Raw genomic sequence first — 55998 nt, forward strand, 5'->3', positions numbered from 1 at the left:
CGGCCGACATCTCGCCGATCGAGAAGAGCATGCCGAAGTACATGACGACGATCAGGATCGACGCGATGGCCAGGCCGCCCCAGCCGGCGGCGCCGATGCCGAAGTTCCATCCCGAGAAGTCGCCGGAGATGACCGCGGCGATGCCGATGCCCCACAGGCCCCAGAACCCGGCAGTCCGCTTGAGTTGCCGCTTCTCGAAGTAGCCGTCGCCGGCCTGGCCATCGCGTCGATCCTGATCGTCGTCATGTACTTCGGCATGCTCTTCTCGATCGGCGAGATGTCGGCCGCAATGCCGCACACCGGCGGTGCGTACTCGTTCGCCCGCGCGGCGATGGGCCCGTGGGGCGGCTTCGTCACCGGATTCGCCGAGACCATCGAGTACGTGTTCACGACGGCCGTCGTCGTGTTCTTCTCGGCGTCCTACGCGAACGCCGTCACCACCGACCTGTTCAACCTGTCGCTGCCGATGTGGCTGTGGTGGATCATCCTGTACGCGATCTTCGTCGGCCTCAACTCGTGGGGCGCGGAGTTGTCGTTCAAGTTCGCGCTCGTCGTCGCGATCATCTCGATCGGCATCTTGGTGCTGTTCGGCGTCCTCGCGATCGCCAACGGCGCCGTGGACTTCTCCAAGCTGTTCGACATCGCGCCCGATCCGGAGGCCGCGGGTTCGTCGACGTTCCTGCCCTTCGGCTGGGTCGCGGTCCTGTATGCGCTTCCGTTCGCGATGTGGTTCTTCCTCGGCATCGAGGAGCTGCCGCTGGCCGCCGAGGAGGCGCACGACCCGGCCCGCGACATCCCCCGCGCCGGCATCTGGGGTCTGATCTCGCTGATCGGCTGCGGCGCCATCGTGTTCTTCCTGAACCCGGCGGTGACCGGTTCCGAGTCGCTGGGCAGCTCGGACGAACCGCTGCTCGACGGCTTCCGGGCGTTCCTGCCCGCCAACCTCGCCGCGGTGCTGTCGGCGTTCGCGTTGATCGGCCTGCTGGCCAGCCTGCAGGGCATCATGTACGCCTACGGCCGCAACATGTACTCGCTGAGCCGCGCTGGGTACTATCCGAAGACGTTGTCGCTCACCGGTTCCCGGCAAACACCATATGTCGCGCTGTTGGCGGGCGCGGTGATCGGCTACGTCGCACTGCTTATCGTCAACTACAACGAGGGCGCCGGCGACGTGGTGCTCAACATCGCGGTGTGGGGCGCGGTGCTGGCCTACGGGTTGCAGATGATCTCGTTCCTCCTGCTGCGCCGGAAGTTCCCGAACGCGCGCCGGCCGTGGGTCAGTCCGACCGGCAACTGGGGCGCGATCGTGGCGCTGATCATCGCGGCGGTGACGTTCGTCGGCGTGCTCGTCAACCCGGACTACCGACCTGCGGTCATCGCGATCGTCATCTTCTACGTCCTGGGGCTGCTGGTGTTCGGCTTCTACGGCAGGCACCGCCTGGTGCTCTCGCCCGAGGAGGAGTACGCCGTCACCGGCGGGCTGCACGGCTTCGACCCCGAGGCCGAGGGACTCGGCGGAACCATCGAGGACGAGATCCTCAAGGGCCACACCGAGTAAGCGGTTCGTTGCCCGCAGCGCGTCCGGCGGCGCCCCTTTCGCGGCGTCACCAGCGCGGACTAGACCCAAGTCACACCTGTACCAGGTTTCGCTGGCGTCAACAGGGGTAATGTCGGGGTCGTGTGTGGAGCCACCGGCGAGGTGCGTCTCGACGGCCGGGTACCTGACGTAGCAGCTGTCTCGGCGATGGCCGAGGCGATGACACCCAGGGGTCCCGATTCGGCGGGCGCGTGGTCACAGGGCAGGGTCGCGCTCGGTCACCGACGCCTCAAAATCATCGATCTGTCCGAAGCGGGCGGCCAGCCCATGCTCGACTCCGATTTAGGGCTGGCGATCGCGTGGAACGGCTGCATTTACAACTACAAGCAGCTGCGGAGCGAGCTCAGCGAGCAGGGCTATCGGTTCTTCTCGCACAGCGACACCGAGGTGCTGCTCAAGGCCTATCACCACTGGGGCGACCGGTTCGTCGACCACCTCTTCGGCATGTTCGCGTTCGCGATCGTCGAGCGCGACAGCGGCCGGGTGCTCCTCGGTCGTGACCGGCTCGGCATCAAACCGCTGTACATCAGCGAGAACTCGTCCCGCATCCGATTCGCGTCGTCGCTGCCCGCGCTGCTGGCCGGTGGCGACATCGACACCCGCATCGATCCGATCGCCTTGCACCACTACATGACGTTCCATTCTGTGGTGCCCGCGCCGCGAACGATCCTGCGCGGGGTGAGCAAGGTGCCGCCGGCGTCGCTGATCGCGATCGAGCCCGACGGCCGCCGCACGACGAAGACGTACTGGGAACCCGACTTCACCCGCACCGCCGACCGTGCCGACTGGTCCGAACAGGATTGGGAGGACGCGGTTCTCGACTCACTGCGTGTCGCGGTCGAACGACGGCTCGTGGCCGACGTGCCCGTTGGCTGCCTGCTGTCCGGCGGTGTCGACTCCAGCCTGATCGTCGGGCTGCTCGCCGAGGCGGGCCAGCACGGGCTCAAGACGTTCTCCATCGGCTTCGAGTCCGTGGGCGGCGTGGCCGGCGACGAGTTCAAGTACTCCGACATCGTCGCCCAGCGCTTCGACACCGACCATCACCAGATCCGCATCGGAACCGACCGGATGCTGCCCGCGCTCGACGGCGCGATCGGCGCCATGAGCGAGCCGATGGTCAGCCACGACTGCGTCGCCTTCTATCTGCTCAGCCAGGAAGTGGCCAAGCATGTCAAGGTCGTGCAGTCCGGTCAGGGCGCCGACGAGGTGTTCGCCGGTTATCACTGGTATCCGCCGCTGGGCGGGCCGGATGCGGCGTCCGTCGAAGGCGCGGTGGCCAGTTACCGCAACGCGTTCTTCGACCGTGACAGAGCCGGTTACGACGCGCTGGTGTCCCCCACGTACGCCGTCGACGGCGACCCGAGCCTGGACTTCGTCACCGAGCACTTCGCGCGGGCGGGCGCCGAGTCCGGCATCGACCGCGGCCTGCGGCTCGACACGACGGTGATGCTCGTCGACGACCCGGTCAAGCGTGTCGACAACATGACCATGGCCTGGGGCCTGGAGGGTCGCGTGCCGTTCCTGGACCACGAACTCGTCGAGCTCGCGGCGACGTGCCCACCCGAGCTGAAGATCGCCCACGAGGGCAAGGGCGTGCTGAAGCAGGCCGCGCGCAAGGTGATTCCGTCCGACGTCATCGACCGGCCCAAGGGCTACTTCCCCGTGCCGGCGCTGACGCACCTCGAGGGCCCCTACCTGGACATGGTGCGCGACGCGCTGTACGCGCCCGCCGCCAAAGAACGTGATCTGTTCCGGCCGGCCGCCATCGACCGGTTGCTCGCCGACCCGAACGGGCGCCTGACGCCGCTGCGAGGCAACGAACTGTGGCAGCTCGCGCTGCTCGAGCTGTGGCTGCAGCGACACGGGATCACGGGACCCGCGGCATGACGGCGCTGGGTCCGGACTCCGAACAGACCGAGGCCATCACCCTCGGCCTCCACGACGCCTCCCCCCAGCATCTCGTCGACGCCATGGCCGACGATGTGGTCATCGAGATGGGTTGGGGTCGACTGATATTCGGTCAGACCTTCGCCGACCCTGCGAAGCTGGCCGAGGTGCTGCGGCACGAGGGACCGGGGCGACGCGACATCTGCATGTACGCCCGCGAACCCCACGTCCTGGTGTCGATGGCGCCGGCCGAGCTCTTCATAGACCCGAGCCACACGTACCGGCTACGGTTCGGCCACGACGATCTGGACAAGACGCCGACGGGTTTCACAGTGCGCACGCTGGAGAGCGCCGACGACGCCGACGAGATGAACCGCGTCTACGTTCGCTGCGGCATGGTGCCGGGGCCCGTCGAGGTGTTGTGGCAGAACCACCTGAACCAGGACGCGGTCGACTACCTGGTCGCGGTGCGTGACGACGACGGTTCCGTGCTGGGCACCGTGACCGGCGTCGACCACAAACGGTTGTTCTCCGACCCCGAGAACGGTTCGAGCCTGTGGACGTTGGCAGTCGATCCGACGACGAGCCTTCCCGGGGTCGGTGCCGCGCTCACCCGGGCGCTGGCCGCGATCTACCGCGACCGCGGCCGGGCCTATATGGACCTGTCGGTCAGTCATGACAATGCCGCGGCGATCTCGCTCTACGAGAAGCTCGGATTTCACCGAGTGCCGGTCATGGCGGTCAAGCGCAAGAACGCGATCAACGAACCGCTGTTCACCCATCCACCCGAGACGGTCGAAGACCTCAACCCGTACGCGCGGATCATCGCCGACGAGGCCATGCGCCGCGGCATCTGGGTCGAGGTGCTCGACGCCGAGGCCGGCGAGATGCGCCTGTCGCACGGCGGCCGCAGCGTCATCACCCGGGAGTCGTTGTCGGAATTCACCTCTGCCGTGGCGATGGCGCGCTGCGACGACAAGCGCCTCACCCGACGCCTGGTGGCCGAATCCGGCATCGCGGTGCCCAGGGGCAGGCTGGCGACGTTCGACGAGCACGACCACGAGTTCCTCGCCGAGGTCGGCGACGTCGTGGTCAAACCCACCCGCGGCGAGCAGGGCAAGGGCATCACCGTCGGCGTCAGCAGCGCCGAGGAACTGGACGCGGCGCTTGCCCGCGCGCGCGAGGAACATCCGCACGTGCTCATCGAGCAGCGCGCGGAGGGTGACGACCTCCGGTTGGTGGTGATCGACGGCAAGGTCGTGGCCGCAGCGCTACGCAAACCCGCCGAGGTCGTCGGTACCGGACACCACACGGTGCGTGAACTGATCGAGGCGCAGAGCCGGCGACGGGCGGCGGCCACCGGTGGCGAATCGCGCATCCCGATCGACGCGGTCACCGAGTCGACCGTCGCCGAGGCGGGCTGGTCGTTCGACGATGTGCTGCCCGAAGGACAGCGTCTTCGGGTGCGCCGCACCGCGAACCTGCATCAGGGCGGCACCATTCACGACGTGACCGCAAAGGTCCACCCCCACCTGTGTGACGTCGCGGTCCGCGCCGCCCACGCCATCGGCATTCCCGTCACCGGGATCGACCTGTTGGTGCCCGACGTGACCGAACCCGAGTACGTCTTCATCGAGGCGAACGAGCGCCCCGGGCTGGCCAACCACGAACCACAGCCCACCGCAAAGGCTTTCGTCGACTTTCTGTTTCCGGGAAGCCCGGCTCTCCCCCAGGCGTGGACGCCGGAAGAGGCAGCCAACTAGGTCACCAGGTGCTGGTGCGCATCACGATCTCGGCGGCCAGTTGCGCCGTAGACTCCGCGGCGTTGCGCCTGCCGAGCAGATCGACCATCCGGTAATCGCCGTACACGTAGCGCTGGCTGGCCTTGGCGACCGCACGCGCGGCGGGTGTGCTCACCAACGCGGTGGTGTTCATCTCGACCGGCGGGCAGTGCTCGTCGCGAATCACGCCGGCGGCGTCCGCGACACGCGGATGCCCGCGGTCGATGACCACCAGCCCGATGAACCGGTCGAGCCGGGTGGCGGCCAGTTCCCACGCCAGCTCACCACCCACGCGGTCCCCCACCAGCAGCGCCCATTTCACGTCGAGCGCATCGAGGATGGCAACCACCGATTTCGCGGTGAGCCGCGGATCGGGGGGCACGACGACGGTCCGCAGCGACGCGGTGTGCAGCCGCTGGCACACGGCGTCGTAGGCGGCGAGCGGCTGGTGTCCCGCCCCGAGCACCACCACGACCGACCCCTTGTCGGGGCCGGCGACGTCGACGGGCATGGTGATTCCCTCGACCGTGACCGTGGTGGATGGCATTTGGGCCACGCTACAGCGGCCGCAGGTCCGACGCGGTCGTTTCGCCGGGAGTGAACGACCGAAATCAGAGCGCCGCGACGCGCTCGGCCTGCTCGACCGCGATGTCCAGAAAGGTCTGGGGCAGCGTGGCTTTGACCGGAATCGTCGGATTCGGCGTCGGAAACGCCACGCCGTACACCGCCATGCCGCCGATGTTCTCGAACGTGAAGTAGACCCGGTTGTCGACCCCGCTGAGCGTCATCGTCTGCTCGTAAACGAGCGCCTCGGCGCGGGAGGTGTCCATCCTGGTCGTCGTCATCGGGATGCCCGGCGAGGATTCGTCGAAGAACGTCTCGAAGCGCGCGCATCGGTCGGCCATGGCCGCCAGCTTCTCCAGGTCCAGTCGCCAGGTCAGCACGCTCATCACGATGCGGGCTCCGTCGTATCCGACGACGTACTCCGCGGCGCTGCCCGGCCCCCGCTCGCCGGACTGGGCGATCACCCGGGTGAGCCCGTCCGAGCAGCCTGAGGGCCGTGACAGCATGGCCGGCGGCGCGCCTGCCCCATCGCCACCTTCCCCGGAGTCGCGGACGACGCGGTCGAACTGCACGCCCGGCGGGAAGTCGGCCGCGGTCAGCAGCACCTTGTCCAAGCGGGCGCCGGGCCATGTCGCCGAGCCCTCGACCGAGTGCGCGCATCCGGTCAGCGTCACCGCGGTGACCGCGGCCACCGCCGCGAGTCGCCGGATCACCGCCGCAGTCCCGTCACGACGGTGGGGCGGGCCGGGGCGCCGTCGTCGAGCAAGGTCAGCACCGCGTCCACATCGAGGTGGCTGGTCAGCAGGTCGGCCATCAGGTCGAACTGCGCGTCGCGGCGGGCGCGGACGTCGACGTCGTCGGCGACGACGAACCCGCTGCGGCCGGCCGCCTCAGCGACCTCGGTCAGCCACGAGCGCCGCACGTCGTCGTTGTCGAGCACACCGTGCCAATGGGTGCCGTACACCGCCCCGCGGCGCAACCCGATGCCGAGCCACTGCTCTTCGGCACAGCGGCCGATCTGGCCGTGGTGAATCTCGTAGCCCGCCAACGGTTCTTCGTGACGGCGCAACGTCTTCGCCGGCGCGAAGACGATGTCGGCATCGAGCAGATCCAGTCCCGCGACGGCGCCGGCGCCCGACTCCACCGGATCGTCGATGCGCGAGCACAGCATCTGGAATCCTCCGCACACCCCCAGCACGGCTAGGCCGCGGGCGGCATGTGCGCTCACTGCGTCGGCGAGCCCGCTGCGGCGCAGCCAATCCAGGTCGGCGACGGTGGCCTTGCTGCCGGGCACGACGACGACGTCGGCGTCGACGAGATCGGCGGCGTCGCTGACCCAGCGCACCAGCACACCGGGTTCGCATGCCAGCGCCTCGACGTCGGTCGAGTTCGAGATGCGCGGCAGCCGGATCGCCGCCACCCGTAGCCACTGCTCGCCGCGGGGCGGTTGCGGTTGGCCGACCACCCGCTGGGCCACCACCGAGACGGAGTCCTCGGTGTCGAGCCACAATCCGTCGACGTACGGGACGACACCGTAGGTCGGTCGCCCGGTCAGTTCCTCGAGTTGGGCCAGGCCCGGCGCGAGCAGCGACGGGTCACCACGGAACTTGTTGACGACGAATCCGGCAATCAGCCGCTGATCTTCCGGGTCGAGCACCGCGACCGTGCCGAACAGGTGCGCCAGGAGGCCGCCGCGGTCGATGTCGCCGACGACGATCACGGGCAGATCCGCCGCCCGGGCCAACCCCATGTTCGCCAGATCGGTTGCCCGCAGGTTGATTTCGGCGGGCGATCCGGCGCCCTCACAGATGACGGCGTCGAACTCCGAGCGCAGGTGCGCCAGTTCGTCGGCGACCACCGCGCTCAGGCGCTCGCGGTGGTGGATGTAGTCGCGCGCGCTGACCGTGTCGACCACCCGACCGCGCACCACCAGCTGCGAGGTGCGGTCGCTGCCGGGTTTGAGCAGCACCGGGTTGAACCGGGTGTGAGGAGCCAGACCCGCGGCGCGGGCCTGCATCGCCTGCGCGCGGCCGATCTCGCCGCCGTCGACGGTGACCGCGGAGTTGTTCGACATGTTCTGCGCCTTGAACGGCGCGACCCGAATACCCTTGCGCGCCAACAACCGACAGAGCCCGGCCACGACCATCGATTTGCCGGCGTCGGAGGTGGTGCCGGCGACCAGGAGTGCGCCGCCCGCTGATTGTGAATCTGGCGACGCGAATCCGCGTCGGGGCGTCGTCGGATTCACAATCGGGCGCTCTAGTCGGCGAGCGTCAAGATGTCGGCGCCGTCGTCGGTCACCACCAGGGTGTGCTCGAACTGGGCGGTCCACTTCTTGTCCGTGGTGGCGACGGTCCAGCCGTCGTCCCAGATCTCGTAGTCCAGGCCGCCGAGGTTGATCATCGGCTCGATGGTGAACGTCATCCCCGGCTCCAGCACGGTGTCCACCGCGGGCTGGTCGTAGTGCAGGACGACGAGACCGTTGTGGAAGGTGGTGCCGATGCCGTGGCCGGTGAAGTCGCGCACCACGTTGTAGCCGAACCGGTTCGCGTAGGACTCTATGACCCTGCCCACGACGGACAGCTGGCGCCCGGGTTTGACGGCCTTGATCGCCCGCATGGTCGCCTCGCGGGTGCGCTCGACGAGCAGCCGGTGTTCCTCGGAGACGTTGCCGGCGAGGAAGGTGGCGTTGGTGTCGCCGTGCACACCGTCGATGTAGGCGGTCACGTCGATGTTGACGATGTCGCCGTCCTCTACGACCGTCGAGTCCGGGATGCCGTGGCAGATGATCTCGTTGAGCGAGGTGCAGCAGGACTTCGGGAAGCCCTTGTAGCCGAGGGTGGACGGGTAGGCGCCGTGATCGATCATGTACTCGTGCGCGATGCGGTCCAACTCGTCGGTGGTGACGCCCGGCGCGACGGCCTTACCGGCCTCGGCCAGCGCGCCAGCCGCGATCCGGCCCGCGACGCGCATCTTCGCGATCACCTCGGGGGTCTGGACCCACGGCTCGCTGCCCTCGTCGACGGTCTGCTTCCATGCGTACTCGGGGCGCGGGATCGAGTCGGGCACCGGGAGCGTCGGCGAGAGCACGCCGGGGCGAAGGGCGGTACGAACGGGCATGTGACCAGCGTAGTCGAGGCTAGCGGCGGTCGAACGGACTGAACCGGAACGACCGGCGGGGCCCGCGGATGTCCACGGAGCCGCAGACGACCTTGCCGGTCAGGATGACGTGCGGATTGCCTTCGGCCGGTGCATCCCTGCGGTGATCTCGGGCGCTGCCCACGTTGACCTCGACGTCGTCGATCGAGGCGCTGGCACCGTCGGGCAGCCGCAGTTCGAGCCCGCCGAACTTCAGGTCGAGCTCGATGACGACCATCGGACCGGCGAAGCGCGCCCGCGTCAGGTCCAGGTCCACCGAACCCATCCGTCGATGCAGCGCGAGGCGGCTGGGCACGGTCCACTGGCCCTGGCGCTTGAGCGAGCCGAGCACGCCGCGCAGCTCGACGCGGTCGGCAGCCGATGTGACGATCGCGCCAGGTCCAGGCAGGTCGCCGACCAGCGCGTCCAGGTCGGAGTGCAGCCGGGCCCGCGCCACCGCCGCCGAGCGCTCCTCGAACTCGTCGATGTCGATCAGGCCCAGTGCGACAGCGTTGTGCAGCCGCCGCAGGGTGCCGTTGCGGTCGGCGTCGGAGACGCGCATGGCGTCGTGATTGATCTCGGTCATCGCACGTCCACGGTACGGCGACGACGCCGGATCAGGCCAGGTAGTCCGGTGGCAGGCCGTCGAGCATGCCCTTGAGCATCTGCACCGCGTACTCCGAGGACCCGCCCCCGACGATCATCGCGGCGAAGGCCATGTCGCCGCGGTATCCGGCGAACCAAGAGTGTGAGCCACCCGCGAACTCCGCCTCACCGGTCTTACCCCGCACGTCGCCCGCACCGGCTAGATCGTCGGCGGTGCCGTTGGTGACCACCAGCCGCATCATCGGCCGCAGGCCGTCGACGATCTTCGGGTCCATCGGCGCCGGGCTCTCGGCGACCTCGGTCTCCTTACCCTGAATCAGTTGCGGAACAGGGGTTTTTCCGGCGGCGACGGTCGCGGCCGCGAGCGCCATGCCGAACGGACTGGCCAGCACCTTGCCCTGACCGAAACCGTCCTCGGTGCGCTCGGCAAGGTCGACGGTGGGCGGCACGGACCCGGTCACCGTCCTCAGGCCCGGGATGTTGTAGTCCGCGCCCAGGCCGTACTTGGCCGCGGCCATCGTCAAGCCGCGGGGCGGCATCCGGCTGGCCAACTCGGCGAAGGTGGTGTTGCACGAACTGGCGAACGCCCGGGACATCGGCACGGTGCCAAGGTCGAAGCCGCCGTAATTGGGCACCGTGCGGTGGCCGATGTCCATCGTGCCGGGGCACGGAAGCATCGTGTTCGGGGTGGCCATATCGCGTTCGATGGCCGCCCCCGCGGTGACCATCTTGAAGGTCGACCCGGGCGGATACAGGCCGGTGGTGGCGATCAGGCCCTCGGTGTCGGCGGCCGCGTTCTGCGCGACGGCCAGGATCTCGCCGGTGGACGGTTTGATGACGACGATCATCGCCTTCTTGCCGGTGAAATTCACCGCGTTCTGCGCCGCGGTCTGAACGTCGCGGTCGAGGCTGATCCGTACCGACGGCGCCGGCGTGCCGGGCACCTCGTTGAGCACGTCGACGTCCACACCGTTCTGGTTGACGGAGACCACCCGCCAGCCGGCCTGCCCGCTGAGCTCGTCGGCGACGGCGGACTTGACCTCGTTGATGATCGCCGGCGCGAAAGTCTCGTCGGTGGGCAGCATTTCGGCCTGCGGCGTGATGACCACACCGGGTTGTGCGCCGATCGCGGCGGCCACGCGGTCGTGGTCGGCCTTGCGCAGCGTGATCAGGCTCAGCGGCTGCTTGGACGAGCTGGCCTGTTCGGCGAGCCGCTGCGGGTCGAGCGTGTTGTCGAAGGGCCGCAAGGCGTCGACGACGGCCCGCGCTGTCTGCATCAGTGCCCCGCCCGCGGCCTTCGCGTCGAGCGTGTAGCTGTACAGGTATCCGGGCGCCAGCACCTCGGTGCCGCTGCGCTCGATCACCGACGCCCGCGGCGGCGAGTCGGCGCGCAGGGCGAAGGTCTGGTTCTCGCCGAGCCGCGGATGCAGGCCGGTCGCACTCCAGCGCACCCGCCAGCGGCCTTCGTCGCGCACCATGTTCAACTGCCCGTCGTAGGTCCAGGTCCGGTCCTTGGGCAGATGCCAGGTGTAGCGGTAGGTGACGCTGCCGGTGTCCTCGGCGTACTTGGAGCCCAGGATCTGGGTGTCCAGGTGGGTGGCCTGCAGCCCTGCCCAGGCCTCGTTCAGGTCCTCGCGGGCGTCGGCAGGCCGGTCGCTGAGTTCGGCCGCACTCTCGGTGTCACCGGTCGCGAGCGCCGCGAAGAACTCTTCCGCCGTGGGTTCGGGCCCGGCGGGCTTCGGTGTACAGGCGCTGTTGAGGCCGACGACCACGATTCCGACCGCGGCCAGAGTCGCTATGCGTGTTACTGAAGATGCCATTGGGGCAGATGTTACGAAGTCGAGACCTGCAAGTCCGGTAGGCGCACCGAGATGGCGCCGCCCGAAGCCTTAAACGGGTTGATCCCGTGCAGCTGCCGGTGCGTGGAATCAACCCGTCAACGCGATTGCGCCAGGGCGTCGAGGGTCAGCCCGCGGCGGGCGCCCGCACCACCAGCGGCACACCGGGGAAATACGCGGCCATCTCCGAACGCGACTTGCGCAGCGCCGCGGTGCCGTAGCCCTGCTTGCGGTGGTCGGGGTGGATCCAGATCCGCAGGTTGATCTCTCCGGAGACCAGGTCGCCGAACACCATGCCGATCTTCTCCGTGCCATGGATCGCGACCAGCCACGCCGCCTCCTCGGCGTCCACGCGTCGCAGGCCGGCGGTGATCTCGTCGTCGAGATCGCCTGCCGGGGCTCGTGACCCGTCGCCCGCCTCGCGCACGTCCTGGGTGCGCGCGGCGAAGATGTCGCGATCGGCTTCGGGGAGGAACGGCCGCAGCACCATGCTGTCGGCGGAGCGGACCGGTTCGCCGATCGTGAAGCTGAGCTGGTTGTTGAGGTCCTCGAGTTCAGCGGCGATCCGGCGCCGCGACACCTCCGTCAGCCGATCGAAGGACAACCGCAGCACCGCTTCCGCGGCCGCCGGCGACGCGCCGAGCATGCCCGCGATGGCCTCGATCGCGGCGTCGTAGTCCTCGGCGTCGACGATGACGTCGAGGAGTTCGTGTCGCCGTTCGAGTGCGCGCACCATCGTGTCGGCGATCTCCCTGCGCGCGATTGTGCGATCGTCGTCAGCCATGCCGAGAGCGTAAATCAGTCGGGCGGGCAGAACCGTCAGTCGAGCAGAACGGTTGCGAAGGTTCCCACTTGCTGGAAGCCGACGCGGTCATAGGTGGCCCGCGCAACGGTGTTGAAGTCGTTGACGTACAGGCTCGCGGTGCGACCGGACCGCACCACAGCCTCCGCCAGCGTCGCGGTGCCCGCGGTGCCCAGGCCGTGTCCGCGCCAGTCGGGATGCACCCACACGCCCTGGATCTGCCCGACCGTCGGCGACTGCGAACCGACCTCGGCCTTGAACACCACCTCACCGCGTTCGAAGCGGGCCCAGGCCCGACCCGCGGCGATCAGTCCGGCCACACGTCGGCGGTAACCCCGGCCGCCGTCGCCGAGTCGCGGGTCGATGCCGACCTCGCCGATGAACATGTCGATGGAGGCGACCAGGTAGGCGTCGAGCTCGTCGGCGCGCACCTGGCGCACAGCGGCATCGGTGGGGCACGACGGCGGGGTGCTCAGCGCCAACAGAGGCTGCTGCTCGCGCACGTCGCGGGCGGGGCCCCAGGCCTGTTCGAGGCGACGCCACATCGGCAGCACCAGCTCCGCCCTGCCCACCAGCGACGAGCAGCGCCGCGCGGTGCTCATCGCCTTCTCGGCGAACGCATGAAGGTCATTCAGCTGGCCGCGCAACGGAATCAGGTTCGCGCCCGCGTAACACAGCGATTCAGTGGGCCGGCGCCGCGTCCACAGTTCCCCGCCGATCGCCGACGGCTCCACACCGTATTCGGCCACCCGGCACGCCACCATGCATGAACCGACAGGATCCTCGTCGAGCACGCGAATCACGGCGCCGACGTCGCGCACCACCGAGACCCGTCGTTCGTCGACGTGACGAAACAGCGGCGGTGCCGACATGGGAACTCTTTCTAACCGACGCCGGGCGGGGCTACCCAGTGTTTGGGATCACATTCAGCTTACGGTCACGACCGGCGAACCGCTCGCATCTGTTCCGCGCTCTTCCGCGATTCGCATGGCCTCTTCGATCAGCGTCTCGACGATCTGCGCCTCGGGCACGGTCTTGATCACCTCACCCTTGACGAAGATCTGGCCCTTGCCGTTGCCCGACGCGACGCCGAGGTCGGCTTCGCGCGCCTCGCCGGGACCGTTGACGACACAACCCATCACGGCGACGCGCAACGGCACGTCCATCCCCTCCAGCCCGGCGGTCACCTCGTTGGCCAACGAGTAGACGTCGACCTGGGCGCGTCCGCACGACGGGCACGACACGATCTCCAGCGACCGCGGCCGCAGGTTCAGCGATTCGAGGATCTGGTTGCCGACCTTGACCTCCTCGGCGGGCGGCGCCGAGAGCGAGACGCGGATGGTGTCGCCAATGCCCTTCGACAACAGGGCGCCGAACGCGACCGCGGACTTGATGGTGCCCTGGAACGCCGGGCCCGCCTCGGTCACGCCGAGGTGCAGCGGGTAGTCGCACTGCGCAGCGAGCTGTTCGTACGCGGCGACCATCACGACCGGGTCGTTGTGCTTGACGCTGATCTTGATGTCGCCGAAGCCGTGCTCCTCGAACAGCGACGCCTCCCACAGCGCCGACTCGACCAGCGCCTCGGGTGTGGCCTTGCCGTACTTCTCCATGAACCGCTTGTCCAGAGATCCCGCGTTAACGCCAATGCGGATCGGAATGCCCGCTGCCCCTGCGGCTTTGGCGACTTCGCCGACCCGGCCGTCGAACTCCTTGATGTTGCCGGGGTTGACGCGCACGGCCGCGCAGCCTGCGTCGATCGCGGCGAAGATGTACTTCGGCTGAAAGTGGATGTCTGCGATCACCGGAATCTGGCTGTGCCTCGCGATCTCGGCGAGCGCGTCGGCGTCCTCCTGGCGCGGGCACGCCACCCGCACGATGTCGCAGCCCGACGCCGTCAGTTCGGCGATCTGCTGCAGCGTGGCATTGACGTCGTGAGTCTTCGTGGTGCACATGGACTGCACGGCGATCGGGTGATCGCTGCCGACGCCGACATCGCCGACCATCAGCTGACGGGTCTTGCGTCGCGGTGCCAGAACCGGCGCCGGGGGTGCCGGCATGCCCAGTCCTATTTGTTGAGGCCCGATCTGTTGGCCGGAGGCCATTTACTCTCCTACTGCTTACTGAAAGATTCGAATGGGATTGACGAAGTCGGCCGTCACGGTCAACAGCATGTAGCCGGCCACCACGACGAGGATCACGTACGTGGCGGGCATCAACTTCAGGTAGTTGACCGGGGCCGCGGCGACCTTGCCGCGTGCCGACCGGATCGAGTTGCGGATCTTCTCGTAGAACGCGATCGCGATGTGGCCGCCGTCGAACGGCAGCAGCGGCACGAGGTTGATCGCGCCGAGCACGAAGTTCAACTGCGCCAAGAAGAACCAGAACGCCACCCACAACCCCTGATCCACCGCGTCGCCGCCGATGATGCTGGCGCCGACGACGCTGATCGGGGTCTCGGGATCGCGCTCCTCACCGCCGATGGAGCGCACCAGCGCGCCCATCTTGGTCGGCAGCTTCGCCAGCGACTTGCCGATCTCGACGGCGAGGTCGCCGGTGAACGCCACCGTCGCGGGCGCCGCCGACAGTGGGTTGTACTGAATGGGCCCGAACTGCGCCGCTGTGATGCCGACCGTGCCGACGGGGGCCGGTTCGGCGGAGTCGCCCTTGGCGACCCACCGCTGCGCAGGCACCACATCGACGAGCGTGGTGAACTCCTCACCGTCGCGCTCGACGGTGAACTGGGTCGGGCCGTCGAGCGCACGTACGGCGGTGACCATCTCGTCGAAGTTCGCTACGGGCTTGTCGCCGACCTTCACCACCGTGTCGCCGGCGCGGATGCCCGCGGCCGCCGCGGGCGAGGGCGCCAGGCAGTCACCGAGCTGACCCTTGCTGACTTCGGCCTTCACGCACGACGTCTCTCCGACGATCGCGGTGGTCGGCGCGTGCAGATTGGGCAGACCCCAGACCACGGCGATGCCGTAGATCAGCAGCAGGCCGATGACGAAGTTCATGCCCGGTCCGGCGGCCAGCACGGCTGCGCGCTTCCACGTCTTCTGCTTGTACATCGCGCGGTCGTGCTCGTCGGGAGCGAGTTCCTCCACCGAGGTCATGCCCGCGATGTCGCAGAAACCGCCGAGCGGCACCGCCTTGACGCCGTACTCGGTGCGGTCGCCCCGCTTGTTCGCGCGCCACGTCGACCACAGCGTCGGGCCGAAGCCGACGAAGTAGCGGCGCACCTTCATTCCCGTGGCGCGCGCCACCCACATGTGGCCGCATTCATGCAGGGCCACCGAGACCAAAATGGCCAGTGCGAACAGCACGACACCGGTCAGCCACATCATCTGGTGGTGATTACCTCCCGCTCGACCGCACGCGAGGCGCGGTCACGCGCCCACTGCTGGGCGTCAAGTACGTCTTCCACGGTAGCTGGTTCGGCGGCCCACTGGTCGGCAGCGCGCAGCACGTCGGCGATGGTGCGCACGATCGCGGGGAAGCGGATGCGCCCGTCGAGGAACGCCTCGGCCGCCTCCTCGTTGGCGGCGTTGTAGACCGCGGTCATACAGCCGCCTGCCTCGCCGGCCTGGCGCGCCAGCGCCACCGCGGGGAAGACCTCGTCGTCGAGCGGCTCGAAATCCCAGGTCGACGCGGTGGCGAAGTCGCAGGCCAATGCGGCGGCGGGGACCCGTTCCGGCCAGCCCAGCGCCAGCGCGATCGGCAACTTCATGTCCGGCGGGCTGGCCTGGGCGAGCGTGGAGCCGTCGGTGAACGTGACCATCGAGTGCACGATGGACTGCGGGTGCACCACCACCTCGATGCGGTCGTAGGGCACCCCGAACAGCAGATGCGTCTCGATCAGCTCGAGTCCTTTGTTGACCAGCGACGCCGAGTTCAGCGTGTTCATCGGCCCCATCGACCAGGTGGGATGGGCGCCGGCCTGCTCAGGCGTGGCCGACTCCAGCCGCTCGGCGCTCCACCCGCGGAACGGCCCGCCGGAGGCGGTCAGCACGATCTTGGCGACCTCGTCGGGGGTGCCGCCGCGCAGGCACTGCGCCATCGCCGAGTGTTCGGAGTCGACGGGCACGATCTGGCCTGGTCGGGCGGCCTTGAGCACCAGGGGCCCACCGGCGACCAGCGACTCCTTGTTGGCCAGCGCCAGGCGCGCGCCGGTCGCGAGCGCGGCCAGGGTCGGTTTGAGGCCCAGGGCGCCGACGAGCGCGTTGAGCACCACGTCGGCCTCGGTGTTCTCGACCAGCTCGGTGACGGCGTCGGGTCCGGCGAACGTGACGTCGCCGACGCGGGCCGCCGCGGCCTCGTCGGCGACCGCGATATTGGTCACACCGGTCGCTGCGGACTGTTTCGCGAGCAGCTCGGGGTTACCGCCTCCGGCGGCCAGGCCCACGATCTCGAAGCGGTCGGGATTGGCGGCGATGACGTCGAGCGCCTGCGTTCCGATCGATCCGGTGCTGCCGAGGATCAGGACGCGCCGTCGACCCGAACCACCGCGCTGCGCGCCGCCGCTAACACTCACCGAACCATTGTGCCGCTTGCCGGTGGCCAGTCGTGAGTTCCGGCGCCTGCGGGATCAGAAGTGTGACGCGAATCTGACGGGATCCATCCGCACCCCCCACCGGTCCGAATCCCGGATGTCACAGCAGCGAGGCGGGCACCGGACCCGTCCACCACGAGGGAGCAGCGCATGAAAATCGATTTCCGTAAGTCCGTCACCGCGGCGGGAGTGGCGGCGGCCGCGATCCTGACCGTGTCGGCTTGTTCGAACGACACCACCTCCGCGGCGCCGACCGCAGCGGCGGAGTCGACGTCGACCAGCGTCGCGCCCGCTCCGATGAATCAGCCGATGGACCCCGCCGCCGGCCTGGTCGGCCCCGGTTGCGCCGATTACGCGGCCCAGAACCCGACGGGTCCCGGATCGGTCAACGGGATGGCCCTGGACAAGGTGACCGTCGCGGCGGCAAACAATCCGATGCTCACCACGCTGACCGCGGCGTTGTCGGGTCAGCTCAACCCGAACGTCAACCTCGTCGACACCCTGAACGGCAGCCAGTTCACGGTGTTCGCGCCGACCGACGATGCGTTCGCCAAGATCGACCCGGCGACCATCGAGACGCTCAAGACCGACTCGGATCTGCTAACGAGCATCCTGACCTACCACGTGGTGCCCGGCCAGGCCGACCCCGCGCAGGTGATCGGCACGCACAAGACGGTGCAGGGCGCCGACGTCACGGTCGCGGGCGGCGGACAGGACATCAAGGTGAACGACGCGGGTGTGGTGTGCGGCGGAGTGCGCACCGCGAACGCGACGGTCTACCTCATCGACACGGTGTTGATGCCGCCGGCGAATTGACCTGTCTAGCAACAGGTCGGAGGGCAGCCCGGCACCCCGGCTCGGGCTGCCCCTCCCCCGGTCGATGCGACGTCAGCCCGCGCCCAGCTGGTGCAACAGGCCGTACATGTCGAGCTGACCACGATGCGCAACCAGCATGTCGCCTTGGAACCTGTCGATGTGGATCCCGGCGACCGTAACCCTGGTGCCCGACGGCGGTGTGCCGCGGAACTCACCGTCGTGAGTGCCGATGAATCTGAACCGCGAGATGCCGTGCGAACCGTCGACGAGCACCTCCTCGATTTCGTGCCTGCCGTCGGAAAAGCCCCGGGTGAACTCTTCGAGGTGCGTGCGCCACTCCTGCCACCCGCCGACGGCCGCACCGGCGACCTCGACGACCAACCGGGGCGACACCAACGCCTCAACCGTCGCCCAGTCCCGACGATCGATCGACGTATAGAGGCACTCGACGAGGTTGCGGACTTCGTCCTCGGAGAAGCTCACGGCCGCACCTTGGCGATGATTGTCTCGGCGAACCGTTCGATGGGCTCCCGATACCGTTCCACGCCACCGGGTTCCAGGTCCACGCCCATCCACGGGCTGCACATCACCGCGGTGATCCCGGCGTCTTCGGCCCGCTTGTATAGGTCCGGCGACGGGGGTTCGAGCAGCGCCAGCATGATGTCGAACGGTTCGTTCTCGCGGCCGTACTCGCGAAGCAGCGCGCGCAACTTCTGCGCGTAGCCGACGGCCTCGTCCCACTGATAGGCGTAGCCGACCCAGCCGTCGCACAGCCGCGCGGCGCGCCGCAATGCCGCCTCGGACTCCCCGCCGCACAGAATCGGCACCGGCGCAACGGGATGCGGTTCGATCATCATCTCCGGCACCTGGTAGTACTCGCCGCTCCACGACACCCAGCCGCCGCGCCACAGCTCCCGCAGCGCGGGGATCATCTCGTCGAGGCGCTTACCGCGGGTGCCGAAATCCTGGCCCATCAACTCGTATTCCTCGCGCATCCACCCGACGCCTGCGGCCAGCGACACCCGCCCGTCCGACAGCACCGACGCCGTCGCGACCTGTTTGGCCACCTCGAGCAGCGGGCGCGCGGGCGCGATGTAGACGGCGTTGGAGAACCGCAGCCGGCTCGTCACCGCGGCCATCGCTCCGATCTGCACCCAGCAGTCGGGCCAGGCGGTTTCCGGCGCCCACATCGGCTTACCGGTCGGCGAGTCCGGATACGGCGAGCTGAGCTCGCGGGGATAGATCATGTGGTCCGAGCAGACCATCCCGTCGTAGCCGGCCTCGTCGAAGGCGCGGGCGAGCCCGAGAATCTCTGACGTCTTCATGAACGCGGTGCCCGACCAGAACTCCATCCTGTTTCTCTATCGCGAAATCGGGGCAGCATCAATGCCATGCCCACATTGTTGTGGTTTCGTCGCGATCTGCGGTTGCGCGATTCGCCCGCGCTGTCAGCCGCGGCTGCCGCCGACGGTGACGCGCTGGCCTGCTATGTCCTCGACCCCCGGCTCGAAGCGTCGGCCGGCGCCCGTCGGCTGCAGTACCTCTACGACGCGCTTCGCGTTCTACGCGACGGCCTCGACGGCAGGCTGTTCGTGACGCGTGGGCGGCCCGAGAAACGAATCCCCGCTGTCGCCAAGGCGATTGGCGCGTCCGCGGTCCACGTCTCGGCCGACTTCACGCCGTTCGGGCGTCGACGCGACGACGCCGTGGCGGCCGCACTCGGCGACATCCCGCTCGAGGCGACGGGCTCGCCGTATCTCGTATCGCCGGGGCGGGTGACCAAACCCGGCGGCAGCCCGTACAAGGTCTTCACCCCGTTCTACAGGGCCTGGCGTGAACACGGATGGCGCGCGCCCGCTGCGTCGAGCCCCGAATCGGCGCGCTGGCTGGACCCCTCGAAGATCCGCGGCGCGGTGCAGATTCCCGATCCTGGGGTCGAACTCGACCTGCCCGCCGGCGAGACCGCCGCGCTACAGCAGTGGAAGTCGTTCGTGAGCGACGGACTCGACACGTACGCCGACGACCGCAACCGCCCCGATCTCGGCGGCACCAGCCGCATGTCGGCGCACCTGAAGTTCGGCACCATCCATCCCCGCACCATGGCCGCCGACCTGGGCCGGGGCAAGGGCGCGCAGGCGTACCTGCGGGAGTTGGCGTTTCGCGACTTCTACGCCGCGGTGCTCGCCGAATGGCCCCGCAGCTCGTGGTGGAACTGGAATTCCGCGTTCGACGACATGGAGGTCGACGACGGCCCCGAGGCGCAGGAGCGGTTTGAGGCCTGGAAACAGGGCCGGACGGGCTTTCCGATCGTCGACGCCGGTATGCGCCAGCTCGCCGAGACCGGGTGGATGCACAACCGGGTCCGCATGATCGTGGCGTCATTCCTGGTCAAGGACCTGCACCTACCGTGGCAGTGGGGTGCGCGCTGGTTCCTCGACCAACTGGTCGACGGCGACATGGCCAACAACCAGCACGGCTGGCAGTGGGTCGCGGGCACCGGGACCGATGCCGCGCCGTTCTTCCGCATCTTCAACCCGACTACGCAGGGTGAGAAGTTCGATCCCGACGGCGGCTACGTGCGGCGCTGGGTACCCGAGGTCGACAACGACGGCTATCCCGCGCCGATCGTCGACCACGCCGCCGAACGCAAAGAGGCGCTGCGCCGCTACGCCGACCTCACTTGATGATCTGGCCGCCGTCGACCGGCAGCGCCACCCCGGTGACGTAGCGCCCGGAGTCGCCGCACAGGTACACCATCGCGTCGCTGATCGCCTCCGGCTCGACCGGCGGCACATTGAGCAGTGGCTGCTGGGAGGCGCTGAAGGCCGGATGCTCACCGGACCATTCGGCCAGCGCCTCGTTGTAGATCATCGGCGTGGCCACGCCGCCGGGATGAACGGAGTTGACGCGAATGTTCTTTTCCGCCAACCCTCGTGCGAAGTGGCGCATCACGCCGATGACGCCGTGCTTGGCGACGGTGTATCCCGCCGCGCCGTGGTTCATCGTGCCGAAGTCGACGGTGACGGGTTTGAACGCGGCCGCCGAGCTGGTGATCACGATCGCGCCGCCGTCGCCGTGGGCGAGCAGGGCGGGCAGCGTCGCGGTGATCGTGTAGTAGACGCCGTTGAGCATGACGTTGACGGCGTCGATGAACGCGGCGATCTCGCCTCCCTGCTCGCCCGCCGCCGGCAGGATCCCCGCGTTGGCGAGCACGAAGTCGATGCGTCCGAGCTCCGCGGCGCCCTTGGCCGCGATCTCCTGCAGCCGCCCGAGGTCGCGGACATCACCGTGTTCGGCGACGATCCTGCGGCCGGTCTTCTCCACGAGGTTGACGGTCTCGTCGAGGTCCTCCGGGGTGGCCATCGGATAGGCGACGCTGTCGATCTGCTCACACAGGTCGACCGCGATGATGTCGGCGCCTTCCTCGGCGAATCGAACCGCGTGCGCGCGGCCCTGGCCCCGCGCGGCACCGGTGATGAACGCGACCTTGCCCTCGAACATCTGCCGTTGTGCTCCTTGCGCCCGCGGTGTCATGACGGATCACCCTACGGTCCGTGCAGTAGGCCCCCTGTTTTGGGCATATGCCAGAATGTCGGCAGTACCGAGCCCGACCATGAGGAGCAGCCGTGGCCAACACCGAGGTGCAGCGACACACCGGGGTCGACGTCGAAGACGTGCCGTCCGCCGAGTGGGGCTGGTCGAAGGAGAACCCGAAGTTCTTCCACATCGGCGGCATCATCGCGGCGCTGTTCCTGCTCGCCCTCATGCACGGCAATCACGTCGGACGCGTCGAGGATCTCTTCCTCATTGGATTCGCCGTCGTAATTCTGGCCGCGGTCGCCCGCGACTGGTGGCTGCGCCGCCGCGGCTGGATTCGCTAGACCGGGTTCAGCGGCCGGAAGGACTCGATCCCCAGGTCGAAGAGCGTCTCGGTGGCGCCGACGGCGGTGGTCACGTCGGCCGCAGCCAGGGCCCGGGCCTTGAACGCGCGGGCCGCGACACTCAGCCGATGCTCGGTCGCCTCGACGCGACCGCCGAGTTCGGCCGGCCACTCGTCGCCCCACACCATCACCTCGGCGCCGCGCTTCACCAACTCGAAGACGTGGGCCCGCACCCGCGGATCGTCACGCAGTAGCTCCGCACCGACCGCGAGCGCACCGTCTCGGGCCGCGTCGCGCAAGGCGCTGTGTGCGCCCTGACGGGTGGCGTTGGCGCCCAGGATGGTCAGCGCCCGCACATCAGTGCAGTCCTCGACCCAGACGTTGACGTCCCAGCCGGCCCGCGCGCGGTCGAACAGCCAACCGCCCGCGCGTCCAACCAGGTCGGCGAGGTTCGTCGCCAGAATGCTGAGCTGATGCTGCTTGACCGGGTCGTCGGCGGCCAGGGCGCCGTCGGCCGACACGACGTCGTCGGTAGAGGGTCGAGTCGCCATAGTTCCTATCCGATCGGGTCAGCGACGCCGGTCGAGGAGGCGTCACGGCGCCCCTAGAGCGTGACACTATTGTCGCGATCTGTAAAGGTTCGGTGTCGCGTCGGTCAGCGCGAGGCGACGGCCAGAGGCAGAGTCGAAGCCACCGGGGTCAGCTCGCCGGACAACCCCGCGGCGCGGCGGATCTCGACGAAGGACTCGATCAACGCGTCCGTCGCCTCGTGAGGATCGTCGAGCGTGCGGTCGTCTGTCAGCACCGAGATGGCGAGCTGGTCGACGTAGCTCCACACCGTGATGTTCATCCCGCTGCCGGTGACGACCGGTCCGACAGAGTAGATCTCGCTCAGCACACCACCTGCGATGTGGCCGCGATCGCGGGGTCCCGCGACGTTGGAGATGGTCAGGTTCATCACCGCGCCGGACTCCATTCGGCTCGCCTGCATCCGAAAGAATCTGGGCGCCAACGCCGGTGGCAGATACGACATCCACGCAGGCAGCACCGTCGGCCCGAGCAGCTGGTGACTCTCCTTGGCGATCTTGGTCGCCACCGCGGTGAGCCTGACCCGTTCGAGCGGATCTGCGATGTGCACCGGCAACGACGGCATCATGTAAGTGAACTCGTTGCCCGTCAAGCGATCTCGCGACGGGTCGGTGCTGACCGGCACGCCGGCGATCAATGGCTCGTCGGCGGTCCCGTCGTAGCGCTGCAGCAGCGTGCGCAGTGCCCCGGCCGCGGTGGCCAACACGATGTCGTTGAGCGTCACGCCCAGATGTCTGCTGGTCTCCTTGACCTCCGCCAGCGACAGCGGCGCCGTCGCGAATCGCCGCCCCGGCGACACGACGTGATTGAGAAACGTCTGCGGCGGGGCGAAGTTGCGCGCCAGATCGGGATGACGGCCCCGCTCCCTGGCGCGCTTGCGTACCCGCGACACGCCGGCCGCCGTTTCGTTGAGCAGCCGGGGCAGCCGCCGGATGAGCTGGGCGTGGTCGCGACCTGCGGCCTTGAGCAGTTGCGCCGTGGTGCGCAACGAGGGGTCGGCGACGACCCGAACTGGCGACGGCGCCTCGGGTTCGAGTGCCTTGGCGAGTTGGTTGGCCGAGGCGACGCCGTCGGCCAGCACGTGATGCACCTTGTGGACGATCGCGACGCGGCCGTCGGCGAGGCCCTCGACGACGTACATCTCCCACAGCGGGCGGCTGCGGTCCAGCGGCGTGCTGGCGATCTCGCCGATGAGGTCGTCGAGTTCACGCCTGCCGCCCGGCGGCGCGACGCGCGCCCGGCGCAGGTGGTAGTCGAGGTCGATGTCGTGGTTCTCCCACCACATCGGGTGGTGAAGCCGAAGCGGGATGTCGACGAGTTGGTAGCGCAACGCCGAGAGCGCCATCAACCGCGGATAGGCGACCCGCCGGAACATGTCGAAGCTGTAGTCCTCGATGCCCGACACGTCGAGGATGCCGATCTTGAGCGTGTGCATGTGGATCTCGGGCGTCTCGCTGTACAGCATCAACGCGTCCACACCGTTGAGTCGCTTCATTCCTCCCCGCATCCCGCCTCGCCCAGGCAACGCCTACCGGTTTCCCAATCGTGCTCCTCCTCAAGCACGTTCGCTGGGGAGGTGACGATGAGCCCGAAATTTGTAAGGCTGACCGGCATGAGTCTCGTCGCCGCCCGCGGACCGCTGGGCAACGATCCGGCCGGCTGGTTCACGCCACCGCTGCCCGCCGACGTGGTGTTCGTCGAACCGCATCCGCGCCGGGTGCAGGCACTGCGCAACGGAAACACGGTGCTGGACACCGAGCGCGCCTTGATGGTGCACCGTCGCGGCCACCCGCTCAGCTACGCCTTTCCCGTCGACGAGGTCGGCGACCTTCCGTGCGAGCCCGTCGACGAGGCGCCCGGCTACGTCCGCGTGCCGTGGGACAGCGTCGACACATGGCTGGAAGAGGGCCGCACGCTCGTGCACTATCCGCCCAACCCGTATCACCGCGTCGACTGTCGTCCGACCCATCGCGCGCTGCGCGTGACGGTGGCGGGCGCATCGCTGGTCGACACGGCCGAGACCGTGATCGTCTTCGAGACGTCGCTGGAGCCTCGCCTCTACGTCGACCCGGCGCACGTGCGGACCGAACTGCTGCGGCCGTCGTCGACCACCAGCTACTGCAACTACAAGGGCTACGCGTCGTATTGGTCGGCCGTCGTCGGCGACACCGTGGTTGAGGACGTCGCGTGGAGCTATCCGGACCCGCCGCCCGAGACGCTGCCGATCGCGGGCTTCTTCAGCTTCGACCCCGAGCGCGCCGAGGTGTCGGCCGAACTGCCCGGCACCTGATCACCGCCGAATCTGAGCTTCTGCGCGAGTTTCGCCCCCGATATCGCGCATAAGTTCAGTCTCGGCGTCAGGACTTGGCGATCACCGACTCGCCGAACCGCTGGATGGCTTCGAGCACGTGCGCGAGGCTGTCGCCGGGCAGACCGACCTGAACCCACGTCACCCCGAGCTTGGCCAGCTTCTCCAATCCGGAGAGGTACTCATCGGGGTTGAAGTCGTCGCCGCCGGGAGCGCCGCCGTCGGGGTTGGTGAAGGTGATGTCGATGCGCGACCAGTCGCGGCCCGCTTCGTCGAACCGGCGCCGCAGATCCTCGACGCCCGATGCGAGGGCCTCGACATCCATGGGCGCCGTACGCGCGGTCTGGGCCAGCACGCCCTGCGCGGGGAACGGGCACCATCCGTCACCGTGGGCGACGACGCGCTTGCGGGCGGCGGTGGTGTTGCCGCCGATCCAGATGGGTGGATACGGATCGCTGACCGGCCGGGGGTGTGCGGTGATGCCGCTGGCGGTGAAATGTCGCCCCTCGTAGGAGAAGTCGTCGGTGGTCCAGATTCCGCGGATGACCTCCAGCGCCTCCTCGAACAGCGCGGCCCGCTCCTCGAAATCCACGCCGAGCGCGGTGAATTCCCGCTTCAGATAGCCGACGCCGACGCCGAGCGTGAACCGCCCGTCGGACAACAGGTCCAGGGTGGCACCGGATTTGGCGACGACGAACGGGTTGCGGTACGGCAGCACGACGATATTCGGGATCAGCCGCAGGCGGGTGGTGACCGCGGCGGCGTAACCCATCGCGACGAACGGGTCCACCGCGTCGTGGCCACCGGCCTGCAGCCAGCGCTGTGTCGGCGCCGGGTGGTCGGTGAACCCGAACCCGTCGAAACCCGCGGCCTCCGCAGCGGTCGCGACCGTCGCGATCCCCCTGCCGGTGACAAGCTCCGAGTTATACGGGTGGGTGTGCATCGGGTGGGTGAAGGTGAACCGCATATCGTGTCCCGTCTAGAACATTCTTCTCGTTTTCCGAGAATGTCGTTACCATGCGAACCGCGGAAAGTACAGCTCCAAGGTGATGGGGAGGCGATGGGCACTACCGACCTGGCGAGGCCCGAGATCGGCGTCTACCTGCCGCAGATGGGCTTCACCTACGAACAGATGCTGGAACGCACCCGGCGCTGCGAGGCGCTCGGCATCGACTCGCTGTGGCTCTACGACCACCTCTACGGGCCTGGCGTGCCGGACTATCCGTCGCTGGAGGCGTGGACGCTGGCCACCGCGCTGCTGAGCAACACCGAACGCATCCGGATCGGACATATGGTGCTGTGCAACCAGTTTCGCCATCCCGCGGTGCTGGCCAAGATGGCCACGACGCTCGATCAGATCTCCGCCGGCCGCCTGCAGCTCGGCCTGGGCAGCGGTTCGATCGAAGACGAGCACATCCGCACCGGGCTGCCGTGGGGATCGTTTCGCGAGCGTTCCGAGCGCCTCGGCGAGACGCTGGAGATCCTGGCGCAGGCCTTCTCCGACGAACGAATCGACTTCAGCGGCAAGCACTTCACCATCACCGACTTTGCGGTGAAGCCCGGTCCGGTCCAGCGGCCGAGGCCGCCGATCGTGGTCGGGGGCGTCGGCGAGAAGTACACGCTGCCGCTGGTGGCCCGATATGCGGACGTGTGGAACGTGCCGACGTACGCGCTGGGCCAACTGCAGCACAAGGTGTCGGTGCTGCGGACCATCTGCGAGGACGTCGGCCGGGATCCGTCGACCATTGTGTTGTCGGTCGAGGCCGTGATGGCGCTCGCGCCCGACGACGCATCGGTGACGGAGGTGCGTGGGCTGGCCGAGAAGCGTTTTGGTGCACCGGCGTTCGGCCTCGAGGAGGCGGGCTTGATCGGGACACCGCCGACCATCGTCGACCGTCTCCACGAGTTACGGGAGCTCGGTTTCGGCCAGATCGTGCTGTTCACACACGATCGCGCGTCGGACCGGACGCTGGATCTGCTGGCCGCCGAGGTGATCGCGCGACTCTAAGCGGACCGCTTCGCCGGGGACGAGTAGCTCGGCCGGCCGAGTCCCAGCGCGTGCTGGGCGATCATGTTGCGGAACACCTCCAGCGTGCCGCCGTAGATGCCGGCGGGCCCGGCCAAGCGGAATGCGTACTCGACTCCCCCACCGCCCGCGACGCCCTCCGCCCCGACCGGCAGGCTGCCGGGCGTCCCCAGCAGGTCCATCAGATCCGGTGCGACGTCACGCATCGTCTGCGCGTTCGCCACCCGACCGAACATGTCCGGCGTGCTCAGGGCCGCCTCGATCCGCGCCACGGCGCGCCCGAGCCGGTACCGCGCCGAATCCTCGTCACTCACCACGGCGGCGATCTGGTCGACGGCCTCGGCGAGCAGTAACAGGTGCTCGCTCATCGTCGCCAGCTTCTGCAGGCCCTGCTTGTCGCGTTCGATGGTGCCGTGTTCGGCGTTGAGCGCCTCTCGCAGCACCGACCAGCCGCCGTTCACGGCACCCACGCGGAATTTGTCGTCGACGCGGACGTCGCTGTAGAAGGTGATGTTGGTGCGGTCACCGTCGACGGTTCGGATCGGCTGGATCTCGATGCCCGGAGACGACAGCGGCACCAGGAACATCGTGAGGTTCTTGTGCTTCGGCGCCTCGGGGTCAGTGTTGGTGATCAGGAAGACGTACTGCGCGTTGTGCGCGTTCGACGTGAACATCTTGGAGCCGTTGATGATCCAGCTTGACCCGTCCGCTTCCCGCACCGCGCGGGTCTTGCACGTGGCGACGTCCGAGCCGCCCTCGGGTTCGGTGTAGCCCAGGCACAGCCGGCAGTGCCCCGACAGCACGTTCGGCAGCACCTCCTGCTTCAACTCCGGCGTGGCGAACTGCTCCAGGCAGCGCGCCACCATCATCGTGGTGGGCCAGTGAAACCAGGGTGCGTGGGAGCGGCCGATCTCCAGCTCCCAGATGCGGCGGCGGATGGCGCTGAAGCCGCCGTCGGCCTCGGAGTTGAATTCCGCCGCGAGGTAGCCCCGCTCCGCGAGCGCGAGATGGACACCCTCGTCGAAGTTCTCGCCGGTTCGGCGGTCCCGTTCGATGACCTCGTCGGTGACGACGGACCGCAGGACGTCACGAACCTCGTCCTGGAACGCCCGGTCGTCCTCGCTCAATCGCACACGAGAGAAGTCCACCTGGACACCGTGACACTTCTGCGGTTAGTTGTAAAGTCTGAACCCGTCCCTCCACGGAAGGCAGCACATTGGGCATCGTCACAACCAGTTCGCAAACCGCGTTCACCGTCGAGGCGGAGGCGATCTACGACTTCGTGACGAACCCGGCGAACTGGCCCAAGACATACCCCACGAGCGCCCACATCGGCGGCCTACCGGACCATCTGCCTCTGAAGGTCGGAGACACCTGGACCGAGACCGGTCCCGACGGCGACCGCGTGTTCACCTGGCACCTGGCCGTCGCCGCGCGCCCGACCATTTGGGTGTTCACCTCGATCGGCCGCCTCGGCCACGACCGCGACGGCAACGGTGGCATGGAGGGCCGAATCACCGTGGAATACCACTTCACCCGGCCCGGCGAGGACATCACGCTGTTCACCCGCACGATGACCGTCGAGGCCTACAAGCACGTGCCCCTGCCGGACGGGTTCTTCCGTGCGGTCAACCCGGCGCACATCGACGAGTACCACGCCGCGATCGCCCGCGAACTCTCCTGAAATTCCGCGAGCGTGCGTGTCTGAACACGACACGCCGCCATTTCTCAGCACTTTGCGCACCGTCGCAGCCGGCGAGCGCGCGCACACTACGAGCCGTGCAGCGCCCGACGCAGCGCCGCGCCCTGCAGCTCGAACAACCGGACGCTGATCTCCCATTCCGGAACCATCGAGTCGAACCCGTGGAACGTGCCGGGAAACACGTGCAGTTCGGTCGCGACGCCGGCGTGCATCAGTCGCTGCGCGTACTCCACGGCTTCATCGCGCAGCGGGTCAAGCTCCGAGCAGCTGATGAACGCGCCTGCCACGCCGGCCAAGTGAGCGGCCCGACCGGGGACCGCGGCGACGTCGGCGGAGGCGTCCCCCAGGTAGTGCCGCCACATCAGCTCGGTCGCGGGCCCGTCGAAGCCGGGTGTCGTGACGAACTCTCGCTTGGATTCGGTCGGCCGGTCGTCGAGCACCGGCTGGTGCAGCAGCTGGAACACCACCGGCGGCGCCGCCGACTCCGCCGACCGTTGGGCGAGCCCCGCAGCCAGCGCACCACCGGCGCTGCTCCCCGCGACCGCGAGCCTGGTGGCGTCGAGCCCGAGTTCTGTCGCACATTCGTCGGTCCAGTTCAGCACCGCCAGCGCGTCATTCAGCGCGGCCGGGAACGGGTGCTCGGGTGCGAGCCGGTAATCGACCGAGAGCACCGTGCAACCCCCGCGCCGGGCCAGCTCGACGCACTGCAGGTGATCGGTGTCGAGGTTGCCCAGCACAAACGCCCCGGCGTGGCAGTAGATCACCGCCGGCGATGGTGCGGCCGCTCCGCGGTAGATGCGCACCCTAACCGAATCAGCCACGCGCTCTTCGATTTCGACGACGATGTCGTTGACCGCCCTGGCGGTCTCGGCGCGGCGCTGATTGAGTGAATCGCGGACGACGCCGAGCAACCCCGGCGACAGATCGGTCCGGGCCTCCGCCAGGTGGCGCAGCGCGGGGTCGAGCCGGTCGACGATGGTCACGACGTCAAGGCCTCGCAGCGGCCCGAGTCTCTGCCGCTGCCCGGTCCTGCCGAGCCGGCTCGAATGTGTAGTCGGATGCCGTGAACCTTCGTGTCATACCCCAAAACGCGCGGGCGCTGCGCGGCCACTGGGTGACCACACGGCCGTTCGCGGCGCGGAAGTAGTTGCTGCACCGGGTCAGCCAGACGGTGCCCTCCATCCAGCGGTCGACCTTGGCCAGGAACGCCGCCATCGCACTCGGCCGGACCGCGATGTACGACTTGCCCTTACGCCGAAGGTGTCTCAGCGCCCGCACGATGTAGTGAGCCTGCGCCTCGAGCATGAAGATCACGCTGTTGGACCCGACGTTGGTGTTGGGGCCGTACAGCATGAAGAAGTTGGGAAAGCGCGGCACCGCCATGCCCAGGTAAGCGTACGCACCGTCGCTCCAGGTCTCACGTAACGAGACCCCGTCCTCGCCGACGACGTCGATCTGACCGAGATAGTCGGCAGCGGCGTAGCCCGTCGCGCACAACACCACGTCGACGTCGAGTTCGGTCCCGTCCTCGGTGATCAACGACCTCCCCCGCAGCGATCGCGCCGGGCTCGCCACGACCTCGACGTGCGGTTGCGTCAGGGTCTGCAGGTAGTCGGTTGCGAACACCAGCCTCTTACAGCCGAGCGGATGATGGGGGGTCAGCTTGCGCCGCAACTCCTCATCGGGCACGGCCGCCTCGAGCACCTTGAGCGCGATGCCCGTGAACTCCTGCGTCTTGTCGCTGCCGTTCTCGATGACCGAGATGTTCGACTCGCTGCGCAGCCACAGCCGGGTCCGGTAGATCCTCTTGGCGAGGGGGACGTACCGGAACATCCACCTCTCCCGCTCGGTGTAGGGCCGATCGGGCTTCGGCAGGATCCACGTCGGCGAGCGTTGCACCGAGTACACCCGATCGGCCACCTTGGCGACTTCCGGAACGAGTTGTGCCGCAGTCGATCCCGTTCCCAGCACCGCGACCCGCTTACCCGCCAGGTCGACGGAGTGGTCCCACCGCGCCGTATGCATCACGGCGCCACTGAACGGCTCCTCTTGCACCAGGTCGGGCATGACGGGCCTGGTGAACAAGCCGACGGCGGAGACCACCACGTCGAAAGTGAACTGTTCACCGTTCGCGGTCGTCAGCCGCCAATCCTCGCCCGACCACCGCGCCGAGGTGATCTCGGTGTTGAGCCGAAGATGCGGGGCGAGTTCGTGGCGCCGCGCACAGCGTTCGAAGTACTCGAGGATCTCCTTCTGGCCCGACCACAGTCGCGACCAGTCCGGGTTGAGGTCGAACGAGTAGGAGTACAGGTGCGACTTCACGTCGCACGCGAGGCCCGGATAGGTGTTGATGCGCCAGGTGCCGCCTACGCCATCCTCGCGGTCGAAGATCGTGAAGTCGCGAAACCCCGCCTTGCGCAGAAAGATCCCGAGCGCTAGACCCCCGGGTCCTGCGCCGATGATGCCCACCGAGAGGTTCACGTCCGGAGGCATTGTCCACCATCCACGACGAGTTCTGCGCCGGTGATGAACGATGCGTGGTCCGACACCAGATAGGCGACCGCATCGGCCACCTCCACCGGCTGACCGAGCCGGCCGAACGTCGCGGTCAACCTGCTCTGTGTCGCGTCGTCGAGCATGGGCGTGGCGATCGGCCCGGGGAACACCGCGTTGACGCGGATGCCGTCGCCCGCCAGTTCGGCCGCGCAGACCTGGGTGAGCCCGCGCAGCGCCCATTTCGACGACCCGTAGGCGGCGTGCACGGGGAACGCCCGCACGGCACTGGTGCTGCACGTGTTGACGATCGCCGCGCCGTCGGCCTTGCGAAGGTGTTCGAGTGTCGCCTGAACGCCCAGGAACGGGCCGAGACAGTTGACCCGCCAGCTGGATTCGAACCCTTCTGGGGTCTCGTCCGCCAACGACGCCCTGTGCAGCACCCCGGCGTTGTTCACCAGCGTCGTCACCGGACCAAACATGTCCGCGACAGTCCGCACCGCGGCGGCCCACTGTGCGGGCGACGTCACGTCTAGGTCGACCGCGATCACGCCGTCGTCGCCGAGCTCGCCGACGGATCGTTTCAACTCGTCGGCCAGCACATCACAGGCGGCGACACGGAAACCGTCCCGGCGCAGGCGCGCCACGATCGCCGCACCCTGTCCCCGAGCGGCGCCCGTCACCAACGCGACCCGTCCATCGGCGGTCACCGGGCCTCCCGCAGGATCTCGGACGCGCCGTGCCGCAGCGCTTGCGACTCCGAGGCGAGCGTCAGCATGCGAAAGCCCAACTCCGCCATCTTCTTTCCGGTCTTCGCCGCACCGGCGTGGATGGCAGGGATCAGTCCCGCGGCCGTGGCGGTGGCCGCGACGCGGGCGATCGCGTCTTGTACGGCCGAGGCGTTCCACGCTTCGGCGGGCGTGTGCCCCAGCGAGATCGCGAGATCGGCCGGCCCGACGTAGACACCGGTCAGGCCCGGTACGGCGCAGATCTCGTCGAGCGCCGCCAACCCGGGCGCGCTTTCGATCATCACGAAAACGCTCACCCGCGCTTCGTGTTCGGCAGGCTCACGGCCGAGGCTGGGCCGCAGCGGCCCGTAGCTGCGCACACCCGCGGGCGCGTAGCGGGTGGCCGCGACGGATGCCGCCGCCTGCTCGGCCGATTCGACCATCGCCACGATGACGGCGTCCGCGCCCGCGTCGAGCACCCGGCCGATGGGCGCGGCATCGGGCGAGGCGACGCGCACCGCGGTGGCGATCGGTACGTGCTCCAGCCGTCGCAGCAGCAGGGCGACATCGGCATCGTCGAGGTAGCCGTGCTGGATGTCGAATCCGACGTAATCGTAGCCGGCTTGGGCGAATTCTTCGGGTCCGATGATGGTGGGCCCGACGATCCAGCCGCCCCACACCCGCTCTCGCGCGGCCAATGCGTCCTGCAACCTGCTGGTGATCATTCCACGATCGCGATCTTGATGCGGTTCGGCGACGGACGGCACGCGAGCTCGAACGCCGCCTGGGTGTCCTCGACACCGAAGGTGTGTGTCACGTAAGCCGGTAGCAGATCGGGATGGTGCCGGGCGAATTCGTTGGCCGCGGTAAGCATCCGGCGCCGGTCGAGGGTGACGCCGGACTTGAGCGTCAGGTTGTTGCGGAGCATCGTCCGCATGCTAATCGGGTAGCTGTCGTCCTCGGGCACACCGAAGTAGAAGACGGTGCCGCCGGGGGCGGCGGCCGCGATCGCATGCCCGAGCGTGGCGACCTGATGGCCGACGGCCTCGACCACGACGTCGGGACGGTCGCCGGCCTCGAGGTGGCTCACCCAGCGGTCGCTGGTGGCACGCACGATCGTGTCGACGCCGAATTCCTTGGCCACCGCGTCTCTGTCCACGGGGTCGACTCCGGTGACCCGCCGCGCGCCGAACGCCTTTGCCGCGTAGGAGAACAGCAGGCCGATCGACCCCTGTCCGATCACCGCGACGTGCAGGCCTCTGAGTTTGGGCAGTTGTTCGATCGCATAGAGCACGCACGCCAGCGGCTGCAACGCGACGGCGTGCTGCGGGCTCAGGGTGTGGTCGTAGTACGACAGCCCGTCACCGTCGGCGACGACGTGTTGCATCAGCCCGTCGAAGCCGGACGCCCAGCCGACGACGCTGTCCCCCACACCGTGGCTGCGATGTCTACTGGCGATCACCTCTCCGACGACCTCGTGAATCGGGAATCCGGGCATCTCGGCCGCGCTCAACCCGCGGTCGCCCGGAATCTTGCCCCGCACACCGCGAAACGGCGGAAGGTCACTGCCACACACGCCCGCCGCGCGGAACCGCAGCAGCACCTGCCGGTTCCCCAGCGACTCCGGGGTCTTTTCCGGGATGTCCTGGCGCTCGAACGTGTAGGGGGCGGCCAGCCGATAGGACCACATATCAGGCGCCCTCCACTTGGACCTCGACAGGGACACTGCTCCAGCCCCACTGGAAGCTCGATGGCGGCCGCGACGCGGCCTCACCGTCGATGCGCCACCCGCCCACACGCTTGAGCCATTCGGTCACCATGATGCCGATCTCCAACCGCGCGAGGTGTACGCCGAGGCAGAAGTGTTGTCCGCGACCGAAAGCCAACAGCCGTTCGATGGGGCGGTCCCAGATGAACGCGTCGGGGTCGGGATACTCGCGATCGTCGCGATTGGCCGACGCGAGCAGCGTGATGATCCGCTGACCGGGCTGCAGCGTGGTGTCGTGGATGGTGAACGGCTTGCGGACCGTGCGTGCGAACCACTGTGCGGGCGCGCAGTAGCGGATCATCTCCTCGCGCGCGACAGGTACGTTGACGTCGAGATCACCACGCACTGCGGACAGCTGGCCGGGCCGAAGGCCCAGCTCCCACAGGCCGTGCGCGACGATCTTCGGCACCGTTTCCGTTCCGCCGATGAAGATTCCGAGGAGCTGCGTGGCCGCCTCAACGTCGTTGAACGCCGAGCCGTCCGGCAGCCGGTACGCGATCAGGTTGTCGGCGATCGGATTCTCGCCGGGAGCTACCCTGCTGCGCTGGATGATCGGGACGAGGTACTCCAGGTAGCCGGGCCGCGCGTTGGCCACCTCCACCCCGCTGCCCGGTTGCGCGAGGCTTCCGGCGTTGACTGTCGCCAGCACATCGCTCGCCAGATCGGCGGGAAGGCCGAGCAATTCGCACACCATCGATGCAGCGACGATGCCACCGTAGTCCTGGGTGAGGTCGAACGTGCCGCGCGGCAGCAGTTCGTCGAGGCGCTCGTTGGCCAAGGCCCGGATGCGGTCGGCCAGCTTGGTTACCGACCTCGGCCGGAACAGGGCCGACGTGCACCGGCGCACCGTGTCGTAGATCGGTGCGTCGAAGTTCGCGTGGAACGGCGTGGGGTGCAGCGCCGGATCCGGCACGGGACCGTCGTTGCGGGTCCCGAGAATCGTTGCGGCGGGCAGCGTTCCCTCGGAGGCGACGAACGTGCCGTCGTTGACCTCCAGCACGCGCCAGATGTCCTCGAACCGCGACAGGGCGTACGTGTCCCACTTCTCCACGTAGTACACCGGGTACCGGTCGCGCAGTATCCGGTAATACGGCTGCGGATCGGCCATCACCGCCGGATCGAACGGATCGTAGGAGAACGTCTCGAGCACAGAAGTATTCATTGCAGCGGTGAGGGCGGTAGGGCCTGCAGGATCGAGTCTTCCCAGCCATCGCGAAGCGCGGGCGCGACGCTCATCCACGTGACGATCTCGGCAGGCGGACTGTCCTTCCACGACGGGTAGTGGTTGGCGAAACAGTCCCAGTCGCCGTCGAGCGCCCAGTAGTGGATGACCTCGTTGAAGCGGAACGTCGTGATGAACGAACCAAGCCAACGCTTTCCGGTGCGCTCCGACCACGGCACATACAGCCGTTCCAGCTCGCGGATGTAGTCGTCCTGCCGGCCCGGTTTGGTCTGCATGATCTCTTGAATCACGAGACCCGCACCGAAGTTCGCCTCCTGCAGTTGCGCGAGCGTCCGATTGTATTTGCCCGCGTACATGATGCGGCCCTCCCCGGAGGCGCCGATCTCGGCGAGAAACGTCGACCACTTCGCCGCCGCTTCCTCATGGGTACCACCCCTGGCTTGCGCCTTGCCGATGCGCGCATAGTCGGCGAACTTGTCGATCTCCCAGACGATCGTGACCTGCGGCCAGTGACCGTTGTAGGGAGTCGTTTCCCACATCGCGAACAGCCGCGCACCGAGACCGGTCATCATCGGCTGGTAGACGTCGCTGAACACCTCTGTGAACCGGTCGGAGCGGCCGGAACCGAGCGCGATGGTCTCGTGGAGATAGAGCAGTGTGTGACCGTAATACTTCTTCATGACCTGCACCAGTTTGACAGTGACACCCTGCGAGCGTGACACTTGTCGCGTGTTTTGTAAAGGTGTGTGGGAATGAGCCTGACACCGCTTGCGAAGGGGTTTTGCTTCGGTGAGGGACCGCGCTGGTTCGAGGGTCTGCTGTGGTTCTCCGACATGCTCGGCGAGGCCGTGCACACCGTCGACCTCAACGGTGACCTGACGGCGCTGCCGTTGCCCGGGCATGCTCCGTCCGGCCTCGGGTTCCGCCCCGACGGGTCATTGCTGATCTCGTCCACCGAGTCGCGCCAGATCCTGCTCTACGACGGCGAGCACGTCACCACGATGGCCGACCTGACCGCGATGGTCCCGGCCCCGCTCGGGGACATGGTCGTCGATGACGACGGCCGGGCCTACGTCGGCTCGCAGGCACGAGAGGACGGGGTGATCGTGCGGCTCGATCCCGACGGCACCTCCACCGTCGTCGCCGACGGCCTCGACTTCCCCAACGGCATGGCCATCACGCCCGACGGCGCGACGCTGATCGTCGCGGAGTCGACCGGACGCCGGTTGACCGCATACAACATCGCCGGCGACGGCGCGCTGTCCGATCGGCGGATTTTCGCCGACGGGCTGGACGGACCGCCGGACGGCATCTGCCTCGACGCTGAGGGCGGAGTGTGGGCCGCGATGACGCTCGCCCATCAGTTCGAGCGGATCATCATGGGCGGCGTCGTCACCGACCGCATCGACATCGGCGGCCGCACCGCAATCGCCTGCGCGCTGGGCGGTCCCGAGCGGCGCACACTGTTCCTGTTATCCAGCACCGACGCCTACCCGCAGCGGCTCAAGGGCACCAAGCTGTCGCGCGTCGATGCGATCACCGTCGACGTACCGGGAGCCGGGATACCGTGAGCGATTCTTACTACGAGCTCATCGACGACGCCGATCCGCTCGGCGAACGATTCCGCGCGACGGACCTGGTCCGCAGCACCTGGTCGGCCGCGATCCAGCACGGAGCCCCGGTGTCGGCCATCCTCGTGCGGGCGCTCGAAGGCTGCGAAGCCCGCGACGACACACGCCTGAGCCGGGTGCTGATCGACCTGCTCGGCGGTGTGCCCGCGGAAGGCGACCTGTGGGTGCGGTCGCGAATCGAACGCTCGGGCAAGCAGATCGAGCTTGTCAGTTCCGAGCTGCTGGCCCAGCGTCCCGACGGTGACGCGCGGCCCGTCGCGCGCGCCAGCGGATGGCGGCTCACGACCGTCGACACCGGCGCCGTACAACACGCGCCGGCACCGGCCCTGCGGCCGCTGTCCGAGGCGAAAAGCCGTGACATGAAGAAGGATTGGGACCGTAACTACGTCCACAGCCTCGACTGGCGGTGGCTGACAGAACCGTTGAGCGAGGGCCCCGGCGAGTCGTGGATCCGCCCCGAGGTCGATCTGGTCAAGGGCGAGACCATGACACCGCTTCAGCGGTTGTTCGCGGTAGCCGACGACGCGAACGGCATCGGCGCCAAACTCGACATCCGCCGCTGGACGTTCATGAACACCGACCTCGTCGTCCATGTGCACCGGATCCCGGCCGGCGAGTGGATCGGCATCCGCGCGGAGACCAGTTACGGACCCGACGGCATCGGGACGACGCTCGGCACACTGTTCGACGAGTCCGGCGCGGTGGGCGCGATCCAACAGTCGGTGCTCGTGCGGCCGCTGCCGGGACGCTGATCAGGGCGTGCAGGCGCCGGTCGCGACCGGCGTGCGGGCCCGCGCACCATCCATCACCAGTGTGGAGACCTGCTTGGCGGTGAGCACGAACCCGGTCTCGGGATCGTCGATGGCCGCGCCGAAGGTGATCCCGAGCACCCGGCCGTTCAGATCGATGAGCGGTCCGCCCGATCCGCCGTGCCGGATCGGCCCTCTGATGACGTAGACCTCGCGATTGACCGTCGTGGTCCGGTAGATGTCCGGCACGAGAAGCTCCATCACCCTGCGGATGCGCGCTGGGGTGGCCACGAACGGCCCTCCGCCGGGATAGCCGAGCACCATGACATCCGTGCCGGTGACGGCGGGATGCTGGTCCAAGGGCAGCGTAGGAGCATGCAGGTCGGGCACGTCGAGCACGGCGACGTCCATCGCCGGGTCGTAAATCACCACGGTGGCGGGAATTTCCCGGTCACCGAGGAAGACGCTCACGGAGTCCGCGCCCGCGACGGCGTGCGCGGCGGACATCACCCTGTTCGGCGCGACGACGACGCCGCTGCCGTCCACCGTCCTCGCGCATTGAAGCGCCTCGGTGTGAATGCGGACCACACTGCGCGCCGCCTGCGTGACGACCGCGGCGTCGGCCAGCGTTTCATCGGGCGCGGCGACCGTGGTGATCGCGATCGGAGTTGGCTCCTGTGCGATGAGGTCGAACGATCCTCTGAGGGCACCGCAGCCGGTCACGCCGATCGCGACCAGGCACACCGCAAGCAACCTCGACCTCATTGCGGAAACGATAACTCCGCCGAGCCGGATTGGCGGGCAAGCCGCTCGACGCTAGTCGATCAGGCGCAAGGCGGCGGCCGGACACTGTGTCACGGCTTGGCGCATCCGCTCCCTATCGGACTCGGGCCGCTCGGGCTCGTGGATCAGCACGATGCCGTCGTCGCGCACCTCGAACACCTCCTCGGCGATCGACTCGCAGATTCCGTGGCCGGTGCATTTGTCCAGATCGACTTCGACGTGCATGCCCAACTCCTAGCGAACGACAGCGGGTAGCCGTTTGACGCCGTGCACGAAACTGCTGTACAGCAGGTCGGGCTCGCCGAACTCGATCGTCGTCAAACGGGTTAGCAGCTCGCGGAACAGGTTTCGCAGCTCGGTCTTGGCCAGCTGGCTGCCCAGGCAGAAGTGCGGGCCGCCGCCGCCGAACCCGAGGTGCGGGTTGGGCGAGCGGGACAGGTCGAACGCGCCCGCGTCGGCGAACACGGTTTCGTCTCGGTTGGCCGAGCAGTAGAACAGTGCGACCTTGTCCCCCGCCTTGACCGGCTGACCATTGATCTCGGTGTCCTCCACGACGAAGCGTGCGAACTGCAATACCGGCGATGCCCAGCGGACGAATTCCTCGACGGCCCAGCCGATCCGGCCGTCGAAGTCCTCCATCAACCAATCGCGTTGGGCCGGGTTGTCTTGCAGCGCCATCATCGCGTGCGTCGTTGCCTGCTTGGTGGTGTCGTTGCCGGCGGAGGCCAACAGGATCAGAAAGGATCCGATCTCCTCGTCCGTCAATCGGTGACCGTCGACCTCGGCGTTGACGATGCTGGTCATCAGGTCGTCGCCGGGGTGGGTGCGCCGGAACTTGGCCAACTCGACGCCCGTGTTCGACAACAGCGTGATCTGGGCGACGGGGTCGGCGACGCGTTCGTCCTCGGTGGCGTATTCGTCGTCAGTCATGCCGAACAGCTTCTCCGCGGCGTACGCGACGGCGGGCTGGTCGGCGCTGGGCACCCCGAGCATTTCCATGATCGTCAGCATCGGCAGCTGAGCCGAACACGCCGCCACGAAGTCGACTTCGCCTGCGCCGACGAGGTTTTCAACGATGGTGACGGCGTTCTTGTGGATCTGCTCCTCGATCAGCCGTACGTTACGGGGGGTGAACGCCGAACTGATCAACCGGCGGTACACGGTGTGCTGCGGCGGGTCCATGGTCAAGAAGAACGAGGCGAACCGCTGGATCTCGGCGGGCATCGGGTTCAGCGCAATGCCCTGCGCCGAGGTGAACAGCTCGGGATGTTGGCTGACGTACGCGATGTCCGCGCGCCGAGTCAACGCCCAGAATCCTGGCTCCTCCAGCTCGAACATCGAGGGCAGCGGGGGATGCCAGCTCAACCCGTCCGCGGCCCGCAATCGCGCGAACGTCTCGTCGCGCACGTCGAACGGCTGGCCCCAGAACTCTTCGGACGTGATGTCGGCAGCGCTGTGTTCGCGGGCTGATGTCACCGAATCAGCGTGACACTTCGTCAAATGTTTGTAAAGCTAGTGTGGTGCCGGTAGCCGATGCAGATTCTTCGACGCGCGAACGCATTCTCGCCGCGACCGCGGAGGTGCTCGGCCGTCACGGCATGACCAAGCTCAGCCTTTCCGAGGTGGCGCTGCAGGCGCAGGTTTCGCGGCCCACGCTCTATCGCTGGTTCGCCTCGAAGCGGGACCTGCTCGATGCGTTCGTGGTATGGGAGCGCCAGTACTACGAACGCGCCGTCGCCGAGGCCACCGCGGACCTGCCGCCCGGTGAACGCCTCGACGCGGCGCTGCGGGTGATCGTCGACTATCAGCAGTCCTATCCGGGGCTGCGCATGATCGACATCGAACCCGAACAGGTGATCAAGCGGCTCGCACGCGTGATCCCGTTGATGCGACAGCGATTGGAACGGCTGGCGACCGGACCCGATCCCGGCCTGGCCGTTGCGACGGCGGTGCGAGTTGCCGTGTCGCACTATCTGGTGCGCAGCGACGACGACGCCGACTTCCTCGCGCAGTTGCGCCACGCCGCGCGGGTCAAGTCCCACTCCCCTTGAGTTCGGCCAGGATCTCGTCGGTGTGCTGACCCAATTTCGGCGCGACCGAGCGCGGCTCCCACGGCGTGCCCGCGAAGTCGGCCGGTGAGGCGACCATCGGCGCGGCGCCGTCGCCGTCGGGCACATAGACGATGCCGCCGGCAGCGTGGAACTGATCGTCGGCGACGACGTCCTCCAGCGAGTTGATCGGCGCCCAGAACAGCTCCGGTTCCTCCGCGAAGATCTCCGCCCATTCGGCGAGGGGTTTGGCGGCGAAGATCTCGTCGAGCTCGGCGATGAGTTCGACCGCGTTGACTGCCCGCGCCCGCGGAGTGTCGAAGCGCGGGTCGGTCAGCCACTGCCCGCGCCCGACCGCGCGGCACAGCGGCGGCCAGTGCCTGCCGGCCTCCAGTCCGACGATCCAGAAACGACGTCCGTCCCCCGCGGTGTAGTTGTTCATGCACGGGTTGCCCATCGTCTCGCGCTGCCCGATCGCGATCGAATTACCGGTCAGCAGAAAGGTGTTGAGGTCGAAGCTCACCGTGTAGGCGCCCTGTCGGTACAGCGAGGTGCTGACCAGCTGGCCCTCGCCGGTGCGTCCGCGGGCGACCAACGCCGCGCAGACCGCTGCAGCCAGCGTCATGCCCGCCGAGTGGTCGCCCATCCCGCCGCGCTGAAACGGCGGGGTCTGGCCGGGACGGGTCAGCAAGTGCGCCAGGCCCGCTCGCGCCCAGAACGCCGCGACGTCGTAAGCGGCCCGGTCGGCGTCGGGTCCGCTCTCGCCGTAGCCCGTGATCAACCCGTACACGAGCCGCGGGTTGTGCGCGGCGACCGTCGCGAAGTCCAATCCCATGCGGGCCAACGCACCGGACCGGACGTTGGTGAGGAAAACGTCTGCGCCGTCGATCAATTCGCGAGCGGTGTCACGCCCGTCGGCGGTGGTCGTGTCGAGCACGATGCTGCGCTTGCCGCGGTTGTCCATCTCGAACGGCGGGCTCACGTCGCCGTCGACACCGAGCATCTTGCCGAACAAACGCGCAGGATCGCCGGTCGGGGGCTCGATCTTGACGACGTCGGCACCCCAGTCCGCGAGGATCCCTCCGGCCGCCGGCCCGGCCACCCACACGCCGAGCTCGACCACCCGTACCCCCTCGAGCGGACCCGCCATCGACACCTTCTTTACATTTATATGCGGATTTGTAAACTGGCGGGGTGAAACACGCTGCGCCGGTGATCGGCCTGGCCGCGCATCTCAGCCGCGGGGTACAACGTATCGCCACCGACGCCGCGATCGGCCGTCTCCGGTCACTTCCCCGATCCGTGTCCGAACTCGACCCACCGGCGATGTCGCGGATGCTCGGCCGTCGCGTGACCGCGGTGTCGGTGCTCAGCGGCGACGCCGGCACGTCGACACGCGCCCGACTCGCCCTCACCGGCGACAACGTCCCGCCGACCGTGTTCGTCAAGCTGGCCGCCCAGACCGTCGCCACCCGCCTGATGGGCGAGATGGGTCGGTTGGGCGCGACCGAAACCCGCTTCTACAGCGAACTCTCGCCGCGGCTGACCGGCGTGCCGGACCACTACGGCTCGGCGTTCGACTCGGTGACGGGCCGCTATGTCCTTGTTCTGGAGGATCTGCCCGCCGACGAATGCGAGTTTCCCGACACGCTGCATCCGATCAGCGCGGACCGCGCCGCGAAGATCGTCGAGCTTCTGGCCAAGCTGCATGCGACGTTTTGGGGCCGCGTGCCCGGCTGGCTCTACACCGCGTCCGGCGATACCGCGTCGCTGCTCACCGGTCCCCTGCTCAAGACGTCGGCGCGCCGTATCGCCGAGCGCACCGACATCGCGGTCGACGCCGGACGCTTCGTCGACGAGAACTACCGCGCCGTGGCCCGGCTCATCGACGAGCCGCCGCACACGGTGATGCACGGCGACGCCCACCCAGGCAACGTCTACTTCCGCAGCGGCGAGGCCGGGTTGTTGGACTGGCAGGCCGTCCGGCGCGGGCATCCCAACCGGGAACTGGCGTACACCCTGGTCACCAGCATGACGCCGGCCGATCGCCAGCAGCACCAGGGCGAGCTGCTCGACGTCTACCGCCGCGCGTTGGCCGCGTACGGCGGGCCGGAACTGGACCGCGGCGAGCTCTGGGACCGATATCGGCAAGGCGCCCTCTACGCCTACGTCGCTGCGCTGATCACCGCCGGAATGGGCGGTATGCAGGACGAGGGCATCGCGCTCGAGGGCCTGCGCCGGGCGGTCGCGGCGCTACAAGATCTCGACACTGTCGCCGTACTCCAGAAGTCCTTGTAAGGAACGATCTACGCTTGCCCCGTGAACGAACCGCTGCGCGACGCACTCGCACCCGAGGACACCTCGACGCGGCACCGGATCCTCGTCGCGACCTCTGAGGTGCTGGCCCGCAGCGGCCAGACCAAGCTCAGCCTGTCGGAGGTCGCGCTCCAGGCCGGCGTGTCCCGGCCGACGCTGTACCGCTGGTTCGCCTCCAAGGGCGAACTGCTCGATGCGTTCGGCGCTTACGAGCGGGACCTGTTCGACAACGGCATCAGCAAGGCGACGGCCGGTCTGCGCGGCACCGAGAAGCTCGACGCGGCGTTGCGGTTCATCGTCGACTATCAGCACTCGTACTCCGGGGTGCGGCTGGTCGACATCGAACCCGAGGTCGTCATTCCGCAGCTGACGAAGATCATCCCGGTGATGCGGGCGCGCCTGCAGAAGCTGCTGAGCGGCCCGAACGCAGCGGTCAAGGCGGCCACCGCAATTCGGGTCGCCATCTCGCACTACATCGTCCGCAGCGACGACGACGACCAGTTCCTGGCGCAGTTGCGCCACGCCACGGGCGTCAAACCGCAGGGCTAGTCGCTTCGGCAACGCCGAAGGGGTGACACTTGTGCAAAAATTTGTAAAGCTGTGCGCATGACTCAGGTTGAGACCGATACCGGCGTGCTGGCCGGCGACGAACGGATGTTGATCGACGGCGAGCTGCAAACCACGGCCAGCGGCGCGACGTTCGACGTGATCCACCCGGCCAGTGAGGAGGTCGCCGGCCGGGCCACCGACGGGACGGTCGAGGACATGGCGCGCGCCGTCGGCGCGGCGCGCAGGGCCTTCGACGAGACCGACTGGTCCCGCGATCTCGAGTTTCGCTACCACTGCCTGACCCAGCTGCACGAGGCGTTCGAACGCAACAAGGAGCGGTTGCGCCGGGTCCTGATCACCGAGGTCGGCTGTCCGGTGTCGGTGAGCGGCAGCCAGATCGAGAGCCCGATCGACGAGGTCAAGCACTGGGCGGAGCACGGCAAGAACTTCGAGTACTTGGTCGACAACGGCGTGCACGAGACCCCGCTCGGCCCGGCCAGGCGCAAGATCCACTACGAGCCCGTCGGCGTGGTCGGCGCCATCACCCCGTGGAACGTGCCGTTCTACCTCAACGTCGCCGAGACCGTGCCCGCGCTGATGGCAGGCAACACCGTCGTCCTCAAACCCGCGCAGCTGACACCCTGGTCGGGCAGCGAGTACGGCCGCATCGTGGCCGAGGAGACCGACATCCCGGCCGGGGTGTTCAACGTGGTGGTGTCCAACGCCAACGAAGTGGGCGCGGCACTGTCCGCCGATCCGCGGGTCGACATGATCACATTCACCGGGTCGACGGCCACGGGTCGAGCGATCCTGGCCGCGGGTGCGCCGACTGTGAAGAAGACGCTGCTGGAACTCGGCGGGAAGTCGGCCCACATCGTGTTGGACGATGCCGATTTCAACTCTGCGCTGTCGATGGCCGCGATGATGGCGTGCGTGATGAGCGGCCAGTCCTGCATCCTGCCGAGCCGGATCCTGCTGCCGCGCAGCCGTTATGAAGAGGGCCTCGAGATCCTCAAGACGATGATGGAGGGCTTCCCGGTCGGCGACCCGTGGACGCCGGGCAACATGCAGGGACCGCAGATCAGCGAGACCCAGCGTCAGAAGGTGCTCGGCCTGATCAAGAGCGGCATCGACTCGGGGGCACGTCTGGTCACCGGCGGCGGCATTCCGGAGAACCTGCCGAAGGGCTACTACACGCAGCCGACGCTGCTCGCCGACGTGGACCCGAATTCACAAGTGGCGCAGGAGGAGATCTTCGGGCCGGTGCTGACGGTCACGCCGTACGACACCGACGACGAGGCGATCGCGATCGCCAACAACACGATCTACGGTCTCTCCGGTGAGGTCAGCAGCGGTGACGTCGAGCGCGCGTTCGCGGTGGCCTGCCGGATGCGCACCGGCAACGTGACGATCAACGGCAAGAGCCACTTCGGCATCAACAGCCCGTTCGGCGGCACCAAGCAGAGCGGGCTGGGCTACCGCAACGGCGAAGAAGGCTACAAGGAGTACCTCGAGGCCAAGACGATCGGCATGCCCGAATAATGGATGACGGGCGGGTCCGCGACGAACTCGAGATCGCCGCGCTGCTGCACCGCTACGCCCGCGCCGTCGACACCAAGGACTGGGAGCTGTACCGCTCGGTCTTCACCGACGACGCGCACATCGACTACTCGTCGGCGGGCGCCGTCGTCGGCAGCCGTGACGAGGTCGTCGACTGGTTCGCCGCGAATTTCGGTGTGATTCCGTGGAGCATGCACCACATCACGAATATCGAGGCCGACGTCACCGGTGACACCGCCCGGGTGCGGGCGATGTTCTACAACCCGATGCAGCTGCCGGGCATGGCCGAGCCGAGCTTCTGCGGCGGCTATTACCACCACGAACTCGTGCGCACTAACGACGGGTGGCGCAGCCGCCGCCTGGTCGAGGAGAACGTCTGGTTCACCAACAAGCCGGGCGGTTAGGCACGTAGCGGGTGCCGGATCAGCCCTGCGCGACGATGCTCGAGATGATCAGCTGCAGGTAGGGACGGTAGAGATCCACCTCGTCGAGATGGCTTCCGAGCGTGACGCCGTCGTTGACCGCCAAAATCAACTGCGCCAACCCATCGGCCGGGATCGTAAGGGTGGCGCCCAACCTCGCGACGTTCTTGCTGATGAATTCGGCGAGGGATCTGACGGTTTCGCGCCGTTGCGCATCGAGCCGTTCGCGCGCCTTCGGATTGCGCAACAGATACAGCGTGAGTTCGTAGTTCAGCGCGGCGCGGTTCGGGTCGCTGCCCACTTCACGCCACCGCTCGGCAAGCTCGTCGACGCTCAGTTCGTCGATTCGCGCAAAGGATTCGATGATGTCGTTGAAGCTGTCGAGGAACCGCTGCCGCTGCCGGTCCACCACGGCGAGAAATAATTCTTCCTTGGCGCCGAAGTGCGAATAGATCGCACCGCGCGTGTAACCGGCGACGTCGGCGATGTCCTCCAACGCGGCGCCGGTCAGACCCTTGCGCGCGAACACCTCTTCAGCCGCGTCCAGTAGCAGGTTACGAGTGTGCTCCAGCCGCCGCTCTCTGGTCCACCGTTCCGGCATTCGCCGATCTTCCCACAGCGTTCGGCCCCTGTGTGGGGTCACGGCGCCAATGCCTCTGTACGATGGGCAAAGTCGCTTGAAGTCAACGTGTTTGACCGAGTGCTCAGCCAGAATGTCTCGAGTTTCGCATCATTCGGCTGAAGACCTGCGGCGAGCAGCGCGTGGGCCTTGAACGCGCGTGCCGCGACGCTGACGCGGTGGCGCACGCAACCGGGCAGGCCGCCCACGGTGTCGCACCGGGACACACCGTACACGGACGGCGCATCCACGCCGTTGAGTGACGAATCGGCCGCTTCACGCACGCAGACACCCAGGATCGCCAGGCACTGAGCGTATTCGGGAGCCGGGACCCACGCAGTCACCGTCCAGCCGGCCATCGCTCGATCACAGAGCCATCCGCCCGCGACGCTGATCAACTCCGCGACGGTCACCGCAGTGACATCCACTTGGCTCCCCATTCCCGGTTCCTTCCCCCGATGGGCATCGATAGCGCCGCGACGCGGCCGCGCTGTGACCCAGACCACTTATATACGCACTTGTATATCTTATTCGCAAATGTATATGGTGACAGCCGTCACAGCACGGTCCGCGGCCGGGGTTCGCGGCCGGTGCGAGATCGGGAACCAGGAGGTTGGCAATGACGCACATAGCTCGTCCCGGGGACTGGCTCCGCCCCGACTCAGGAAAAGGCCTCGGCCTGGCAGACATCACCTCGGGGACGTTCAACATGAGCATCCCGACGGACCGGTACACCTCCCGCGAGTACGCAGCCCTGGAGCGTGAGCGCATCTGGTCGCGGGTGTGGCAGGTCGCCGGGCGGGTCGACGACATCCCCAAAGTCGGTGACTGGAAGCGCTATCAGATCCTCGACCAGTCCTACGTGATCGTTCGCGGCAAGGACGACAGGCTGCGCGCCTTCGTCAACGCATGCCGACACCGCGGAAACATGCTGTGCACGACCAACACCGGCAACGCCAAGCGCGGCTTTCTGTGTCAGTACCACCTATGGTCATACGACCTGGAGGGCAGACTGCGAGGTGTCCTTCGGGAGAACCTTTCCGGCCAGATCGACAAGAGCGAGAACTCGCTGCTGGAGGTCTCGGTCGACACCTTCGGCGGATTCATCTTCCTCAACCCAGACCCCGATGCCCGCCCCCTGCGGGAGTACCTGGGCGACGACGTGGTCGATCTGCTCGAGCCCTACCACCTCGACCAGATGACCACCGTGATGGACGTGCGCGAGGCACTGGACTGCAACTGGAAAGTGGTGATGGACGCCTTCGAAGAGGGCTACCACATCAACGGCATCCACCCGCAGTTGCTGGCCGTCCTCAACATCGATCCGGCCACTACCCGCTACCAATTCTTCGAGAATCACTGCGTGTCCGTGGCGCCGTTCGAGGTGCAGGGGGCGGGTGCGCAGAAACAGGTCGACGGCATCATGGCGCTGCCCGAGACGTTCCCCGGCACGGCGGCGGTGATCCCCCGCTTCCAAGAGCTCGTCGCGCCGTACCAGGGCGCGGACGGTGAGGTGGAGTTCCCCGACGGCGTCACCGCCCGGGGCCTGCTGCAACAGGCCACCCGCGACACGCTCACGGGCATGGGGCTCGACGTCAGCGGACTCACCGACGACCAGATGAGCGACAACCAGGGCTGGGTGCTGTTCCCGAACTTCTTCATGACGGTGCGGGCCGGGGAATGTCACGTCATCACGGCGGCGCCGCACCCCGACGGCGACCCGAATCGCTGCATCTGGCACGTCAGCAGCTACATGTTCCTGCCCCCAGAGCACCGAGATGCGTTCCGCGCCGAGCTCATCGAGGTCGACGAACCCGGTAGCTACAAGTATTTCGAAGCGCTGCACCAGGACTATGTCCAAATGCCCCGTCAGCAGAAGGGGTTGCGCAACGAGCGGCTCGATCACATGTCGCTGGTGAAGGAGGAGGTCGTCGTCGGCCACTTCCACTCAGTGATCGATCGCTACATGGCGACCGCTGACGCCTGAATCTGGCCACGAAGACCGAAAGGACACAATGATTCTCGAGGAGCGCATCGCGCACCACATCCGCATGGCCGAAGCGTATCGCGACGCCTACCTGCACCAGGGGGTGCAGGATGGCGAGGCCTTCGCTGAGGCATGGAAGTTCGCGGCCGACGGTGTCTACGTGTCGCCGTACTTCACCGGTGACGAGGTGTTCAAGCTCAGCGAGTTCCCCTCCGACACCGCTCACGCGTCCACGTTGGAGGCCAGGGTCTACTCGCTGAGTTTCCCGGACTGGAAGCCGGTCTCGTTCGACTACTGGCCGTCTGTGTTCGGCCTCGTGATGAAGACGCGGTGGCAGGGTCACACCGCAGACGGCGTCGAGATGGGCTTCTACTCCTACAGTTTCCTGGAGACCAACGACGACTGTGAGATCACTCGGTGGGAAACCCACGTCAACGACGAGTACAACGCCTTCCTCGACGTCGCGGTCGGTGTCCACGGCCCGTTCCGCGGGACCGGTGAATACCTCGGGGCCCTGGAACGCCGGCTGGCGAAATCTGAAGTGACAGCATGACGACCCTGGATGAGTTGCTCGCGACGGCGAAGGGTCGGTCGCGGGCGGTGCTGGAGTACAGCCGAACGACCAAGCGCCTCGTCGATGCCGCCAAGGACCCCGAGTTCACCTCAACGGGCTGGGCGCCGCTGGCGGAGTTTGTGGACGTAGACAACATCGTCCGGGTGGGGCCGTTCAAGGAAGTGATGGACTGGCCCGCATACGTGGAGTTCTTGACCAATTGGGCGAAGTCTTCGGAGTGGGACTGCGCGTTTCAGCGCCTGACCGAGACGCCGGATGTGGTGTTCCTGGAACTCGAAGAACGCAGCCGGATCGGCGATTTCAGCAGCGTGGTCAACAGCGTGTCGGTATACGAGTTCAACGCCGACAACAAGATTCGACGTATCGCCGTGTATCTGCAGATGGAGTTGCCCAACGCCGGCTCGGTCCCGAGTTTCGACAGCGTAGAGGACAGCGATGCCGTTTGAGGACAGCACCGCCATCGTGACGGGCGGCGCCGCCGGGCTGGGGCTTGCCATCACCGAGGCACTCACGGCCCGGGGAAGTAAGGTCGCGATCTTCGACATCGCCGCAGGACGCATCGGAACTGCGGTCGAACGACTGCGCGGAGAAGGCGCGAAAGTCGCCGGGTACGAAGTGGACATATCCAGCCGCAACGCGGTCGAAGCCGCGGTCGCACAGGTCCGAGCGGATCTGGGGTCGGTGCTGATCCTGATCAACAATGCGGGTATCGAACAGTTCGGCACGTTCGCCGACATCACCGACGAACAGTGGGACCGGGTGATGGCGGTCAACCTGCGCGGCCCGTTCATCTGCACCCAGGTGGTCCTTCCCGACATGCTCCAAGCGCGGTGGGGCCGCATCGTCAACATCTCGTCATCGAGCGCCCAGGGCGGACAATCACGCATGGCCGCGTACGTCAGTTCCAAGGCCGGCCTCATCGGGCTGACGAAAAGCCTGGCCTTGGAGCTCGGGCCAATGGGTATCACTGTCAACGCGATTCCCCCTGGCATGGTGGTCACCCCGATGCTCGAGAAGGCGATAGCCGAAGGACGTTTCACCGCGCCGCTGGATCATTTCGCGAAGATCACGCCAGTGCGGCGGGCGGGTCGCCCCGAGGACATCGCCAACGCCACCGTCTTCTTGTGCCAGGACGAATCCGACTACATCACCGGCCAGGTCATCCCCGTCAACGGAGGCCGCCGCACATGACCCCCACTCACCATTCCCGTCCGCTCCTTCGTGCGCTGAGCGCCGACGAATGGGGCGACGACGAATACACCGCCTTCGGCGCCCTCCTGGGGCTGCCGGGCGACAAGGTCCCCCGAGCCGGCTCCGGTCACCCCGCCGACCCCCTCCATTTCGAGATCATCGGCCTACTCGCTCGTCACCCGACGATGGCACGCCGCTTTCTCGCCTTCAACGGCTGGCTTCTGCAGCGTGGTGAATTACCCTTGCGTCTGCGGGAATTGGCGATCCTGCGGGTCGCGCAGACGCGCCGGTCCGCGTTCTTCTGGGCCGAGCACACGAAGGTCGCCACCGACGGTGGCATGCCTTCAGAAGATATCGACCGTCTCGCCCCAGCTAACGACGCGTTCACCGGCGTCGACCGATTGGTGCTCGACGCCACCGACGAACTGCTGGCCGACGGTCGCGCCGACGCCTCGACCTGGTTACGCCTCACCGACGAGTTGGGCACCCACCAGGCGATGGAACTCGTATTCGTCGTCGGCACCTATGCGATGTTGGCGATGGCGTTCCAGACGTGGGGATTGCTGCCACCGTCCGGCAGCCCGCAGCTGCCCGACGACTGACTCAGGCCTGGGCGGCCAATTGTCCGCAGGCGGCGGCGATTTCGCGACCCCGCGTATCGCGCACCGTGCACGATACACCGCGCTCGCGCACGCGCCGGACGAACTCGCGCTCCACGGGCTTGGGGCTGGCGTCCCATTCGCTGCCGGGTGTCGGGTTCAGCGGGATGAGGTTGACGTGCGCCAACGGGCCCAGCACGCCGCGCAGCTTCTTCCCCAAAAGGTCTGCGCGCCAAGGCTGGTCGTTGACGTCGCGGATCAACGCATATTCGATCGACACCCGCCGACCGGTCACGTCGGCGTAGTACCGCGCCGCGTCCAGCACTTCGGACACCTTCCACCGGTTGTTGACCGGGACCAGCGTGTCTCGCAGTTCGTCGTCGGGGGTGTGCAGTGACAGTGCCAGCGTGACGCCGAGCCGTTCGTCGGCGAGCTTGCGAATCGCCGGGGCGAGCCCGACGGTCGACACCGTGACCGAGCGGGCGGAGATGCCGAAGCCGTTCGGGGCGGGCGCGGTGATCCTTCGCACCGCGGCGAGCACCCGGTTGTAGTTGGCCAGCGGCTCCCCCATGCCCATGAACACGATGTTGGACAGCCTGCCGCCGCGCGCCGCGGGCGCGATGCCGTCACCGTCGCGGTCACGCAGTTCGACCGCCGCGACGCGCACCTGCTCGAGGATCTCGGCCGTCGAGAGGTTGCGCTTGAGTCCGCCCTGGCCCGTCGCGCAGAACGGGCACGCCATTCCGCACCCGGCCTGCGACGAGATGCAGACGGTGTTGCGTTGTGGGTAGCGCATCAGCACCGACTCGAAGGTCGTGCCGTCGACCGCTCGCCACAGCATCTTGCGCGTCTCACCCGCGTCGGTCTCGATCTCGCGCACCGCGTCGAGCAGCGTCGGGAACAGCGCGTCGGCGACCTGATCGCGCAGGCCTGCGGGCAGGTCGGTCATCCGGCGGGGGTCGGCGATCAACCGCCCGTAGTACTGATTGGCCAGCTGTTTGGCGCGAAAAGCCGGCAACCCGAGCTCGGCCACCGCCGCGGCCCGACCGTCCTCATCGAGGTCGGCGAAATGCCGCGGCGGCATGGCGCGGCGCGGCGCTTCGAAGACGAGCGGCAGAGAAGTGGACATGTGAGCACCAGTATCCCACTTCGGTCGACCCAGAAATTAATTCGCCAATCCAGGCGTTGGTCGCCACCATGGGACCCGTGCCCCGCTCCACCATGCCGCTGCGTGCCGCGGCGCCGCTGACGTTCTTCTATGCGTTGGGCTATCCCGTTGGTGCGCTTGCTGTCTCGGTGATGTCTCCGATGGCGGTGCTGGTGTTCAGGTTCGGTCTGGCCGCCGCCATTCTGTCGGGATGGGCAGCGGCCGCCCGCGTGACATGGCCCACAGGACGCGCGCTGGTGCATGTGCTCATCAGTGGGTTGCTCGCTCAGGGTGTGCTGTTCTCGTGCCTGTACCTGGCACTGCTGCACGGCGCACCCGCGGTATTGGGTGCCGTGATCATCTCCATGAATCCGGTGGTCACCGCGGTGTTGGCGGCGATGTTCCTCGGCGAGGGCATGACGCTGGCGCGGGTGGGCGCATTGGCGCTGGGTGTCGCGGCGGTGCTGGCGGCCTGCGCGGGACGGTTGATCGCGGTCGGCGGTGTCGACATGGCGGTGCTGTTGATCCTCGTGTCCCTGTTCGCCGTGGCCGCGGGCGGCGTCTACCAGCAGAAGTTCTGCTCGGGGGTCGATTACCGGGCGACGGCGGCGCTGCAGAACGCCGCGTGCGTGCTGCCCGTCGTCGTGTTGGCCGCCGTCACCCCGTGGTCGGTGACCGATCCGTGGAAAGCCGCGGCGACGGTCGCGGCGGTGGTACTGCTGAACGCCGTGCTGTCGATGACGCTGTACGTGCGCGGAATCAACGAATACGGCGCCGCGACCGTCGCGATGTTGTTCACGGTCATACCCGCGGTCGCCGGGCTGTTGTCGTGGCTGATGCTCGGTCAGCGGCCCGACGTCGGCGTCGCGGTCGGCCTGACGGTCGGCGCCGCGGCCTGCTGGCTCAACGCCACCGATGCGCGGCGCCGCCGTCAGCGGTCGGTCGCCGCGCCGACGGTCAGCGTTCGGCGCAGCGACCCCGCCACGTCGACTCCCGCCGGCTGAACCTCAGATGAGGGCGTGCCGGTGCTCCTCCTGTGGTTCACCGGCGACCGTGGCGAACGCGTCGAACGCCGTGGCCAATGCATCGCGTTGAGTCGGCGACATCTCCCGCAGGATCCGGCGGATCGCGATGCGGCGGTGATGAACGACCCGATCGATCAGCGCCTGCCCGTCCGGGGTGAGCGTCAACGCGATGTTGCGCCGGTCGGCGGGGTCGTCCCGACGGTCGACCATGCCGATCTTGAGCAGCCGATCGCAGATCCGGCTGGCGTTTGACGCGCTCACCTGCAGGCCCGCCGCCACCGCCGCGAGGTTGACGGCGCCCCGGGTCGCGATCATCATCATCACCCGCAGTTGAGGCACGGTCACCAGATCGTCAACAGTCGAGATCGACGCTGCCGTGATGCCGACGAGAGCCCGTGACGCCCTCATCACCGACTCCACCTGCTCGTTCGTCACACCAGTGCCGCGACCGGCCATCTCGCCTCATTCCATGTTCGAGGGAATATTTATCGAACCGCAATCATTCATGGTTTGCAAATACTGCACATCGGCAAGTCTTGGTTTCATGCAGGCATTGACGGTACGGCCCGGCAAGGCGGACACGCTCGCCGTAGACGACGTCGACGAACCCAGCCCCGGCCCGGACGAACTACTGGTAGACGGTCTGGCCATCGGTGTGTGCGGAACCGACAAAGAGATCGCGGGCGGACAGTACGGCTGGGCACCGCCCGGCCGGGACACGTTGGTGATCGGACATGAGTCCCTGGGCCGGGTGGCGAAGGCGCCGCCCGGCACGTCGTTCTCCCCCGGCGACCTGGTGGTCGGCGTGGTGCGCAGGCCCGACCCAGTGCCGTGCCGGGCCTGCGCCCACGGCGAGTTCGACATGTGCCGCAACGGCCGCTACACCGAACGCGGGATCAAGGAAATGGACGGTTACGGCAGCCAAAGATGGTGCGTGAAAGCCGATTACGCGATGCGCATCAACGATGACCTGCGCGAGGTCGGGATGCTCATGGAGCCCACCACGGTGGTGGCCAAGGCGTGGGAGCAGGTTCGGCGGGTGGGTCAGCGGGCCTACTTCGAACCCGAACGGGCGCTGATCACCGGCGCGGGCCCGATCGGGCTACTGGCGGCCCTGCTGTCCGTGCAGTCCGGACTCGACACCCACATCCTCGACCGCGTCACCGACGGACCCAAACCCGGGATCGCGGCGGCGCTCGGCGCGACCTACCACCACGACGACATCGACGACGTCGCATCCCGGCTGCAGCCGGACGTCGTGATCGAGGCGACCGGCGCCGGACCAGTCGTCTTCGGAGCCATCGCAAACACCTCGGCGTATGGCGTCGTCTGCCTGACGGGAGTTTCCCCTGCCGGGCGACGCCTCAAAGTCGACGCGGGCGCCATCAACCGCGAGCTGGTGCTGGAGAACGACGCGGTCGTCGGATCGGTGAACGCCAACCTGCGGCACTACCGGCAGGCCGCCGAGGCATTGGCCAAGGCCGACAAGGACTGGCTGGCGAGCCTGGTCACCCGGCGGGTGCCGCTACACCGCGCCGCCGACGCCTTCACCGCCCAACCCGACGACGTGAAGGTGGTCATCACCCTCGACGACGCGAGCTGACATGGCCGAAATCGAGGACTACGCGCTGATCGGGGATCTGCAGACCGCAGCCCTCGTGGATCGCAGCGGAGCCATCGACTGGTTGTGCCTCCCGCACTTCGACTCACCGGCCTGCTTCGCGGCACTGCTCGGCGGGGCCGAGGCAGGCACCTGGCTGATGGCGCCGGCGGACAGCGGGCCTGCCACGCGACGGTGCTACCGCGACGACGCGGTGATCCTCGAAACAGAGTGGGACACCGCGGATGGAAGCGTTCGGCTGATCGATTTCATGCCACCGCGCGGCGTAGCCGCCGACGTGGTACGCATCGTCGAGGGCGTGCGCGGCACCGTTCCGATGGCGATGACTCTGCGCCTGCGCTTCGACTACGGCCACGTGGTGCCCTGGGTACGACGCCGCGACGGCGGCTTGTCGGCGATTGCGGGGCCGGATGCGGTGTGGCTGCGCACACCTGTTCCCACGCACGGGCAGGAGCTGACGACGGTCGCGGAGTTCACCGTCACCGAGGGGCAGCGCATACCGTTTGTGCTCACACACCAGCTCTCCCATCTGCCGGCACCGCAACCGGTCGACGCCGAGCAGGCGCTGGCGGAGACCGAACGCTGGTGGAGCGCGTGGATGGCGCAATGCAGCTACACCGGATCGTGGCAACCGGAGGTGCGCCGGGCGTTGATGTTGCTCAAGGCCCTGACTTTCGCCCCCACCGGCGGCATCCTCGCCGCGGCCACCACGTCATTGCCCGAGCAACTCGGTGGACCGCGCAATTGGGATTACCGCTACTGCTGGCTGCGCGACGCCACCTTCACCCTGCAGGCGCTGCTCGGCACGGGTTTCGTCGACGAGGCGCGCGCGTGGCGCGAATGGCTGGTGCGCGCGGTGGCCGGCGACCCCGCAGACCTGCAGATCATGTACGGCGCCGACGGACGGCGCCGCCTACCCGAGTTCGAGCTCCCCTGGCTGACCGGTTACGAGAACTCGAGCCCGGTGCGGGTGGGCAACGCCGCCGCGGCCCAGCTTCAACTCGACGTGTGGGGCGAGGTGTTAGACGGGTTGCACCTGGCCAGGGACAGCGGGCTGCCGACCGACGACACCGCCTGGGACGTCCAGCGTGCACTTCTGGATTTTCTCGAAGGCAATTGGCAGCGGAGTGACTACAGCCTCTGGGAGATTCGCGGGCCTGCACGCCATTTCGTGCATTCGAAGGTGATGGCGTGGGCCGGGGTCGATCGTGCGGTACGGACCGTGGAGAACCATCAACTGGACGGCCCGCTGTCGCGGTGGCGAGCCCTGCGCGACGAGATCCACGCCGACGTCTGCGAACACGGATACAACACGCAGCGCGGTTGCTTCACTCAGTCCTACGGCTCCGACCACCTCGACGCGGCGCTGTTGCTGCTCCCGCGTGTCGGCTTCCTGCCCTACGACGACCCGCGCATCGTTGGCACCATCGAAGCGGTGCAGAAGGAACTCTGCTGTGACGGGCTGCTTTTGCGATACCTTCCCGAACGAAGCGACGACGGCCTCCCGGGCGGTGAAGGCGCCTTCCTGGCGTGCAGCTTCTGGCTCGTCGACGCGCTGTGCGGCATCGGCCGCCCCGACGAAGCCACCGCGCTCTTCGAGCGACTGCTGGAACTCCGCAACGACGTCGGGCTGCTCAGCGAGGAGTACGACCCGAAAGGCGGTCGCCAGCTGGGCAACACACCACAGGCCTTCAGCCTGGTCGGATTGATCAACAGCGCCCGACAACTCAGCGGATACCACACCATGACGTCCGCGCACGACCGGCGACAGCATCCCCACGCAACGGCACGACAGTAAGGAGACGATGATGCCCCCACCCCACGCACCTCCACACCGCAACTGCCGACGATGACCACTCCGCGGACGCAGTTGGTCGAGGTCAGCCTGAACCGGTCGCGGTATCGCAGCGGCCGATGGTTGCTCGTCGCCGAGGGGGTGACGTGCGCCGCCCTCGGAAGCGCCGCCGCCATAGGACACCTCGCCCGCGAATCTCGTTCGGGGACCGGGATATCCGTGTTTGGCGTGCACATCTCCCCCGTCGAGAGCCTCGTCTTGGCGGTGTTCGGCGTGCTGGCCGTGGTCGCGGCGTTTCGACGCGGCACGGCGGTGGCCCTGAGCGCGATCGGTGTCGTCGGTGGCATGACGATGGTGATCGTCACCTCCGTGGCGGCCGCACACCACGCCGACGGACCGATGGGCTTCGAGTTCGGCGACATCCTGCTCTCCGGCCTGCTCGGCGCCTACAACCTCGCAGTACTGATGTGGCTGTGTTCGGACGCCGTGGAGGGGAAGGTGTGGCGATACCGACGCCGACCCGTGACGACCGCGTCGAGGGGCCGGCGACGGAGACTCAATTGATTCCCAGGAAGCAATAGTTGCTGCACAGCAACTAAAAGCGTAGGACGGAGATAACGCCCCGTCCACGGATCCAACCGAGAAGGAGCAGCCATGCCCGATCAAACCGTTGCCGACTACCTGCTCGAACGGTTACGCGCCTGGGGTGTGCGCCACGTGTTCGCATATCCGGGTGACGGCATCAACGCGACCCTTGCCGCCTGGGCCCGCGCCGGCGACGAACCCCAGTTCGTGCAGTCCCGCCACGAGGAGATGAGCGCGTTCGAAGCAGTCGGCTACGCCAAGTTCGGTGGTGCGAAGTTCGGCGTCTGCATGGCGACTTCCGGTCCCGGGGCGGTCCATCTGCTCAACGGCCTCTACGACGCCAAGCTCGATCACGTGCCGGTCGTGGCCATCGTCGGGCAGACCAACCGCAGCGCGATGGGCGGGTCTTACCAACAGGAGATCGACCTGCTGAGCCTCTACAAGGACGTCGCCTCTGACTACGTGCAGATGGTGACCGTACCCGAGCAGCTTCCCAACGTCGTGGACCGCGCGATCCGCACCGCGGTGGCGAGGCGCTGCCCCAC

General features: G+C 67.6%; 59 protein-coding genes and 1 pseudogene (1 of these 60 only partly in view). 26 read left to right on the forward strand and 34 right to left on the reverse strand.

Annotated elements, in window-relative coordinates:
• A pseudogene (locus A5650_RS27270) lies at positions 1-298 on the reverse strand (hypothetical protein); the annotation flags it as partial.
• On the opposite strand from A5650_RS27270, the gene A5650_RS04590 reads away from it, so the two are divergent.
• From A5650_RS04590 to ngg, 3 genes are all read left to right on the forward strand, one after another.
• Positions 257-1558, forward strand: a complete 1302-nt coding sequence (locus A5650_RS04590; RefSeq protein ID WP_231992539.1) for an amino acid permease — start codon at positions 257-259, stop codon at positions 1556-1558. The pseudogene A5650_RS27270 and the gene A5650_RS04590 sit on opposite strands and share 42 nt — an antisense overlap.
• A 120-nt stretch (positions 1559-1678) precedes the next feature.
• The gene (locus tag A5650_RS04595) at positions 1679-3484 is read left to right on the forward strand and encodes an N-acetylglutaminylglutamine amidotransferase (RefSeq protein ID WP_067286727.1); all 1806 of its coding nucleotides are present in this window, start codon (positions 1679-1681) and stop codon (positions 3482-3484) included.
• Positions 3481-5247 carry an N-acetylglutaminylglutamine synthetase gene (ngg, locus tag A5650_RS04600; protein ID WP_067286730.1) on the forward strand — a complete coding sequence of 589 codons (1767 nt, stop codon included), beginning with the start codon at positions 3481-3483 and terminating at the stop codon, positions 5245-5247. Before A5650_RS04595 ends, ngg begins: the two co-directional genes overlap by 4 nt.
• Before the next feature lies 1 nt (position 5248).
• Here the strand turns inward: ngg and A5650_RS04605 are convergent, their stop codons facing one another.
• The 11 genes from A5650_RS04605 to dxr form a co-directional block, all read right to left on the reverse strand.
• Positions 5249-5812, reverse strand: a complete 564-nt coding sequence (locus A5650_RS04605; RefSeq protein WP_067286733.1) for an alpha/beta fold hydrolase — start codon at positions 5810-5812, stop codon at positions 5249-5251.
• Positions 5813-5876: 64 nt separating this feature from the next.
• Positions 5877-6539 (reverse strand): hypothetical protein, encoded by a 663-nt coding sequence (locus tag A5650_RS04610; RefSeq protein WP_082950613.1) that lies wholly within the window; start codon positions 6537-6539, stop codon positions 5877-5879.
• Positions 6539-8077, reverse strand: a complete 1539-nt coding sequence (locus A5650_RS04615; protein ID WP_286150355.1) for a cobyric acid synthase — start codon at positions 8075-8077, stop codon at positions 6539-6541. Before A5650_RS04615 ends, A5650_RS04610 begins: the two co-directional genes overlap by 1 nt.
• Before the next feature lie 11 nt (positions 8078-8088).
• The gene (map, locus tag A5650_RS04620; protein WP_067286737.1) at positions 8089-8949 is read right to left on the reverse strand and encodes a type I methionyl aminopeptidase; all 861 of its coding nucleotides are present in this window, start codon (positions 8947-8949) and stop codon (positions 8089-8091) included.
• 19 nt (positions 8950-8968) lie between these two features.
• Entirely contained in the window at positions 8969-9553 is a 585-nt protein-coding gene (locus A5650_RS04625; RefSeq protein WP_067286740.1) for a DUF1707 SHOCT-like domain-containing protein, read from the reverse strand.
• Positions 9554-9584: 31 nt separating this feature from the next.
• Entirely contained in the window at positions 9585-11393 is a 1809-nt protein-coding gene (locus A5650_RS04630; protein ID WP_067286743.1) for a penicillin-binding transpeptidase domain-containing protein, read from the reverse strand.
• Between the two features lie 145 nt (positions 11394-11538).
• The gene (locus A5650_RS04635; protein WP_067286746.1) at positions 11539-12195 is read right to left on the reverse strand and encodes a GNAT family N-acetyltransferase; all 657 of its coding nucleotides are present in this window, start codon (positions 12193-12195) and stop codon (positions 11539-11541) included.
• Between the two features lie 35 nt (positions 12196-12230).
• A complete protein-coding gene (locus tag A5650_RS04640; protein ID WP_067286749.1) occupies positions 12231-13085 on the reverse strand; it encodes a GNAT family N-acetyltransferase in 855 nt (284 codons plus the stop codon).
• A gap of 54 nt (positions 13086-13139) precedes the next feature.
• The gene (gene ispG / locus A5650_RS04645; RefSeq protein WP_082950609.1) at positions 13140-14315 is read right to left on the reverse strand and encodes a flavodoxin-dependent (E)-4-hydroxy-3-methylbut-2-enyl-diphosphate synthase; all 1176 of its coding nucleotides are present in this window, start codon (positions 14313-14315) and stop codon (positions 13140-13142) included.
• 15 nt (positions 14316-14330) lie between these two features.
• On the reverse strand, positions 14331-15554 hold the full coding sequence (locus A5650_RS04650) for a M50 family metallopeptidase (RefSeq protein WP_067286752.1): 1224 nt from the start codon (positions 15552-15554) through the stop codon (positions 14331-14333).
• Positions 15551-16741, reverse strand: coding sequence for a 1-deoxy-D-xylulose-5-phosphate reductoisomerase (gene dxr, locus A5650_RS04655; protein WP_067286756.1), 1191 nt, complete (start codon positions 16739-16741; stop codon positions 15551-15553). The genes A5650_RS04650 and dxr overlap by 4 nt, the downstream gene beginning before the upstream one ends.
• 168 nt (positions 16742-16909) lie before the next feature.
• Here dxr and A5650_RS04660 point away from each other — a divergent pair, with 168 nt between their 5' ends.
• The gene (locus tag A5650_RS04660; RefSeq protein ID WP_067286759.1) at positions 16910-17575 is read left to right on the forward strand and encodes a fasciclin domain-containing protein; all 666 of its coding nucleotides are present in this window, start codon (positions 16910-16912) and stop codon (positions 17573-17575) included.
• A gap of 72 nt (positions 17576-17647) precedes the next feature.
• Here the strand turns inward: A5650_RS04660 and A5650_RS04665 are convergent, their stop codons facing one another.
• The gene (locus A5650_RS04665; RefSeq protein WP_067286762.1) at positions 17648-18058 is read right to left on the reverse strand and encodes an ester cyclase; all 411 of its coding nucleotides are present in this window, start codon (positions 18056-18058) and stop codon (positions 17648-17650) included.
• Positions 18055-18927: a TIGR03619 family F420-dependent LLM class oxidoreductase gene (locus tag A5650_RS04670; RefSeq protein ID WP_067286765.1), complete on the reverse strand. Its 873-nt coding sequence runs from the start codon at positions 18925-18927 to the stop codon at positions 18055-18057. The genes A5650_RS04665 and A5650_RS04670 overlap by 4 nt, the downstream gene beginning before the upstream one ends.
• Positions 18928-18966: 39 nt before the next feature.
• Here A5650_RS04670 and A5650_RS04675 point away from each other — a divergent pair, with 39 nt between their 5' ends.
• On the forward strand, positions 18967-20259 hold the full coding sequence (locus tag A5650_RS04675) for a cryptochrome/photolyase family protein (RefSeq protein WP_067286768.1): 1293 nt from the start codon (positions 18967-18969) through the stop codon (positions 20257-20259).
• On the opposite strand, the gene A5650_RS04680 is transcribed toward A5650_RS04675, so the two are convergent.
• Positions 20252-21109 (reverse strand): mycofactocin-coupled SDR family oxidoreductase, encoded by an 858-nt coding sequence (locus A5650_RS04680; RefSeq protein ID WP_231992540.1) that lies wholly within the window; start codon positions 21107-21109, stop codon positions 20252-20254. The genes A5650_RS04675 and A5650_RS04680 overlap by 8 nt on opposite strands.
• A 92-nt stretch (positions 21110-21201) precedes the next feature.
• Here A5650_RS04680 and A5650_RS04685 point away from each other — a divergent pair, with 92 nt between their 5' ends.
• The gene (locus A5650_RS04685; RefSeq protein ID WP_067084737.1) at positions 21202-21456 is read left to right on the forward strand and encodes a DUF2631 domain-containing protein; all 255 of its coding nucleotides are present in this window, start codon (positions 21202-21204) and stop codon (positions 21454-21456) included.
• On the opposite strand, the gene A5650_RS04690 is transcribed toward A5650_RS04685, so the two are convergent.
• Both A5650_RS04690 and A5650_RS04695 read right to left on the reverse strand, forming a co-directional pair.
• Positions 21453-22007, reverse strand: a complete 555-nt coding sequence (locus tag A5650_RS04690) for a hypothetical protein (RefSeq protein WP_067286773.1) — start codon at positions 22005-22007, stop codon at positions 21453-21455. The two genes, A5650_RS04685 and A5650_RS04690, sit on opposite strands and share 4 nt — an antisense overlap.
• A 104-nt stretch (positions 22008-22111) precedes the next feature.
• Positions 22112-23539 carry a WS/DGAT/MGAT family O-acyltransferase gene (locus tag A5650_RS04695; protein ID WP_082950610.1) on the reverse strand — a complete coding sequence of 476 codons (1428 nt, stop codon included), beginning with the start codon at positions 23537-23539 and terminating at the stop codon, positions 22112-22114.
• 117 nt (positions 23540-23656) lie between these two features.
• Here A5650_RS04695 and A5650_RS04700 point away from each other — a divergent pair, with 117 nt between their 5' ends.
• Positions 23657-24334, forward strand: coding sequence for a DUF427 domain-containing protein (locus tag A5650_RS04700; RefSeq protein ID WP_067286777.1), 678 nt, complete (start codon positions 23657-23659; stop codon positions 24332-24334).
• A gap of 67 nt (positions 24335-24401) precedes the next feature.
• Here A5650_RS04700 and A5650_RS04705 read toward each other — a convergent pair whose 3' ends face one another.
• On the reverse strand, positions 24402-25319 hold the full coding sequence (locus tag A5650_RS04705; protein ID WP_067286780.1) for an LLM class F420-dependent oxidoreductase: 918 nt from the start codon (positions 25317-25319) through the stop codon (positions 24402-24404).
• Positions 25320-25427: 108 nt separating this feature from the next.
• Here A5650_RS04705 and A5650_RS04710 point away from each other — a divergent pair, with 108 nt between their 5' ends.
• The gene (locus A5650_RS04710) at positions 25428-26360 is read left to right on the forward strand and encodes an LLM class flavin-dependent oxidoreductase (protein ID WP_067286915.1); all 933 of its coding nucleotides are present in this window, start codon (positions 25428-25430) and stop codon (positions 26358-26360) included.
• Here the strand turns inward: A5650_RS04710 and A5650_RS04715 are convergent.
• Entirely contained in the window at positions 26357-27526 is a 1170-nt protein-coding gene (locus tag A5650_RS04715; protein WP_067286783.1) for an acyl-CoA dehydrogenase family protein, read from the reverse strand. The two genes, A5650_RS04710 and A5650_RS04715, sit on opposite strands and share 4 nt — an antisense overlap.
• A gap of 68 nt (positions 27527-27594) precedes the next feature.
• Here A5650_RS04715 and A5650_RS04720 point away from each other — a divergent pair, with 68 nt between their 5' ends.
• Positions 27595-28062, forward strand: a complete 468-nt coding sequence (locus A5650_RS04720) for a polyketide cyclase (RefSeq protein ID WP_067286786.1) — start codon at positions 27595-27597, stop codon at positions 28060-28062.
• An 86-nt stretch (positions 28063-28148) separates the two neighbouring features.
• Here the strand turns inward: A5650_RS04720 and A5650_RS04725 are convergent, their stop codons facing one another.
• The 7 genes from A5650_RS04725 to A5650_RS04755 are packed head-to-tail and all read right to left on the reverse strand — an operon-like array spanning position 28149 to position 34932.
• The gene (locus A5650_RS04725; RefSeq protein ID WP_067286790.1) at positions 28149-29063 is read right to left on the reverse strand and encodes an alpha/beta hydrolase; all 915 of its coding nucleotides are present in this window, start codon (positions 29061-29063) and stop codon (positions 28149-28151) included.
• Positions 29064-29067: 4 nt separating this feature from the next.
• On the reverse strand, positions 29068-30573 hold the full coding sequence (locus A5650_RS04730; protein ID WP_067286793.1) for a flavin-containing monooxygenase: 1506 nt from the start codon (positions 30571-30573) through the stop codon (positions 29068-29070).
• Positions 30558-31283, reverse strand: coding sequence for an SDR family NAD(P)-dependent oxidoreductase (locus A5650_RS04735; RefSeq protein ID WP_067286796.1), 726 nt, complete (start codon positions 31281-31283; stop codon positions 30558-30560). Before A5650_RS04735 ends, A5650_RS04730 begins: the two co-directional genes overlap by 16 nt.
• Positions 31280-32026 (reverse strand): HpcH/HpaI aldolase family protein, encoded by a 747-nt coding sequence (locus A5650_RS04740; protein ID WP_067286800.1) that lies wholly within the window; start codon positions 32024-32026, stop codon positions 31280-31282. The genes A5650_RS04735 and A5650_RS04740 overlap by 4 nt, the downstream gene beginning before the upstream one ends.
• Positions 32023-32991 carry a zinc-binding dehydrogenase gene (locus A5650_RS04745; RefSeq protein WP_067286803.1) on the reverse strand — a complete coding sequence of 323 codons (969 nt, stop codon included), beginning with the start codon at positions 32989-32991 and terminating at the stop codon, positions 32023-32025. Before A5650_RS04745 ends, A5650_RS04740 begins: the two co-directional genes overlap by 4 nt.
• 1 nt (position 32992) lies before the next feature.
• Positions 32993-34231, reverse strand: a complete 1239-nt coding sequence (locus A5650_RS04750; RefSeq protein ID WP_067286807.1) for a cytochrome P450 — start codon at positions 34229-34231, stop codon at positions 32993-32995.
• Positions 34228-34932, reverse strand: coding sequence for an NIPSNAP family protein (locus A5650_RS04755; protein ID WP_067286918.1), 705 nt, complete (start codon positions 34930-34932; stop codon positions 34228-34230). Before A5650_RS04755 ends, A5650_RS04750 begins: the two co-directional genes overlap by 4 nt.
• A gap of 72 nt (positions 34933-35004) precedes the next feature.
• Here A5650_RS04755 and A5650_RS04760 point away from each other — a divergent pair, with 72 nt between their 5' ends.
• Positions 35005-35823, forward strand: a complete 819-nt coding sequence (locus A5650_RS04760; RefSeq protein WP_067286811.1) for an SMP-30/gluconolactonase/LRE family protein — start codon at positions 35005-35007, stop codon at positions 35821-35823.
• Positions 35820-36635 (forward strand): thioesterase family protein, encoded by an 816-nt coding sequence (locus A5650_RS04765; RefSeq protein ID WP_067286814.1) that lies wholly within the window; start codon positions 35820-35822, stop codon positions 36633-36635. The genes A5650_RS04760 and A5650_RS04765 overlap by 4 nt, the downstream gene beginning before the upstream one ends.
• Here the strand turns inward: A5650_RS04765 and A5650_RS04770 are convergent, their stop codons facing one another.
• From A5650_RS04770 to A5650_RS04780, 3 genes are read right to left on the reverse strand one after another with little or no spacing between them, the layout of a single operon-like run.
• Positions 36636-37397, reverse strand: coding sequence for a MarP family serine protease (locus tag A5650_RS04770; protein ID WP_082950611.1), 762 nt, complete (start codon positions 37395-37397; stop codon positions 36636-36638).
• 51 nt (positions 37398-37448) lie between these two features.
• Positions 37449-37640, reverse strand: coding sequence for a ferredoxin (locus A5650_RS04775; RefSeq protein WP_067286820.1), 192 nt, complete (start codon positions 37638-37640; stop codon positions 37449-37451).
• 9 nt (positions 37641-37649) lie between these two features.
• Positions 37650-38891 (reverse strand): cytochrome P450, encoded by a 1242-nt coding sequence (locus A5650_RS04780; RefSeq protein WP_156744009.1) that lies wholly within the window; start codon positions 38889-38891, stop codon positions 37650-37652.
• Positions 38892-38935: 44 nt separating this feature from the next.
• Between A5650_RS04780 and A5650_RS04785 the strand changes: the two genes are divergently transcribed.
• On the forward strand, positions 38936-39466 hold the full coding sequence (locus A5650_RS04785; protein WP_231992542.1) for a TetR/AcrR family transcriptional regulator: 531 nt from the start codon (positions 38936-38938) through the stop codon (positions 39464-39466).
• Here A5650_RS04785 and A5650_RS04790 read toward each other — a convergent pair.
• On the reverse strand, positions 39447-40613 hold the full coding sequence (locus A5650_RS04790; RefSeq protein ID WP_067286824.1) for a CaiB/BaiF CoA transferase family protein: 1167 nt from the start codon (positions 40611-40613) through the stop codon (positions 39447-39449). The genes A5650_RS04785 and A5650_RS04790 overlap by 20 nt on opposite strands.
• 44 nt (positions 40614-40657) lie before the next feature.
• On the opposite strand from A5650_RS04790, the gene A5650_RS04795 reads away from it, so the two are divergent.
• The 4 genes from A5650_RS04795 to A5650_RS04810 are packed head-to-tail and all read left to right on the forward strand — an operon-like array spanning position 40658 to position 44292.
• Complete coding sequence (locus A5650_RS04795; RefSeq protein WP_067286825.1) at positions 40658-41761, forward strand: phosphotransferase; 1104 nt, start codon at positions 40658-40660, stop codon at positions 41759-41761.
• Between the two features lie 21 nt (positions 41762-41782).
• Positions 41783-42328, forward strand: a complete 546-nt coding sequence (locus A5650_RS04800; RefSeq protein ID WP_067286827.1) for a TetR/AcrR family transcriptional regulator — start codon at positions 41783-41785, stop codon at positions 42326-42328.
• 57 nt (positions 42329-42385) lie between these two features.
• Positions 42386-43870 carry an aldehyde dehydrogenase family protein gene (locus A5650_RS04805; RefSeq protein WP_067286829.1) on the forward strand — a complete coding sequence of 495 codons (1485 nt, stop codon included), beginning with the start codon at positions 42386-42388 and terminating at the stop codon, positions 43868-43870.
• Positions 43870-44292 (forward strand): nuclear transport factor 2 family protein, encoded by a 423-nt coding sequence (locus A5650_RS04810; RefSeq protein WP_067286831.1) that lies wholly within the window; start codon positions 43870-43872, stop codon positions 44290-44292. Before A5650_RS04805 ends, A5650_RS04810 begins: the two co-directional genes overlap by 1 nt.
• 19 nt (positions 44293-44311) lie before the next feature.
• On the opposite strand, the gene A5650_RS04815 is transcribed toward A5650_RS04810, so the two are convergent.
• Together A5650_RS04815 and A5650_RS04820 are read right to left on the reverse strand one after the other, a co-directional pair.
• Entirely contained in the window at positions 44312-44911 is a 600-nt protein-coding gene (locus A5650_RS04815) for a TetR/AcrR family transcriptional regulator (protein WP_067286834.1), read from the reverse strand.
• 38 nt (positions 44912-44949) lie between these two features.
• Complete coding sequence (locus tag A5650_RS04820) at positions 44950-45357, reverse strand: hypothetical protein (RefSeq protein ID WP_156744010.1); 408 nt, start codon at positions 45355-45357, stop codon at positions 44950-44952.
• Positions 45358-45548: 191 nt separating this feature from the next.
• Between A5650_RS04820 and A5650_RS04825 the strand changes: the two genes are divergently transcribed.
• From A5650_RS04825 to A5650_RS04845, 5 genes are read left to right on the forward strand one after another with little or no spacing between them, the layout of a single operon-like run.
• The gene (locus A5650_RS04825) at positions 45549-46916 is read left to right on the forward strand and encodes an aromatic ring-hydroxylating oxygenase subunit alpha (RefSeq protein ID WP_067286839.1); all 1368 of its coding nucleotides are present in this window, start codon (positions 45549-45551) and stop codon (positions 46914-46916) included.
• A gap of 28 nt (positions 46917-46944) precedes the next feature.
• A complete protein-coding gene (locus tag A5650_RS04830; protein ID WP_067286843.1) occupies positions 46945-47469 on the forward strand; it encodes a hypothetical protein in 525 nt (174 codons plus the stop codon).
• Positions 47466-47936 (forward strand): hypothetical protein, encoded by a 471-nt coding sequence (locus A5650_RS04835; RefSeq protein WP_067286845.1) that lies wholly within the window; start codon positions 47466-47468, stop codon positions 47934-47936. The genes A5650_RS04830 and A5650_RS04835 overlap by 4 nt, the downstream gene beginning before the upstream one ends.
• A complete protein-coding gene (locus A5650_RS04840; protein WP_067286847.1) occupies positions 47926-48681 on the forward strand; it encodes an SDR family NAD(P)-dependent oxidoreductase in 756 nt (251 codons plus the stop codon). Before A5650_RS04835 ends, A5650_RS04840 begins: the two co-directional genes overlap by 11 nt.
• Positions 48678-49283 (forward strand): carboxymuconolactone decarboxylase family protein, encoded by a 606-nt coding sequence (locus A5650_RS04845; RefSeq protein ID WP_067286850.1) that lies wholly within the window; start codon positions 48678-48680, stop codon positions 49281-49283. The genes A5650_RS04840 and A5650_RS04845 overlap by 4 nt, the downstream gene beginning before the upstream one ends.
• 1 nt (position 49284) lies before the next feature.
• Here A5650_RS04845 and rlmN read toward each other — a convergent pair whose 3' ends face one another.
• Positions 49285-50409 (reverse strand): dual-specificity RNA methyltransferase RlmN, encoded by a 1125-nt coding sequence (gene rlmN, locus A5650_RS04850; RefSeq protein WP_067286852.1) that lies wholly within the window; start codon positions 50407-50409, stop codon positions 49285-49287.
• A gap of 68 nt (positions 50410-50477) precedes the next feature.
• Between rlmN and A5650_RS04855 the strand changes: the two genes are divergently transcribed.
• On the forward strand, positions 50478-51431 hold the full coding sequence (locus A5650_RS04855; protein WP_502687047.1) for a DMT family transporter: 954 nt from the start codon (positions 50478-50480) through the stop codon (positions 51429-51431).
• A gap of 3 nt (positions 51432-51434) precedes the next feature.
• Here A5650_RS04855 and A5650_RS04860 read toward each other — a convergent pair whose 3' ends face one another.
• Positions 51435-51908: a MarR family winged helix-turn-helix transcriptional regulator gene (locus tag A5650_RS04860; protein WP_064402668.1), complete on the reverse strand. Its 474-nt coding sequence runs from the start codon at positions 51906-51908 to the stop codon at positions 51435-51437.
• 88 nt (positions 51909-51996) lie between these two features.
• Between A5650_RS04860 and A5650_RS04865 the strand changes: the two genes are divergently transcribed.
• From A5650_RS04865 to A5650_RS04880, 4 genes are all read left to right on the forward strand, one after another.
• Positions 51997-53055: a glucose 1-dehydrogenase gene (locus A5650_RS04865; protein WP_067286855.1), complete on the forward strand. Its 1059-nt coding sequence runs from the start codon at positions 51997-51999 to the stop codon at positions 53053-53055.
• A gap of 1 nt (position 53056) precedes the next feature.
• Positions 53057-54871, forward strand: a complete 1815-nt coding sequence (locus tag A5650_RS04870) for a glycoside hydrolase family 15 protein (RefSeq protein WP_067286859.1) — start codon at positions 53057-53059, stop codon at positions 54869-54871.
• 51 nt (positions 54872-54922) lie between these two features.
• Positions 54923-55432, forward strand: coding sequence for a hypothetical protein (locus A5650_RS04875; protein ID WP_067286862.1), 510 nt, complete (start codon positions 54923-54925; stop codon positions 55430-55432).
• Positions 55433-55522: 90 nt separating this feature from the next.
• A protein-coding gene (locus A5650_RS04880) for a thiamine pyrophosphate-requiring protein (protein WP_067286866.1) crosses the window boundary here: on the forward strand, positions 55523-55998 show its start. It continues 1321 nt past the right edge of the window; 476 of the gene's 1797 nt are visible here — the first part of the coding sequence; it begins with the start codon at positions 55523-55525; its stop codon lies off the right edge, out of view.

Source organism: Mycobacterium sp. 1164985.4, from assembly GCF_001668575.1.
Lineage (GTDB): Bacteria > Actinomycetota > Actinomycetes > Mycobacteriales > Mycobacteriaceae > Mycobacterium.

Excerpts from the sequence above, each read along its gene's own strand:
- map (WP_067286737.1), bottom strand. The coding sequence starts at position 8,949 with ATGCCCGTTCGTACCGCCCTTCGCCCCGGCGTGCTCTCGCCGACGCTC.
- A5650_RS04690 (WP_067286773.1), bottom strand. The coding sequence starts at position 22,007 with ATGGCGACTCGACCCTCTACCGACGACGTCGTGTCGGCCGACGGCGCC.
- A5650_RS04805 (WP_067286829.1), top strand. The coding sequence starts at position 42,386 with ATGACTCAGGTTGAGACCGATACCGGCGTGCTGGCCGGCGACGAACGG.
- A5650_RS04870 (WP_067286859.1), top strand. The coding sequence starts at position 53,057 with ATGGCCGAAATCGAGGACTACGCGCTGATCGGGGATCTGCAGACCGCA.
- A5650_RS04640 (WP_067286749.1), bottom strand. The coding sequence starts at position 13,085 with ATGTCGGCACCGCCGCTGTTTCGTCACGTCGACGAACGACGGGTCTCG.
- A5650_RS04830 (WP_067286843.1), top strand. The coding sequence starts at position 46,945 with ATGATTCTCGAGGAGCGCATCGCGCACCACATCCGCATGGCCGAAGCG.
- A5650_RS04730 (WP_067286793.1), bottom strand. The coding sequence starts at position 30,573 with ATGCCTCCGGACGTGAACCTCTCGGTGGGCATCATCGGCGCAGGACCC.
- A5650_RS04625 (WP_067286740.1), bottom strand. The coding sequence starts at position 9,553 with ATGACCGAGATCAATCACGACGCCATGCGCGTCTCCGACGCCGACCGC.
- A5650_RS04650 (WP_067286752.1), bottom strand. The coding sequence starts at position 15,554 with ATGATGTGGCTGACCGGTGTCGTGCTGTTCGCACTGGCCATTTTGGTC.
- A5650_RS04825 (WP_067286839.1), top strand. The coding sequence starts at position 45,549 with ATGACGCACATAGCTCGTCCCGGGGACTGGCTCCGCCCCGACTCAGGA.
- A5650_RS04695 (WP_082950610.1), bottom strand. The coding sequence starts at position 23,539 with ATGAAGCGACTCAACGGTGTGGACGCGTTGATGCTGTACAGCGAGACG.
- A5650_RS04680 (WP_231992540.1), bottom strand. The coding sequence starts at position 21,109 with ATGACACCGCGGGCGCAAGGAGCACAACGGCAGATGTTCGAGGGCAAG.
- A5650_RS04630 (WP_067286743.1), bottom strand. The coding sequence starts at position 11,393 with ATGGCATCTTCAGTAACACGCATAGCGACTCTGGCCGCGGTCGGAATC.
- A5650_RS04875 (WP_067286862.1), top strand. The coding sequence starts at position 54,923 with ATGACCACTCCGCGGACGCAGTTGGTCGAGGTCAGCCTGAACCGGTCG.
- A5650_RS04675 (WP_067286768.1), top strand. The coding sequence starts at position 18,967 with ATGCCCACATTGTTGTGGTTTCGTCGCGATCTGCGGTTGCGCGATTCG.
- A5650_RS04815 (WP_067286834.1), bottom strand. The coding sequence starts at position 44,911 with ATGCCGGAACGGTGGACCAGAGAGCGGCGGCTGGAGCACACTCGTAAC.
- A5650_RS04810 (WP_067286831.1), top strand. The coding sequence starts at position 43,870 with ATGGATGACGGGCGGGTCCGCGACGAACTCGAGATCGCCGCGCTGCTG.
- A5650_RS04790 (WP_067286824.1), bottom strand. The coding sequence starts at position 40,613 with ATGGCGGGTCCGCTCGAGGGGGTACGGGTGGTCGAGCTCGGCGTGTGG.
- A5650_RS04865 (WP_067286855.1), top strand. The coding sequence starts at position 51,997 with ATGCAGGCATTGACGGTACGGCCCGGCAAGGCGGACACGCTCGCCGTA.
- A5650_RS04635 (WP_067286746.1), bottom strand. The coding sequence starts at position 12,195 with ATGGCTGACGACGATCGCACAATCGCGCGCAGGGAGATCGCCGACACG.
- A5650_RS04845 (WP_067286850.1), top strand. The coding sequence starts at position 48,678 with ATGACCCCCACTCACCATTCCCGTCCGCTCCTTCGTGCGCTGAGCGCC.
- A5650_RS04740 (WP_067286800.1), bottom strand. The coding sequence starts at position 32,026 with ATGATCACCAGCAGGTTGCAGGACGCATTGGCCGCGCGAGAGCGGGTG.
- ngg (WP_067286730.1), top strand. The coding sequence starts at position 3,481 with ATGACGGCGCTGGGTCCGGACTCCGAACAGACCGAGGCCATCACCCTC.
- A5650_RS04770 (WP_082950611.1), bottom strand. The coding sequence starts at position 37,397 with ATGAGGTCGAGGTTGCTTGCGGTGTGCCTGGTCGCGATCGGCGTGACC.
- A5650_RS04855 (WP_502687047.1), top strand. The coding sequence starts at position 50,478 with ATGGGACCCGTGCCCCGCTCCACCATGCCGCTGCGTGCCGCGGCGCCG.
- A5650_RS04605 (WP_067286733.1), bottom strand. The coding sequence starts at position 5,812 with ATGCCATCCACCACGGTCACGGTCGAGGGAATCACCATGCCCGTCGAC.
- rlmN (WP_067286852.1), bottom strand. The coding sequence starts at position 50,409 with ATGTCCACTTCTCTGCCGCTCGTCTTCGAAGCGCCGCGCCGCGCCATG.
- A5650_RS04700 (WP_067286777.1), top strand. The coding sequence starts at position 23,657 with ATGAGTCTCGTCGCCGCCCGCGGACCGCTGGGCAACGATCCGGCCGGC.
- A5650_RS04705 (WP_067286780.1), bottom strand. The coding sequence starts at position 25,319 with ATGCGGTTCACCTTCACCCACCCGATGCACACCCACCCGTATAACTCG.
- A5650_RS04775 (WP_067286820.1), bottom strand. The coding sequence starts at position 37,640 with ATGCACGTCGAAGTCGATCTGGACAAATGCACCGGCCACGGAATCTGC.
- ispG (WP_082950609.1), bottom strand. The coding sequence starts at position 14,315 with ATGGCCTCCGGCCAACAGATCGGGCCTCAACAAATAGGACTGGGCATG.
- A5650_RS04660 (WP_067286759.1), top strand. The coding sequence starts at position 16,910 with ATGAAAATCGATTTCCGTAAGTCCGTCACCGCGGCGGGAGTGGCGGCG.
- A5650_RS04745 (WP_067286803.1), bottom strand. The coding sequence starts at position 32,991 with ATGTGGTCCTATCGGCTGGCCGCCCCCTACACGTTCGAGCGCCAGGAC.
- A5650_RS04755 (WP_067286918.1), bottom strand. The coding sequence starts at position 34,932 with ATGAAGAAGTATTACGGTCACACACTGCTCTATCTCCACGAGACCATC.
- A5650_RS04840 (WP_067286847.1), top strand. The coding sequence starts at position 47,926 with ATGCCGTTTGAGGACAGCACCGCCATCGTGACGGGCGGCGCCGCCGGG.
- A5650_RS04750 (WP_067286807.1), bottom strand. The coding sequence starts at position 34,231 with ATGAATACTTCTGTGCTCGAGACGTTCTCCTACGATCCGTTCGATCCG.
- A5650_RS04590 (WP_231992539.1), top strand. The coding sequence starts at position 257 with ATGCTCTTCTCGATCGGCGAGATGTCGGCCGCAATGCCGCACACCGGC.
- A5650_RS04760 (WP_067286811.1), top strand. The coding sequence starts at position 35,005 with ATGAGCCTGACACCGCTTGCGAAGGGGTTTTGCTTCGGTGAGGGACCG.
- A5650_RS04670 (WP_067286765.1), bottom strand. The coding sequence starts at position 18,927 with ATGGAGTTCTGGTCGGGCACCGCGTTCATGAAGACGTCAGAGATTCTC.
- A5650_RS04835 (WP_067286845.1), top strand. The coding sequence starts at position 47,466 with ATGACGACCCTGGATGAGTTGCTCGCGACGGCGAAGGGTCGGTCGCGG.
- A5650_RS04860 (WP_064402668.1), bottom strand. The coding sequence starts at position 51,908 with ATGGCCGGTCGCGGCACTGGTGTGACGAACGAGCAGGTGGAGTCGGTG.